Genomic DNA, 56064 nt, shown 5'->3' on the forward strand with positions numbered 1-56064 from the left:
CCTTGCCGCCGTCCTCTCTGCGCGAGCAGAGGTGAACCGGTGACCAGGGCCGCGGGCTGGTAGTCGACTGTGTCCTCTCTGCGCGAGCAGAGGTGAACCGAGCGCGCGAGCCATGGCCGCCACGGCGTCCGGGTCCTCTCTGCGCGAGCGGAGGTGAACCGTGCGGGGTGAGATCGGCGTGGAGGCGCTGCTGGTCCTCTCTGTGCGAGCGGAGGTGAACCGCAGACCTGCCGCGGGGCCGGACTGCTCTATGAATCCTCTCCGCGCGAGCAGAGGTGAACCGACGGCCGCGCATCGGCTGACGCAGTGGGTGCCGGTCCTCTCCGCGCGAGCGGAGGTGGGCCGTCTCGATACAGCATCGGTATCCCCCCGTCGAGGTGCTCTCCGCGCAGGCGGAGGTGAGCCAGGCACGAACCTGCACACCGAGCTGCGGTCGCAGTCCTCTCCGCGCAGGCGGAGGTGAGCCGTCGGCGCGGTCCTCTGCGTCCATCAGCCTCGCGTCCTCTCCGCGCAGGCGGAGGTGAGCCGGACCAGGCGACCCCGGAGCTGTCCACCCCTCCGTGTTCTCCGCGCAGGCGGAGATAAACCGCTGTAGGCGTCGTAGGTGGTGATGCTACCCGCGTGCTCTCCGCGCGAGCGGAGGTGAACCGGAACGGCAGCAGTGGCGAGTCCGCGTCGCCCAGTGCTCTCCGCGCGAGCGCCGGGGTGGCGCCGTTTCGTCACCGTGCTCGGCGCGCCAAGTGTCTGCCCCGCGTCGTCGGCGCCGGGTGCCGGCTGGCGCTCCCAGCACACCAGGGCGGCCAGGAGCTCGGCTGAGGGGATCTGGAGGTCCGCTGGATATGTCGATCTTGGCGTTGTCCGGTCAGTGGAAGCCCAGCATTCCGGGTGAGTCGATGTCGACGGTGACCACGCCGGGCGGGTAGGCGTCTTCGTTGCCGGTCAGCAGGATCGACATGCCGGTGAACTCGGGGCGTGGCAGTGCGCAGTACAGGGCGTGGCAGGTGTCGGGGCCGCCGTAGCCGTCGCGGATCATGGTGCCGACGCCGACGGCGGCCATGGTGTCGAGGCTGTCGACGGCCACGGAGGAGAGGGCGAGGACGCGCTGCGAGAGGTTCTCTTCGCCGGCTTCGGCCTGCATCAGGCACAGGGCGGGGATGCTGAGGCGCTCACCGGGGGTTTTCGCCATGTTGCCGGCCAGGAGGTTCAGCGTTTTGTGGCCGTCGGCGAGTGCCCTGACGGCGCTGGTGTCGAGGATGATCACGCTGCGGTGCCCCGGGCAGCCCGGACCTTCTCAGCGGCGATCTTGTAGATGTTGCCGAGCACGTCGGGGGCCTGCTCGAACTCGTCGTCGGGGATGTCCACGCCCATCATGCAGCGGACGACCTCCCGGTCGGCGGCCAGCCGCTCCGCCCGCTGGGCCGCAGTCGGCTGCTGGGCGGCGAGCGCTTCGACCAGCTGGCCGATGCTCACGCCGCGTTCCTTGGCGAGCTCGGCAAGGTGATCGCGGGTCTCCCGCTGTACCTGAATCGTCGTCGAGGCCATAGGTAGACTATAGAGGCTCTACAGTGTCGGCGCCTCCGGAAGGATGAACCGGGCGGGAACGCGCCGCGCACCCGCTCGAGCGGAGGTGAACCGGGCCAGCGCACGGCACGAGCACGACATGCATCGTCCTCTCTGCGAAGGCGGAGGTGAACCGCGGGTCAGCCCCCTCACGGTGAGGAGGCTGGAGGTGGTCTCCGCGAGCAGAGGTGAACCGCCGCGGCCGGGGCGGCGACCCCCGCCGCTCGGCGTGGTCTCCCCGCGAGCGGAAGTGAACCGGGTGCCCAGACCCTGGCAGGCCGCCCGCGGTCTCCGCGCAAGCGGAGGTGAACCGCGGGTGGAGTTCGAGACGAACGGCACCATCGCGCCCTCTCCGCGAAGGCGGAGGTGAGCCGAGGTACCGGGTCGTGCCGCCGTCGGGCGCCGAGCGGTCTCCGCGCGAGCGGAGGTGAACCGGGTGCCCAGATCCTGGCCGCCGCCCGCGGTCTCCGCGAAGGCGGAGGTGAGCGGTCGTGGGCCGGTCAGTGCCTGCGAGAGGCCGTGCGCCCCCGGTAGGTTCGGGCGGGTGCATGACCGGCGATCCTCGAATCACGAATTGGCAAAGCGCCCCTAACACCGCAGGTCGCGAAGGGCGGTCTCCGCGAAGGCGGAGTTGAACCGCGAGTACCCCACAGCCGTGGTACGACAGGGGCGCGGTCTCCGCGAAGGCGGAGTTGAACCGACGTAGTCGAGATGGTCGTCGGCGCCCTTGAGGCGGTCTCCGCGAAGGCGGAGGTGGACCGTCCCTGGGGCCGCATCGAGGTCCAGGACCTCTCCGTGCAGGCGGAGGTGAACCGCTCGCGGTGGGCGTCAGCCCGTCCAGCTCGGCGACCTCTCCGCGCAGGCGGAGGTGAACCGCGCCGGGACGAGCGGCTGATCGCTGAGGCGCTGCGGTCTCCGCGCGGGCGGAGGTGAACCGACCCGCGGATCAGGTTCTGCCGGCACGGACCAGCGGTCTCCGCGGAGGCGGAGGTGAACCGGGTCCGCCGACATCCCCGAGCGCCTGCGGGCTGTCGTCTCTGCACAAGCGGAGATGAGCCGTCTGACCGCTTCCGGCCGAGCCGGGGCTTGCCGTGGTCTCCGCGCGGGCGGAGGTGAACCTGCTCCTGCCGCAACGGAGTCGTGGCAGGAGTTGTCCCGTCAGGCGGATTTCCCCCATTGCTGGAGTTACGAAGCGTCGTACGGAGTGAATTCAGGAGTTTCCGGCGGAAAGTCCCTAGGGAAGACTGTGACCCGCACTTCGGCAGCGAGGACCGCACTCAAGAAACTGGTCACGCCGCCGTCGAACGAAAACCATTCGTCGCCGCGTGCTTCCTTGACCACGACGGTCCAGGTATCGGGGTCACTTCCAGGGCCCCGGTGCCAGAAGAGCGGGTCACCGTTCTCGTTGCGTCCGAAGCTGATGAGTTCGGCAGGTACTGAGAGCCGGTAGGGGATTTCCTCCCCGTCCTCTGCAAGTTCCCTCAGCGCCCACAGCTCGCCTTCTGCCTGTTGCTTGAGATCCAGCTGTTCCCAGGGAGAATTGGGCTGGTAGATGTGCAGGAAATCTCCGAAGCTGCCGGCGCCGTAGGTCTCGACCAGTTCCTTGTAGTCCGTCGGCAAAGGGAGCTGTAGGTCGTCCTCGATGGTCTCCCAGGCATATTCCTGGCCGCTGCTTTGGGAAGGTGGCGCAACGACCTCGCGCAGTCGCCTGATAGACATCACTTGCTCCTGTTCAACAGAGTGATCGAGTTGAATTCGCTGCCGTCTCGGCTGTGGAACCGGAACCCGTTGGATCCGTGTGCTTCCAGTGTCACCCCTCGCGGGACGAGATTGTTGCCATCGTATATGGGCTTGACCGTGTACTGGATTGTCTCGCCGCCCTCTGCCGCGCGGCGTATTTGCCCTTCGAGCCGCGCCATATTGGGAGTATTGACGGGCCGGTGAACCAGCGTGACGAGATTCTCCCCGATATCACCTGATCCGCCGAGTTGCCTGCCCAGCAGGTGACCTCGGGCGTGCGGCCCCACGGGAGGGCCGCCCTGGAAGCCGCGTGGTCTGATACGGCTGGCGGCGTGTGTGCCCTCGCCGATCATGTCGCGTGTGATCGTTGCGTGCATGGTCGTCGAGCGGCCCAGCGCGTCGGGCTCGCCGAACTGCACGCGCCCGCCCCATGTGGGGTCCGGCTCGCAGGCTGCAAGGCCGTTGGGATCAGTCCAGCTGTGGGGGTTGGTTACGTAGGCGTGGTGGTTGGGCGCGGGGACGAGACCGAGGGGGTCAGGGGTGGTGTAGCGGGCGGTTTCGGGATCGTAATAGCGGAAGTGGTTGTAGTGGAGCCCGGTCTCGGGGTCGAGGTATTGGCCGGGGAAGCGCAGCGGGCAGTCGGTAGTGACGGCGCGGCCCACGCTTGCGGCCGACGGCGGCAGCGGAGTTCCCCACAGGGTGGTGCGGTCTTGCCAGGCAATGTCGCCTTCGGTGGTGACCAGTTCCGTGGGAGTGCCGCTCAGGTCAGTGATGACGGCATGGAAGCGCGGAGTGCCGGCCGGTGTGACGCGGGTGGTCTGAGTCAGGGGGCAGTGGGTTTCGGGGGCGTAGTCCCAGGTGGTGATCTGACCGTCTGAGGCAGCTTGTTCGGCGAGGCGGGTGCCATCCCAGGTGAAGGCGAGGGAGGCAGCGGTGGTTCCGTCGTCGGCGAGGCGGTATTTGGCAGTGCGGCGGCCGAGGGGGTCGTAGGTGTAGCGCCAGGTTTCGCCCTCCGGGGTGGTGACTTGGGTGAGGCGGTCCTCGGCGTTGTAGGCGTAGGTCCAGGTGCGAGTCTGCCCGTTGAGGAGTTTGCGGGCCTTGCGGGTCAGGCGGCCTTGAGCGTCGTGCTCGTAGGTGGTGTGTCCGGCACGAGTCAAGAGAGTGCCGGTGAAGTCGTGGTCGCCGTTCGCCGGGTGGTCGGGGGCAGCCGCGTGGCTGAGGTTGCCTGCCGTGTCGTAGGCGTAGGTCTCGGTCCAACCGTGGGCACGTACACCCGTCACGCGCCCCGCGGTGTCCAAGTCGAAGTGCCGCATACCGCTGGTCAGGTCGCCGATCTCGGAGAGGTTGCCGTCGACGTAGTAGGCGTAGGTGCGGTGCTGGAGAAGGAGTTCGTCGTCGGGTGTCCGGTGGTGGGTGAGGGCTTGGGCGGTGAGGCGGCCGGTGGAGTCCCAGTTCTGGGTGAGGAGCACGTCCCTGCCCAGGCGGCGTTCGACTTCGCGGCCTGTGGCGTCGTAAGTGAAGCTGAGGTTTCCGCCGTCGGCGATGAGGGATGCGGGGCGGCCTGCTGCGTCGTAGGACCATCGGGAGACGGAGCCGGTGGGCGTGGTGCGGCTGATGCGCTGGCCGAGGGCGTTGTAGCTGTAGGCGGTGGTTAGGCCGTCCACGGTCTCGCTCAGAACACGGCCGAGCAAGTCGTGTTGCCAAGTGACAGCGGCATCGGGATTGGCGACGCGCACGAGGTGGCCGGATGGGGCGTACTCGTATGCCGTCTCCGCGCCGTCGTTCGTGGTGAATGAGGCGGTTCGGCCGAAGGCGTCGCGGGTGAAGGTGAGAGTCTCCCCCGCGCCATTGGTACGTGAGGCGAGTCGGCCCGCGGCATCGTGGGTGTAGGTGAGGGTGCGGCCGTTGAAGTCGGTCTCGGAGGTGAGGCATCCGGCCGGGTCGTAGGAGTACGTCCAGCTGAGACCCTGCGGGTTGGTGACCTGGGTGAGGCGGAGTTCGGTGTCGTACGCGAAGGCGTAGGTAGTGCCGTCGGGGTCGGTGCGAGTGAGGGGCAGATCGAAGGAGCCGTGGGTGAGGCAGGTGGTGTGGCCTGCCGCGTCGGTGTGGGCAAGGAGGTTGCCCTCGCCGTCCCAGGTCCACGTTTCCCGTGCCCCGTCGGGAGCCTCGCGCCATGCGGGATTGCCCTGGGGCGTCCAGCTCAGGCGGGTGGTGTTGCCCAGCGGGTCAGTCGCGCAGGTGACGCGTCCGAAGGCGTCACGGTCGACCGTGGTGGTATTGCCCAGGGGGTCGGTGACTGTGGTCGGTAGCCCGGCCTGGTTGCAGGTGAGATGGCGAGTGTGGCCCAGTGCATCGGTGATGGTGGTCAGGTCGCCAGAGGTGCTGTAGGCGTAGCGGGTTTCGGCACCGGCCGGGTCCGTGGTGGTCAGGAGGTTGCCGGCCGCATCGTAGGTGTGGTGCCAGGTGGTGCCGCCCGGCTCAATGACCTGGGTGGGCAGGCCCAGGTCGTTGTAGGTGGCCTGGCCGGTGGTCCCGTCGGGAAGGGTGATGCGGGTGAGGTTGCCTGCCTCGTCGTAGGTCCGGCGGGTGACGTGGCCCAGGGCATCCGTGGTGGCCACAGGGTGGTCGTAGCGGTCCCAGTCGGTACGGGTGGTCTGCCCCAGTGGGTCGGTCTCCGCAACGACCTGTAGGGACTCGTTGGCCAGATAGGTGCTGGTGTGGCCGAGGGAGTCGGTCAGCCGGGTGCGACGCAGGCCGGTGTTCGGATCGCGGTCGTAGGTGAAGGTGGAGCGCAGGTGTCCGGCGGAACCGGTTTGGGCGGTACAGCGGTCCTGGTCGTCGTAGGTGTAGTCGAAGCGGGAGCCGTTGGTGTCGATCCAGGCCGTGATCCGGCCGTGCGTGTCGTTCTCGAAGCGGAGTGGGGTCTCGCTGGCTGGGGTGGTGACCGTGTCGAGGTGTCCCGTGCCGTCGTAGCCGTAGGCGGCGAGCAGCTGATCGCCGCCGTCCGCGGCGACATCGGCCAGGTGCAGGGCGGTTATTCGGTGGGCATGGGTGGTCAGCTTGAGGCGGTAGCCGCCGCTGTGGGTGATCTCGGTAGGGGCACCGGTCTCGTCGTAGGCGAAGTTGATCCAGTGCCCGTTGCGGTCCCCGATCTCCTCCAACAGTGCCAAGCCCGGGGCGTGCTCGGTAAATACCCGGGTGTGGCCGGTGGCCGGGTCGCGGAGCTCGAAGTCGCCTGCCTCGGTGCGTCGCAGCATCTGGGGCGGCCCCGTCTCGGACTCTACGCCTGTGCCGCCCGGCTCCGGGTGTGGAAAGAGGCGCAAGGTGCCGTCCGCGCCGACGTGGACCACGCCCTGCTCGTCGAGCTCCAGGCGCTCGTCGGCGGTGGAGGCCCAGGTGGGGCCGAACCAGTGCCCGGCCCGGTAGGAAGCCTCGAAGGTGCGGGTGAAGGCCAGCGGCAGTGCGCCGGGCAGGTGGGTGTCGGCCTGCGGCAGCACCATACGGCCACTCGCCACATCCACGGGGTCCTTCTTCAGCACCCGGCACTTGAAGTCGCGTCCGAAGTTCCGCAGGCCGTTGCTGTCGCGGGCCAGGGAGGCGCGACCGGTGCCGGCCAGTTCCAGCCGGGGCACTTTGATGTCGCGCAGTGCACGGGCACCGCCCAGCGCCTTGGCGGTGCGGCCAGCCGCACCGATGGCGCCGCCCAGTAGCAGGCCGGAGACACCAGCTTCCTTGATCTCGGCGAGGTTGATGCCCTGTTGCTCGCCGAGCAAATTGCGTCCGCCTTGGGCCACCACCACATCCACGGTGATGGCCTCGATGCTGCCCATTGCGGCGGTGGCCAGTACCGTTCCGGCGATTTCGGCGACGGTTGCGGAGACGGCGACGCCCGCCGTGCTGGCTGCGGCAACGATCGCCTCGGTGGCGCCGGCCGCCGCGACCTCGCTGATGCCGCCGGTGAACAGCGCCAGCGCAGTCCCGGCGACCAGCACCGCTCCTGCGATCTCCAGCTCGTGTTCGATCTTCTTCTTCGCGTCGGCTATCTGGTCCGCGAACTTGTCCAGCGCCTTTGCCATATCCTCCGCAGCGGAGGCAACGTCGTCCAGGTAACCCTTGCCTCCGCCGTGGTACTTGCGCCAGAAAGCCTCGAAGGCGTCGATCGACTTACCCTTATTGTTATCGATGACGTCCTGGGCAGACTTATGCGTCGCGGAGGTGATGTCCTTTACGTCGTCGGCAAAGGTGCGCCAAGCCCGTGCGGCCTCCCGGAGCTCGTCCTCGTCACCCTCCGGAAACCACATGCCCGTGAGGTCCTGGACTATCTCCTTGACCTTGTCTCCAGCACTCAACGCGCACCGCTACCAGGCGAGTTGAAGCCGGAGGCGCTGGAGTGATCCGCTTCCTCGTGGTTGTCGGCCATGTCCTTCATGGACTTGTGGACGCTTTCCAGACCCTTCACCAACGCCTTGGCGGCCCGCTCGATTTGGGTGCGATGCGGACTGTAGGCACCTTCGAACTTTTTACCTTGTACGTCGTGCCCCCATGGCTCGCCGAGCCCATCGAGTGAGTGCTTCAGCTTCTCTGCTGCCTTCGCCAAGGCGGCAGACTCCGTATGGAATTTTGGTGCTTCATTCTTCAATTGGTCTGTGTCGATGTCGAAGCCGGAAGCGGCCACAGTTCCCTCCGGAGTGCCCGTGTTCAGATGCACTCCGAACCTATCCTGTTCCACTGACTACGGTGACAGGGCGTCAGGCTTCGTGGATCACAGGTCAGTCCGTCCTTCGGTGGCCTCACGGTCGTGGGCCGGTCAGTACCTGCGAGAGACCGCGCGGCCCGGTAGATTCAGGCGGGTGCATGACCGGCGATCCTTGAATCACGAATTGGCAAAGCGCTCCTAACACCGCAGGTCGCGAAGGGCGGTCTCCGCGCAGGCGGAGGTGAACCGCCTCAAAGGGTCGAAGTCCGGATAACGGGTTCGCGGTCTCCGCGCAGGCGGAGGTGAACCGAAGAAGCCGGCGCCGTGCACGTACACCAAGCTGCGGTCTCCGCGCAGGCGGAGGTGAACCTACGGCCCGAAGACCCAGGACGCGGTCTCCGGCGCGGTCTCCGCGCAGGCGGAGGTGAACCGCCGCGGTCGAGCCGTACGACGCGCGCCCCGACGCGGTCTCCGCGCAGGCGGAGGTGAACCGTGCTGGTACCAGTCCAGCCGCCGCTTGCCCCAGCGGTCTCCGCGCAGGCGGAGGTGAGCGGCCGCCGGCCTCAATGCCTGCGAGAGGCCGTGCGGCCCCGGTAGATTCAGGTGGGTGCATGACCGGCGATCCTTGAATCACGAATTGGCAAAGCGCTCCTAACACCGCAGGTCGCGAAGGGTCCTCTCCGCGCGAGCGGAGGTGAACCTTCCGCCCGCTCCTCCTCCCGGCGCTTGCGCTCGTCCTCTCCGCGCGAGCGGAGGTGAACCGGCTGATGAGTTTGGGGTCGACTCCCATAATGGGTCCTCTCCGCGCGAGCGGAGGTGAACCGGCCGTCGTCCGGATCACGGTGCGCAACCCGCTGTCCTCTCCGCGCGAGCGGAGGTGAACCAGCACCGTGGGCAACTCCGCATGGCGGAGCGCTGTCCTCTCCGCGCGAGCGGAGGTGAACCGGAGAAGGGGTGCGAAATCTGCACCCCCGCCCCGTCCTCTCCGCGCGAGCGGAGGTGAACCGGTCGGCTACAGCGTCAGCCATACGCGTTTGGTGTCCTCTCCGCGCGAGCGGAGGTGAACCGGCGCTGAGGGCCTTGTCGGCGGTCGCCTTGCTGTCCTCTCCGCGCGAGCGGAGGTGAACCGCTCCTGCGGTGGGCGCCAGGGCCCGAGCTGGCGTCCTCTCCGCGCGAGCGGAGGTGAACCGCCGGTTACCCGGATGCTTACCCCGGTGCTCTGGTCCTCTCCGCGCGAGCGGAGGTGAACCGCCGATCGCCTGGCCAACGTCATGCAAAGCGGTGTCCTCTCCGCGCGAGCGGAGGTGAACCGCGATTTTGCGCGGTTTGACCGTTGCGCTGGTGGTCCTCTCCGCGCGAGCGGAGGTGAACCGCCCGTGGGGGACGGAGGCCGGCTCAGGCTCACGTCCTCTCCGCGCGAGCGGAGGTGAACCGGTGAACGCGAACACCCAGTCCGGCAGCGTCACGTCCTCTCCGCGCGAGCGGAGGTGAACCGACAGCCGGGCGGCCTTGATCCAGTAGAGAAACGTCCTCTCCGCGCGAGCGGAGGTGAACCGGTTCCGATCAGCACCGTGCAGGCCCCGCCGTAGTCCTCTCCGCGCGAGCGGAGGTGAACCGCCGGACCTGACGTGGTGGCAGCGCCTGGCGCGGTCCTCTCCGCGCGAGCGGAGGTGAACCGCGGCGCCGCCTCACGGCAGAGGTCAAGGAGCTGTCCTCTCCGCGCAGGCGGAGGTGAACCGGTCGAGCTGGAGCTTGATGAACCGTCCGCCGAATGCTCTCCGCGGAGGCGGAGGTGAACCGCCGCGGCCGGGGCGGCGACCTCCTCCGCTCGGCGTGGTCTCCCCGCGAGCGGAGGTGAACCAGCACCGCGCCGACGGCGTCCAGGCCGATCGCCGTGGTCTCCGCGCAGGCGGAGGTGAATCGCGGGTCAGCTCCCTCACGTTGAGGAGGCTGACGGTGGTCTCCGCGCAGGCGGAGGTGAGCGGCCTTGGGCCGGTGCGTGCCTGCGAGAGATCGTGTGGCCCCGGTACATTCAGGGCGGCATGATCGGCGTTCCTTGAATCACGAATTGGCAAAGCGCCCCTAACACCGCAGGTCGCTAAGGACCTCTCCGCGCAGGCGGAGGTGAGCCGGTGACGTTCAGTACAACGGCCTCTTCAACCTCGTGCTCTCCGCGCAGGCGGAGGTGAACCGAACCACGCAATCATGGGCCTTGTGATAGCGGCGTCCTCTCCGCGCGGGCGGAGGTGAACCGCACACGCACTGACCTCGTCCAAAGGCCGGGCCGTCCTCTCCGCGTGAGCGGAGGTGAACCGGGCATGTCGGAGGTGCGCGCGGCCACGAACGAGTGCTCTCCGCGCGAGCGGAGGTGAACCGACGTAGCGCCGCATCAGAACCTCGCGCTGACTGTCCTCTCCGCGCAGGCAGAGGTGAACCGGTCGGCATGTCTCCGAACGAAGCCCAGTTCCTGTCTTCTCCGCGAAGGCGGAGGTGAGCCGCTCCAGCCGGCCTTCATGCCCGGGATGGGCATGTCCTCTCCGCGCGAGCGGAGGTGAGCGGCCGTCGGCCTCAATCCCTGCGGGAGGCCGTGTGGCCCCGGTAGATTCAGGCGGGTGCATGACCGGTGTTCCTTGAGTCACGAATTGGCAAAGCGCTCCTAGCGTCGCAGGTCGCGAAGGGTCCTCTCCGCGCGAGCGGAGGTGAGCCGTCCGAGACCCGGATGCAGATCAGCCGGGGCTCGTCCTCTCCGCGCGAGCGGAGGTGAGCCGGCGCGGATCTCATCAGGAGCCGAGTCGCGCACGTCCTCTCCGCGCGAGCGGAGGTGAGCCGGGCGCTGCTACAGCCGGTACCGCGATTCAATTGTCCTCTCCGCGCGAGCGGAGGTGAGCCGACGGTGAGGATCTCCTCCCCGTACTTGTCGCCGTCCTCTCCGCGCGAGCGGAGGTGAGCCGTCGGCACAGTTGGGGCGGATGAGCTGGTTGCTGTCCTCTCCGCGCGAGCGGAGGTGAGCCGTCTCTACCGGTGTACACCGGGCCGCTGCTGCCGTCCTCTCCGCGCGGGCGCAGGTGAACCGCTGTACGACTCCATCGCCGGCCCCAGGGGCTGTGCTCTCCGCGCGAGCGGAGGTGAGCCGATGATGTTCCGGACAAGGCCGTCGAACGTCTGGTGCTCTCCGCGCAGGCGGAGGTGAGCGGCCGCCGGCCTCAATGCCTGCGGGAGGCCGTGCGGCCCCGGTAGGTTCAGGTGGGTGCGTGACCTGTGTTCCTTGAAGCACGAATTGGCAAAGCGCTCCTAACACCGCAGGTCGCGAAGGGTGGTCTCCGCGCAGGCGGAGGTGAACCGTCGCGGGCGGGCTCTTCCTCGCCGCAGGTGACGTGGTCTCCGCGCAGGCGGAGGTGAACCGGCGATCGACCCCACCGGGAGCGCCGCCGCGACGTGGTCTCCGCGCAGGCGGAGGTGAACCGACGACCGTCAACCTGTCTGCCGGATTCCAGCAGTGGTCTCCGCGCAGGCGGAGGTGAACCGTTCGTATTCAGCGCGCCCTGGCCGCTGCTGTAGTGGTCTCCGCGCAGGCGGAGGTGAACCGTGACATCACGTGCCGGAAGATTGCCGGTAGAAGTGGTCTCCGCGCAGGCGGAGGTGAACCGGTCAACGGTATCGACTCGTACGCCCGGCTGTAGTGCTCTCCGCGCGAGCGGAGGTGAACCGGCACAGCGGGAGGCCAAGGAGTCGCTGCGCAAGTGCTCTCCGCGCGAGCGGAGGTGAACCGGAGCCGTGGACGCCTTACCGGGCGTACATGCCGTGCTCTCCGCGCGAGCGGAGGTGAACCGTTCAGGCGCCGGACGAGGTCTCCGGCGAGGGTGTGCTCTCCGCGCGAGCGGAGGTGAACCGGCGAGGACGTCCTCGTCGAAGACCCCGACCTCGTGCTCTCCGCGCAGGCGGAGGTGAGCCGTTGGGCCCAGGGTCCGAGTGGTCCGTCTGGCCGTCCTCTCCGCGCAGGCAGAGCTGAACCGAGGTACATCTCAAGGCCGAACGAGTTGTGAATGTGCTCTCCGCGCGGGCGGAGGTGAACCGACGACGATCAACGTGGTGACCGGGCTGGTGGCATGCTCTCCGCGCGAGCGGAGAACCGGAGACCGCCGATACTCTGGTGTCGGCCGAGCGGTGCTCTCCGCGCAGGCGGAGATGGGCCGGAGGCGCACATCGGGTCCCGCCTGATGTACCAGTCCTCTCGACGCAGGCGGCTGTGAGCGGTCGCGTGGGCCGGTCAGTGCCTGCGAGAGGCCGTGCCGCCCCGGTAGATTTGGACGGGTGCATGACCGGCGCTTCTTGAATCACGAATTGGCAAAGTACCCCTAGCGTCGCAGGTCGCGAAGGGGGCTTTCCGCGCGAGCGGAGGTGAGCCGTGGGAGAGCTCTGCATCTCCGGCATCGGAGTCGGGCTTTCCGCGCGAGCGGAGGTGAGCCGTCGCTGAGCAGCGCGCGGATTCGCGTGGACGCGGGCTTTCCGCGCGAGCGGAGGTGAGCCGGTGCGGTGTTCGCCGCGCAGGGCGCAGGCGGCGGGCTCTCCGCGCGAGCGGAGGTGAGCCGGTGCGGTGTTCGCCGCGCAGGGCGCAGGCGGCGGGCTCTCCGCGCGAGCGGAGGTGAGCCGCGGAAGAACATCCTCGTCCACGAGCTGTGCCAGGGCTCTCCGCGCGGGCGGAGGTGAACCGCTGGTCCAGGGCATCCCGGGTGTCGGCACCAAGACCTCTCCGCGAAGGCGGAGGTGAACCGATGGCGGCGGCCTTTGACCGGCACTTCGTACGTCCTCTTCGCGCGAGCGGAGGTGAACCGGCCGGGCAGCACGTCGACGGACGAACGCGGGGATGCTCTTCGCGCGAGCGGAGGTGAACCGATGTACCCCCGGCCGGGGTCGCGCTCGATCTGGTGCTCTCCGCGCGAGCGGAGGTGAACCGCGCCTCGCCCACGACGGCGTCCTCACCCGCCAGTGCTCTCCGCGCGAGCGGAGGTGAACCGGACGCTTCATGACCGCTGTACGGGGCAAGCTCGTGCTCTCCGCGCGAGCGGAGGTGAACCGCCGTCGTCCGGGCCGAGTGCGGCGCCGGCCGGGTGCTCTCCGCGCGAGCGGAGGTGAGCCCAGGCGTTGGCGCTTCACGGCCTTCTGGCCCTCGTGCTCTCCGCGCAGGCGGAGGTGAACCGTGGACCTGCCGGACCCGGACCTGATCGAGTGGGTGCTCTCCGCGCAGGCGGAGGTGAACCGGCCGCTGCTGCCGCGCCGGCCACGCACCACCAGTACTCTCCGCGCGAGCGGAGGTGAACCGTCGCAAGGCTTGAGCGCCTGACGGGGCTCGCCAGCCTCTCCGCGCAGGCGGAGGTGAGCCGCTCCACGGGCTGGAAGCGTGACGACGGCGGTGGCCTCTCCGCGCAGGCAGAGGTGAGCCGGCGGCCATGCCGGGAGCCCCGGACCAGGTGTTGGCCTCTCCGTGAAGGCGGAGGTGCCGGCCTGGAGCGACCTCCTCGCCGCGCACCCGGGCGTCACCTTCACGAAGGCGAGCCGGCCCGTACGGCGAAGCGGAGCGCGGTCTCCAAGTGCTCTTCGCGCGGGCGAAGGTGAGCGGTCGTGGGTAGGCCAGTGCCTGCGAGAGGCCGTGCGGCCCCGGTAGATTCAGACGGGTGCATGACCGATGTTCCTTGAATCACGAATTGGCAAAGCGCCCCTAACACCGCAGGTCGCGAAGGGTGCTCTCCGCGCGAGCGGAGGTGAACCGCTGGAGACGTACGGCGCGGCCCGCGCGGCCGCGTGCTCTCCGCGCGAGCGGAGGTGAACCGTTCCGGCCGGGAGCAGCATCGGGCCGGATTGTGTGCTCTCCGCGCGAGCGGAGGTGAACCGTCGATATCACTCACTGCTCTCACCCTTCACCGGTGCTCTCCGCGCGAGCGGAGGTGAACCGTAGTCGGCGCCGCCCGGCGTCCTGCGGGACCCGTGCTCTCCGCGCGAGCGGAGGTGAACCGATGCGCGTCTCCGCGACGACGCGCCGCGCCAAGTGCTCTCCGCGCGAGCGGAGGTGAACCAGCTGCGGCTCGGCTCGAAGAAGTCCGTCGTGCGTGCTCTCCGCGCGAGCGGAGGTGAACCACCAGCAAGGGGGAGGCGGCGACACAGAGCGTCGTGCTCTCCGCGCGAGCGGAGGTGAACCGCGGCGGAGCAGGTGAACCGCGCTCTCCGGGCTGTGCTCTCCGCGCGAGCGGAGGTGAACCGGCACTGCGAGCACTGCGGTACTGCACGCACGGGTGCTCTCCGCGCGAGCGGAGGTGAACCGATGCAGTGCGCCAACTGCGGTGGCTGGTTCGGGTGCTCTCCGCGCGAGCGGAGGTGAACCGGTGAACTTCCCCGCCAGTGACCAGGCTCGGAAGTGCTCTCCGCGCGAGCGGAGGTGAACCGGCGGCCTCGCCGGGTGGGCGGGGCCGCCTTCGGTGCTCTCCGCGCGAGCGGAGGTGAACCGGCGCGGTGCGCCCTGCCAAGCGGACAGGCCGCGTGCTCTCCGCGCGAGCGGAGGTGAACCTTCGCCATCGAACTCGTTGAGAACACCGGCGAGGTGCTCTCCGCGCGAGCGGAGGTGAACCGACCTCATCGAGCCGGACGTCCGACTCCCACAAGTGCTCTCCGCGCGAGCGGAGGTGAACCGGGCTGTGGGTAGCTGGAGTTGCTCAGGCGACGGTGCTCTCCGCGCGAGCGGAGGTGAACCGTTCCAGGACCTGGACGCAAATGCGCGGACCGCGTGCTCTCCGCGCGAGCGGAGGTGAACCGGCGCAGGAGGCCCGTGAACGGGCTGAGGTCATGTGCTCTCCGCGCGAGCGGAGGTGAACCGGAGGTCGGGCGCTGCGCGTCCTGCCAGCAGCCGTGCTCTCCGCGCGAGCGGAGGTGAACCGCGTCGACGCCCGACGTGACGGTGTGGTGGATGGTGCTCTCCGCGCAGGCGGAGGTGAGCCGGCCGACGACCGCACCGAGGGCTACCGGCCCGAGTGCTCTCCGCGCGAGCGGAGGTGAACCGGAGCCGTGGACGCCTTACCGGGCGTACATGCCGTGCTCTCCGCGCGGGCGGAGGTGAGCCGTTGGGCCCAGGGTCCGAGTGGTCCGTCTGGCCGTCCTCTCCGCGCAGGCAGAGCTGAACCGAGGTACATCTCAAGGCCGAACGAGTTGTGAATGTGCTCTCCGCGCGAGCGGAGAACCGGAGACCGCCGGTACTCTGGTGTCGGCCGAGCGGTGCTCTCCGCGCAGGCGGAGATGGGCCGGAGGCTCACATCGGGTCCCGCCTGATGTACCAGTCCTCTCGACGCAGGCGGCTGTGAGCGGTCGCGTGGGCCGGTCAGTGCCTGCGAGAGGCCGTGCGGCCCCGGTAGATTCGGACGGGTGCATGACCGGCGCTTCTTGAATCACGAATTGGCAAAGTACCCCTAGCGTCGCAGGTCGCGAAGGGGGCTCTCCGCGCGAGCGGAGGTGAGCCGCTCCTGGCCGAGATGGGCTTCGAGCTGGACGAGGGCTCTCCGCGCGAGCGGAGGTGAGCCGTACATCTCCGCCGCGACCATGTACCGGCTCAGGGGCTCTCCGCGCGAGCGGAGGTGAGCCGACGGTGGCACCGATCAACCCGGCCCTCCTCGAGGGCTCTCCGCGCGAGCGGAGGTGAGCCGTAGAGGTGCCCGGGGGCACTTCAACTTCTCTCGGGCCCTCCGCGCGAGCGGAGGTGAGCCGGACCCGATGCGGCTCAGTGACAGGACTAATCGTGCGGTTACTCGCCATCTGACTCTGATCACCTGGCGCAGATACACATCGCGCGGGGCCGAGTGGTGGAGACGGACGTTGAAACGGTTGATACTGATCTCCGAGACCTCGCTTTTGAAAGGCAGCTTTCCACGCTCCGTGCCGCCATATCGCACGTCCGGCTTGCCAACGTCTTGGCCGTCGACGCAGCGGGCACTGGAGAAGACCTTGTTCACCTAGAGCCGGAAGCCAACGCAGACGGGCGACTTGCCGACCCACACACTGTTCAAGGATAGCCACCTGATAGGACGCGGTCGGCAATGTGGCATCTGATTCGCCGACTATGGGCGGAGTCCGGAGTAGTGCCAGCGACGCAAGGCCAACGAGGCGGATGATGCGGTGACGATTTCGCTCGGCGGGATCACCGTCCGCTTTGGTAGCTAACAGTGATGCACAGCGACGCCCCGACCCATTCCAGATAGACGGGCGGCCACTACGTCGGCACGGTGAACAAGTGATTGCGCATACTGGTATCAGACCTGCTCTGCCCCACACGCCCACTGCCACGGCGACTCCCCTACGGTCGCCGGCAACTCGTACAGAACAAGCACACGGGAGCCGCACCTCGCACCCGCGTAGCCATGGCGAAGAGACTCCTGACCGGGGGCTCCAATCTCTTCACGTCTGCCAGTGCGCCTTGTAGAAGGCGTCGCGGATTTCAGCAGGCACTCGGCCGCGGTCGTTGACCTCGTAGCCATTTCCCTCGCCCACGCGCAGATCCTTACAGCATCCTCTCCAACCTTGACCAAGCGCTTAGCTGCCCACCCCTTTGCCCCCTCATCCTTCCGGGCCGCCTTGACGGAAGGGCCGAAAGCCCCGAGCATCCACCTGTAGGGTTCCGGGTTCGAGGACGACCTCATACGACACACCCTTGAGAGCGAAGGTGTGGGTAGCGGCGTCATACGCCTCTTCGCCCATGAGGTCGCCCGTGAAAATGGCGACAATCCTCTGCACCATGAGGAAATCCTAAGGCCGCAGGGTAGCAGCGGACACAAAGCTCACTAAGGCGCACTGCAGATAAGCTATCCCGCCTCTAGCGCCCCTCTGAACGCCAGCCAGCCCATCCCCAAGAAAGACGTTAAATGGCGAGCCAACTCCGAAAATCGAGCCTGCAGAGCCGCTCGACGCCCGAGGCCACCCGTTCCCCCAATCCAGGTCACACGAAGAACATCGTGACGCGCCATCAGATATATCTGACGTATCGTCAGGGAAGTCAGCATTGAGTCAGCATGCGTCCTGCCAGAGGTGGCGACAGGTGGCGACACATGCACATGCACCAATCCGACCTGCACCACCTCTGAGCTGCAAAGATGCTGACCAACCCGCTACACCCACAACACGGCCACCAACCTGGTGCCAATGGAAGCCGAATGGGTATCGAGCCCAGCACCTGACCAGCTATGCATGCCTGCACGCATAGCTGGTCGCAGGCGGTCGTGTCCACCACGCCGGCCTCGCCCACTACAGGCTGTGGAGCGACGGTTACCGCGAAAGGCAACGACCACGGTCATCGCCGGGCCGGCGTCGCGCTGCTCCTGATCATGTGCCTGGGGCCCAGGGACTGTCACCGTCTGGGCGGGGCCGACAGCCCTGTCCCCGCAACCCGGATGGCTGACAACAAGATCCGGACCATAGACGGACCAGCACGCTGTCGTCGGCGGCCAAATCCTTCATTTCAGCAGGTCAGCATCGCTATGAGCCTTGTACCACCAGCAGACGAAGAACCTGCTGGTGGTCTTCTTCCTGGCCTACGGCAGTCACGCAACGTAGCTCACAGCGTCGCATCGATCTCGCTTCCAACGACGCCCTCATCCCGCTGTACATGGCTTCCCTGGGGAGAATCTGGGGAGTTTGGGCGGCGCTGGGGAGCGCGTGGGGAGAATCGACTGCGTAACGCGGCACGAACCTGAAAGCCCCTGAAAGTTCCATCTCCGCAGTTCAGAGACACGCATGACCGCATCACCCCAGGTCAGGGCAACTAGGTAGACGACTTCATGATGTAGGTACCGAGGTCGTCCCCCTCGACGATCCCCGGGAGCGAGCCGCCCTCACGCAAGGGCGTGACATAGCGGGTCGCTGTGACTTCGTTCAGCATTGCTCAAGTCTCCACGACTCTTCCGCCGCATCCTCCACGGGAGCGCCCTGCGGGCCCACCGCGCCGACGCCACCGCGGCGGTCCCGCCCTCACGAGAGGTGCTGGAGGGAGAAGGCCGCCGTGTAGCCCGTGCCGCTTTCCACGCTCGCCCACGCGACCGAGCCCAGGGCGCTGTACGGGGCGATATGACGGTACGGCAGGCCGGTGATGCCGGCCATGTGCGGGGCGATGGTCCGCATGACCGGTACGAAGCGGAATATCAGGAGCGTCTGGCCGGCGCGCTTGTTCATCAGGGTTTCGGCCCGCTGCCACGCCGAGGCGGGAATGCGGCGGCCGAGCTTCGCGGTACGCAGGCGCCTGCCCAGCAGATGACCGGTTCGGTGGCCGAGAGCGTCGCCGATCATGACGGCGCCGGCGGCGACTGCGATGACCCCCGCCAGGTGCAGGCTGCCGGTGCGGGCCAGGGCGCCCGCGGTGAGCATGAGCACGAGGGTGGGGATGAGGGCGCCCACCAGCAATATGGATTCTCCGATGATTGCGGTGGCCAGCACCGCATAGGCGGCGACAGGGGGAATGTCGCTGAGCAGTTCGGCGAGGCTGCCCATCGCGCTAGCTCGCCAGAGGCGGTTGGGCGGTCACCATGTCGGAGTGGTGGACGGCGTCGAGGGGCCGGCGCAGTTGCCATACCGTCGCGGGCGGCAGATTTCCCCAGACGGTCCAGCAGCCGGTCGCGTAGCGGTGGTGGTATTGGTTCAACAGGTTTTTGACGTCGCGTTGCCGGCGGGCCTCCGGGCGGGATGCCAGCAGGGCGCGGACCCAGCGGCTGCCGCAATAGGAGAAGTAGGTGAGCGTGCCTCCGGGGCGCAGCAGATCGAAGTAGCGGCCCATGATGTCGTCAACCTGCCGGGGGGCGAAGTTGGAGAACGGCAGGCCGGACACGATCACGTCATAGCGGCGGTCCGTGGCGAGCTGTTCGACACCTATGTTGTGGACGCGCACCCGCTCCTGCTGCTCCCGCAGCTGCGGGTACCCGCGAACCAGCTCACGCAGGTGCGCGGCGAACTGGGCGTTGTTCTCCACGATGTCCAGCCGGCTTCCCCGGGGTATTCGGGGCAGCAGAACCCGTGTGACCGAGCCGGTACCCGCGCCCACTTCCAGGACGTTCGCACTCCGCGGCGCGCGTTCCAGTAACGGGTTGGCCAGCAGGTTGGCCAGCGACTTACCACTGGGGGCGACGGAACCGACCGTGCGATGGTTCCGCACCGATTCCACCAAGAAGGTCCATCCTTCGGTCGCACGCCGGGTCCGGACGCGACCGTGAGCAGTGTTCTCATGCATGAGGAAAGGGAATTCCTGTGAGGGGGCGAAGCAGCCGCGTACGGCGAACCGCCCTTACGGAAAAGGGAGTCAGGTCTCCATGACAGGGAATCTCGACCGGCGAAACCCTTTGTCTTTACCGGGCCGTGAAAGGGAAAAGTCAGGAGGGTGTGCTCAAGCGAGGTTTTCGCCGGGCAGCGGGTAGGCAGCGGTCAGCGCGTGATCTCACGCCGGGTGCGCGGATTCGGCGTGCCCCGCGATGGCCCGCCGTGCACCACCGCGCCGGGGGCGGCGGAGGGGCGTGGGGAACCCGGAACGGCTGCCGTGCAGGACATGGCGACTCCTGGAGGAGGGGCGGAGATGGCGACGTCCCCATCCTCGATGGCACATGTCAGCGCCGTCCTCCCCCACAGGGCCCCAAAGCCGGACGGTCCTGGAGTGCCACCACGGGCCCTCGGCGTCATTCTCTGGAGGGACGGCCACCCACCCTGAGAGCTAGGGGTGTCCCTGGGATCGGCCGGCTGTCGCGATCAAGACGTGACCAGGGCGGTCAGCCCGTAGTCCAGCTCCGAGCCGTCGACGAGCAGCGCCTCGACGGTGCGGGTGCCGGGGTCGATGTCGGCCACGATCCCGTGTCCGACGTAGCGGGGGTAGCCCGAGGCGCCGGTCTCGCCCGTCGCCTCGACGACTGCCGACCGTACGGCTGAGTCCTCCACGGAGGCACCGCCTCTGTCCTCGACGTGCTCGGGGACCAACAGGATCGTGAAGCGCTGCGGCTCTCTAGTCACGCTCCGTATTTAAGTGCCTGCGGCACCCGCCGTGGGACAGGCGCGCGGCACCGGGTCGCGCAGGTGGGCGTTCCCCAGCCCGTGGCCGGCCCCGGCGGGTCAGGGGGAGGCGTGGGTGACCGGGCAACGGGCCCGTGGCGTGGCAGGGTGGAGGGTATGTGCGGTCGATATGTGTCCACCCGCCGTCCGGAGGATCTGGTCGACCTGTTCGACGTGACGCGCTGGGACACCGATCAGGTGCTCGGGCCGAGCTGGAACGTGGCCCCGACCGATGACGTGTGGTCGGTGCTGGAGCGCGTCGAGCGCGACACCGGCGAGGTCACCCGGCAGCTGCGGCCGCTGCGGTGGGGGCTGGTGCCGTCGTGGGCGAAGAGCCTGAACACCGGCGCGAAGATGATCAATGCCCGGGTGGAGACGGTCGCGGAGAAGCCGGCCTACCGCCGGGCCTTCGCCAAGCGCAGGTGCCTGCTGCCGGCGGACGGGTTCTACGAATGGCAGGCCGTCGCGGCGACCGGGACGGCCAAGGCCCGCAAGCAGCCGTACTTCATCAGCCCCGAGGACGGCCAGGCCATGGCGCTCGCCGGCCTCTACGAGTTCTGGCGCGCCCCCGACACCGACGAGGCACCGGGGGCATGGTGGACCACCTGCACGATCATCACCACCGAGGCCACCGACGCCGCGGGACGCGTCCACCCCCGTATGCCGCTCGCCATCGCCCCCGCCGACTGGAGCGCCTGGCTCGACCCCGCCCACGAGGACCCCGGCGAACTCCGCGCGCTGCTCACCGCGCCGGCGGCCGGCCACCTGGACGCCCGCGCCGTCTCCACCGCGGTCAACAGCGTCCGGAACAACGGGCCTCACCTCCTGGACGAGGTCGCCGAGGCCCCGTCCGACGGCTGACCGCCGACCGCTCGGCGCGGGGGCCCGGTCTCGCCGCCGGTCCGCCGGGGCACGCCGGTCGTGGCCCCGCCTTACAGGGTCTCGCCGGGGATCGACAGGTAGGTCTCCTGCAGGCGGCGCAACGCGGGGTGGTCGGTGGTGAAGTGAGTGTCGTCGATCGCCGACAGGGGCCGGACCCCGATGCCGGTGTTCGTCGCGAAGGCGGCCGCCATGCCCTTGGCCTCGTCCAGGGTGACGGTGGCGACGCGGTGGGCGGCGTGCTGCTGGAGCAGCGCCATGGTGACACCGGGCAGCACGGGGGCCTGTGGCCACACGATGTCGCCGTCCTGGTCGACGAATCCGACGTTCCATGTGCCGCCCTCGGACACGAGGCCGTCGCGGCCGACGAACAAGGCGTCGCCGAATCCCGCGAGCTGAGCCGTACGACGGGCGTACTGGGCGCCGAAGAGGCCGCAGTGCTTCACCTCGGGCAGGTCTCGCTCGAAGGGCACGCTCTTGGCGCGCAGCGGCTCCGGAGGCAGCGCGCCGGCGGCGCGGACGGACACCATGAGGTGCGGCTCGTCGGCGTCCGCCGGGCGGCCCAGGTCCATCGTCGGGTCGTAGACCGTCACGCGGACGACGCAGGGGCCGGTCCTCCCCTCCAGGCTCTGGCGGATGTACGCGCGGACGCGTCCGGTGTCCACGCTCGTGCCCCACACGATCGCGCTGTCCCGCACGAGGCGTTCCATGTGCAGGGTCAGGCCACGGATGCTGCGGTCGGCGTCGACGCGCAGGGACGTGAAGTGGCCGAAGCCGGTCAGGGCGAGGGGGAGCACGTCGTCCGTGGACACGGGCTGTCCGTCAAGAATCACCATGCGGCCCAGCATGACAAGGGCAACGGGGCGCCGCCCCCGCGTTCGCCGTACGGGGACTGCGTCTCCTCGTGAACCGGCGGCCTGTACTTGTGCGTAGCTTCTCCGGATTCCGGGGCCGCGTCCGTCGAAGGGAGTGACGGACGGCTGCCGTCAAGGGTGGGTGCCGCGCCCTGTCCGAAAGGAGTCCCCGGAGGGTGCGTCGGGGGTTCCTTGGGAACGGGGTGCTGACCTGGAGCTGACGGCCAGGGGTCGGGTGATGCCGTTCGATTCCGGGCGGGTCGGGGTGGGGGTGACATCGACCGGAAGACGTCAGGGGTGAATACGGGACAGGCGTCGCATGGTTTCGGTCAATTCTGTAAACCATGGGATTTGCTGCAGGTCAGAGCGGATTTTCTGGCAAGTCAAGCTTTGCGTATATCTGTTGACAGCGGCCGAGTGCCGCTGCGACCTTGTCTTCGCCTCGCCACTCGAACGGTCGGTCGTCGCGTTACGGCCCCCGTCTGGCGCTGGCTCGGTTCATGTGGTCCAGGAGCCGTCGGCGGACGTGTTCCCGGACCGGAAGAAAACGGGGGGCCAGCCATGTATCGCAGCATGCACACCAGAAAGACCTTGTCGTGACCCTGGTGGTCATCGGTGCCAATCCGACGGTCGCGCGAGCGGCCGAGGCTCTCCCCGGTGATCTCCTTCATGTACAGCTGCCCGGGGCCCCGGCCCTGGACCGGAACGGCGGGCGGACGGCGGGCACCCGGCAGGTGCACACCGTCGACTTCCACGACCGCGCCGCCTTCCTCACGTTCGTCGACGAGGTGCTCAAGCCGCTGTCGCCCACCGCCGTCGTCTCGCTGACCGAACTCGGTCTGGAGCCCGCGGCCGTGGCGACGGAGCGGCTCGGCCTGCGGGGGGTCGCCCCCACGGTCGTCCGGCGCACCCGCGACAAGCTGGAGATGCGGCGGGTCCTCGAACGGCGGGCGCCGCAGCTGAACCCGGCCTTCGCCTGCGGCGACGACCCGGACGCGGTGGCCCGGCTGTTCGCCGGGCACAGCCCCGTGGTGGCCAAGCCCGTCAGCGGCGTCGGCAGCAACGCCGTGGCCCTGCTGGACCGTGCGGCGGACCTGCCGGCGGACCGCCGGACCGCCGGCACCCTGCTCGAAGCCTTCGCCGGCGGGCTGGAGTTCAGCGTGGAGACGCTGTCGGCCGGCGGCCGGCACACCGTCGTCGGCATCGCCCAGAAGGGGACGACGGGCGGCTTCGTCGAGGTCAGCCACATGATGCCGCCTCCGGCGCTGGACGCCGGCGGGCGGGCACGGGTCGAGGAGGCCGTCGGGCGGTTGCTCGACGCCCTCGGGCTGGCGGACGGGCCGAGCCACACCGAGGTCAAGGTCGACGGCGACCGCGTCATCGTCATCGAGACGCACAACCGCCTCGGCGGCGACGGCATCGCCGACCTGGTGCGGCTGACCACGGGGATCGACTGGCGGGTCGCCGCCCTCGGATGGGCGGTCGGCGCGGGAGTGCCGCGCACGTCTGTCGCGGCCCCCGCCGCCGCGACCGTGTTCTTCACCGCGGCGCCCGGCACGGTCACCGACGTCGCCCCACCACCGTCCCTGACCCACGGAACGATCGTGGAGTGGGAGGTCACCGTGGAGCCGGGCGACCCGGTCCGCCCGCTCCGGTCCTCCACCGACCGCCTGGGCATGGCCGTCGTCACCGCCGCGGACACGGCAGCGTGCCTGGCGGCGGTCGCCGAGCTGACGGCGCTGCCCGTCGTCACCACCCGCCCCGACGTCACCGTGCCCCTGGCGCGCCGCGTCGCGGACGGCCGCTCCACCGCACGGCCCGAGGCCGCCCGGCCCGGCAGCACGGCCCCGCCGAGCACCGCCGCACAGCCCACGCCCGTCGCGTAACACGCAGCAACACCCACGCACTTCGGTCCGGGCCACCCGGCCCCAGGGCGCCCCGGCGCCGCTCACAGCCGCACGTCTCGCCTCGCTCTTCCCACGACTCGACCACGCCCTGGGGGAACCATGTCCGTCGACAACGCGCCGATTTCCTACGATTTCCACGGAGATGAGCCGTTCAGCACGCCGTTCCAGGAGATCAGGCCCGAGGAGATCCACATCTACCTCGACCTGGACACCAAGGTCGGAAAGAACACCTGCGGACAGAAATGTACGCACTGTTGGTTCGTCAACTACGAGAAGGTCTACGACAAGTCGTTCGCCATGGAGGAAGGCCCGCGGATTCTCGCCGGACTCCAGTCGCACGGCTACCACGTCTACCCGCGGTACGTGGACAGCTTCGCCTACGACGGGGCGTTCATGCGCCTCTACGGCCCCGCCAACAACCGTGAGTTCAGACAGGAATCCGACCACAAGCCCACCGAGACGATGGAGAAGGGCGACGCCTGGACCAGCGGCCGCCCGCTGCTCGCCGACAACTACCTGGAACTCCTCGACCTCGCCCGGGTCAACGGCTACGGCACCATCTCCATCACGTACCACGGCGTCATCGACGAGAACCTGGCCGTCATCGACGACGGCAGCTACCCGATCAAGGGCGTCTTCAGCGGGGCGAACACCGAGGAGGTGCTGCGCCGGATCGACCACTACAACGAGCACCACCGCAGCACGCTTCCCGCGGACGCCGACCGGTCGGATGCCTTCCGCGTCAACATCGGCGTCACCATCGGCCGGCACAACCACGGCCGCCGGTCCCTGGAGCGCTACGCCCACTACTTCAACAAGCTGGGCGTCGACACGGTCCGCTTCAACAACTTCTCCGACCACGGCGGCCGGCACCCCGAACTCCAGCTCGGCTACGAGGAGATCGAGCAGGCCTACCGCGACTTCAAGTGGCTGCACGAGAACGTCGAGCTGAACTTCCAGCTCGGGGTGAGTGAGGACTTCGGGACCTTCGGCATCAAGGCCATGGGGTTCCCCGGCCATGTCGGCTGGTGCCGGGCCGGCCGGCAGCTGTTCGCCGCCATCCCCACCGAGGTGAGCGTGCTGTCGGAGTCGGCGGACGGCCGCCGCGAGAAGATCGGCGACATCGTCGGCTGCGTCAACACCTTCGAGCCGCACCTGGGCACCCTCGTCCGCACGGTCGCCGACGGAGGCGAGGACGTCCGCTACGACCTGGAGTTCGACCACGCGGCCATCGAGGCGTTCACCACCAAGCGCCTCACCGGTGTCTACAAGGACGGCTGCTTCGCCCGCGAACTCGCCCAGGAGCAGCAGCTGGTCTCCCGGGTCCCCGCACGCCGCCGCCTCCCGCTCGTCGAGACGACGGGCTGAAGGAGAACACGCACATGCCGCACGTCCTCGTCTTCGCCAAGACGCCCTACGCCAAGACCCCGTACGACCGCTGGCTGGCCGGCTCCGGCGTCGTGCCGGTCATCCTCACCACCACCGAATTCGCCGCCGGATACGGCCACTTGCCCCACGTGCACGCCTTCGACGACTACGACACCAACCAGCTCGTCGAGAAGACGGCACTGCGCCTGGCCCGCGAGCACGCCGTCACGGCCGTCTTCGCCCGCGCCGAGGCGGACGTGGTACGCGCCGCACAGCTGCGTGACCTGCTGGACCTGCCGGGTCAGCGGACCGCGAGCGCCCTGGCGTTCCGCGACAAGGTGGTCATGAAGGACCACCTCGCCGGCGGCCCGGTGGAGGTTCCCGCCTACCGGCCGCTGGACTCGGCCTACACCGCCCTGGAGTTCGTCGCCGAGCACGGCTATCCCGTGGTCATCAAACCGCTCTCGGAGTCCGGCTCCCTGGGCGCGGCCATCATCCGTGACGAGGCGGAGCTGGACGCCTACCTGGCCCGGCCGTGGCGTGGCGCGAGCGAGATCGAGGTGTTCGTACCCGGGCAGATGTACCACGTGGACGGGCTGGTCGTGAACGGCGAGGTGGTGTTCGCCCACCCTTTCCGCTACCTCAACGACTGCCTGTCCTTCCGGGCGAACGACTGGGTCGCCAACCTCCCGCTGACACCCCAGGACCCGGTGCACGACCGGCTGCTCAAGGCGGCACGGGCGGTGCTGGCGGAGCTGCCCACCCCACCGCACACCGCCTTCCACGCGGAGCTGTGGATCACCCCCGACGACCGGACGGTGTTCTGCGAGATCGCCAGCCGGACCGGCGGCGGGATGATCAGCTCCATGGTCCGGCACGCCTTCGGCATCGATCTCGACAAGGAGTGGCTGTACGCCGAATGCGGCCTCCCCAGCACCCTGGGCACCCCCGCCTACCGGCCCACCGGCGCCCTGTGCATCCCGCCGTCGAACGGCGTGCTGACCCGGCTGCCCTCCGGTGACGAGCCGGCGTGCGTCAAGGAGGCCGCGCTCACCGGCGGGGTGGGCCAGGAGTTCCACGGCGGGGTCAAGTCCGGTCTCTTCCTTGCCGGTTACGTCGTCGGCGGCGACACCGAGGAGGACGTGGCGGCCCATCTGGAACAGGTGGCGGCCTGGTTCGCCGACCGCGCCGAGTGGTCCCCCGCTCCCATGGGAGGCACCCGATGAACGAGCCGGTGCCCGGCGCCCTGCCGGGCCCGCTGGTCGGTACGGACTGGGTGGCCCAGCGACGGGGCACCCCCGGGCTGGTGGTGCTCGACGCCTCGATCGGCGCGCACCGCGACGCCGGCGAACGGATACCGGGGGCACGGCCCTTCGACATCGACGGCGCGCTCTCGGACCACTCCGGTCCGCTGCCGCACACGATGCCCGGCGCCGGGCACTTCACCCGGGAACTGCGGGCACTCGGCGTGGACAGCGGCGACACCGTCGTCGTCTACGACGGGGCGGGCCTCTACTCCAGCGCCCGCGCCTGGTGGATGCTGCGGGCCATGGGCCACGACCGGGTGTCCGTGCTCGACGGCGGCCTGCCCGCCTGGCGCGCCGCCGGACTGCCCCTGGAGACCGGCGCGCCCACGCCCGCCGCGCGCCCCGGCGACTTCACCGCACGGCCGCGTCCCGGTCTGATCGTCGGCGGCGACGAGGTCGCCGCGGCCCTGACCGATCCGGCCTCGGCGGTCGTCGACGCCCGCACCCGCGAGCGCTTCGCCGGCGCGGCCGCCGAACCCCGCCCGGGGCTGCGTCCCGGCCATATGCCCGGAGCGCTCAACCTGCCGTTCGGCGAGCTCCAGCGGGACGGCCGGATGCGTCCCGCCGCGCAGCTGCGCGAGGCGTTCGCCCCGCTCGCCGGGGAGCGCCGGCGCCTGCTCTTCACCTGCGGTTCCGGCGTCACCGCCTGCATCCTGGCGCTGGGGGCCGAGCTGGCCGGATACGACGACCTGGCGGTGTACGACGGGTCCTGGAGCGAATGGGGTCTGCCGCGCGCGGACCGGCCGGTCGTCACCGGTCCGCGGGGCGGAGGGCCGTCGGCATGAGGTCCTCGCTCTCCGCCAAGTGGCAGACGTTCAGGGGGCTGTCGTCGAGCCTCAGGTCGCTGATCGTGCTGTCCTTCGTGGTCGCCCTCGGCAGTTACATGGTCACCCCGTTCATCGGTGTCCTGATGGTCCAGGCGGTGGGCCTGGACGTCCGCCTGGCCGGTGTGCTGGTGGCCGTCGCCACGTTCATCCAGTTCGGCGGCAGCATCCTGGGGGGCCTGGTCGTGGACCGGCTCGGCCTGAAGCGGACGATGGTCGGCTCCCTCGCCCTGCGGACCACGGGTCTGCTCCTGCTGGGGCTGGCCGTGCAGGTCCCCTGGGTCGCCTACCCGGCGGTGGTCCTCGTCGCCGCCGGTCCGGCGCTCTACCTCCCGGCGAACAAGGCGTACATCGTCACCTGTGTCTCCGACGAGCTGCGGCCGCTGTTCCTCGGCGTCAGCAGCGCGGCCCTCAACGCCGGGATGGGGCTCGGGCCGCTGCTGGCCGCCGTCCTGATCGACGCCGATCCGGTGGCGCTGCTCCTCGGCGCCGCGGCGCTGTTCGGCCTGATCACCCTGGCCCACCAGCTCACCATGCGGCCCCTCGCCCGCCGCCGGGACACCCCGCCGGGCGGTGTCACCGCCGACGGGCCCGCCCCCGCCGGGAAACTCCGGTCCCTGCACGGCGCCCTGCGGCCGGTGCTGTTCACGGCCCTCGCCTTCTACCTCTACTTCTTCTTCCAGAGCTTCCTGGGCCTGTACGCCGCGGGCGTGCACAACATCCAGGTGCTCGGCTGGGCCATGCTCGTCAACTGCGCCATGATGGTGGCGCTCCAGCCGCCGCTGTCGGGATGGATCGCGCGGGCCGACTACCGCCGCCTGGTGGCCGGTTCGTTCGCCCTGATGGCTGCCGGGACGGCCGTGATGTCGCTGGGGCACACCGCTGCCCTGCTCGGCGGCACCGTGCTCTTCAGCCTCGGCGAGGTCTTCCTCTTCCTGCGCTGTGACCTGGAGATGGTCGACCGCCTGCCCAGCAATCCGGCTTTCGCCTTCGGCGTCCAGCGGCTGACGGCGGGGATCGGCGGCCTCCTCGCCGGTGTCGTGGGCGGCTTCCTCTTCGCCCACTACGAGAGCGCACACGACCTGGGCATGTTCTGGATCGCCGTCGCCGTGCAGTGCGCCGTCGCGGCCGCCATCGCCCTGGTACTCGGCGGCCACCGGACCGCGGCGGCCGCACCGCAGGGCGAGACAGCGGATCTGGAAGTGGTGTCATGACCGGCGAACCCTCGATGGAGACCCGGTTCGTGCACGCCGGGTCCGACCCGCGGCAGCAGCACGGCTACGTCAACCCGCCCGTCCACCGCGCCTCGACGGTGCTCTACGAGGACGTGGCCGCGATGGACGCCTCGCAGGCCGACCCGTTGAAGCGCCGGATGCCGGTATACGGCCGCTTCGGCACTCCCACCGGCCGCGCCTTCGAGACGGCACTGTCCGACCTGGAAGGCGGGCACGCCGCCGTCGCGACCTGCTCGGGGCTCGCGGCGCTCACCACGGCGATCCTGTCCTTCGTCCGGGCCGGCGACCACCTCCTCGTCAGCGACTCCGTCTACCTGCCCACCCGCAAGTTCTGCGACTCGCTGGCCGGTCTCGGCGTGGAGACGGAGTACTACGATCCCGGAGTGGACAAGTCCATCGAGGACCTGATCCGCCCCACCACCCGTCTCGTCTGCCTGGAGTCACCCGGCTCCACCACCTTCGAGGTACAGGACGTCCCCGCCGTCACGAGCGTGTGCCGTAGCCACGACGTGGTCACCGTCATCGACAACACCTGGGCCACGCCCGCCTTCCACCGCCCCCTGGAGCTGGGCGCCGACGTGGTCGTGCACTCGGCGACGAAGTACCTCACCGGTCACGCCGACAGCATCCTCGGGGCCATCGTGTGCACCGAGGACACCTACCCCGCGGTGCGCGCCACGGCGATCCGGCTCGGCCAGTGCGCCGGCGCGGACGATGTCTATCTGGGCCTGCGCGGGCTCCGTACGCTCGGCGTCCGGATGCGGGAGCACCATCGCCAGGCCGTCGGCCTCGCCTCCTGGCTGCGCGAACAGGAGGGGGTGCGTGCCGTGCTGTACCCGGCGCTGCCGGGCGACCCGGGGCACGAGCTGTGGAGCCGCGACTTCACCGGCGCCGCGGGCCTGTTCGGCCTCGAACTCGCCCCCGGGCCCGGCAAGCCCGCCGTGGACGCGCTGCTCGGGGAGCTGCGGCTGTTCGGCCTCGGGCACAGCTACGGCGGCTACGAGAGCCTGATCGTGCCGGCCGATCCGGTCACCCACCGCCTCCCGGGCACCTGGACCGGCCGCGGCCCCCTGCTGCGCCTGCACGCCGGCTTCGAGGCCCTCGACGACCTCAAGGAGGATCTGGCCCGGGGGCTGGCGACCCTGTCGGCCCATGCCCGGTCGTGACGTGCCTGACCGGGCCCCGCCCACGGGGCCCGGGAAAGGCGCGCCGGACCTCAGCGTCGGCGGACGACCACCGTGCGCATGACCTTGTCCGCGAAGGTCTGGCCCTTCGCGTCCCAGGCCGGCCACAGGTAGCCGATGCTGCACGCCGCGCTGTCCAGCCCGTGGCAGATCCGGCGCAGCAGGACCAGACCGAAGCCGAGCGGCCGGCCGGTCTCCTCGCGGATGAGCTGGATCTTCATGGCCTTCTTGCCCGGCGACGCGCCCTTGCCCTCCTTGACGAGGATGACGATGTTGGCGACGACGGACCACAGGAAGGCGAGCCCCCACAGGACGAAAATGAAGGGGATAATTTCCTGCTTCGCGGCGTCCTTGCACTCAATGTCGAGGTATGCGCAGTCCGAGTCCCATGTGTGCCTGAGGAGCATCGAGACGGCGACGATGATGATCGGCACCAGGACGACGACCAGGAAGTCGATCAGAGTGGCAGCGACACGGGCACCCCAGCTCGCGTACGCACCGTGCCAGCCGGGCGCTATCCCCTGCGGCTGCGGGTAGCCAGGCCCCTGCGCGAACTGCTGAGGAGGGACGTACGGGCCGGGCTGCTGCGGGGCGCCGTACGCCTGTGGGGGAGGCGGCGGCTGCGGGTAGCCGTACTGGGCCGGCTGCTGCGGAGCTCCGTACGGGGCCTGCGGCGGCTGCTGGCCGTAGGGATTGTTCGGGTCGCCGAAGCTCATCTGTGCCTTTTCTCCGATGTGTTCAGTGGGAACGATGCGGCGCGCCCCGGAGGAGAACACACGATGCGCTGGCCCACCCCCGCGGACACCTGCGGACTACCTGAGGATCTTTCTGGTTGTGCCGTGGTTCTGTCCAACCGGACCCCGGGAGGAGGGGGCGTCGTTACCGGTCCCGGAACCAGCTCTCTACCATCCGGAACGTGGAGCAGCCGTGCGAGGTGCGCCGGCTCTTCGCGGGTGTCGATGAGTGCGTCGATCTCGCGGCTGTGGAGTACTGCGGGCGCACGCAACTCCTTTTCCAGCAGTCCAGCTCGCCGCGGGAGCCGAGTTCACCGTGGTGGACTCCTTGAGTTCACGGACCCCGCCACATGAGATGACTTCTCAGGAGCGCGCGTCAGAATTCGCTGCCCTGCCGGGCCAGGTGATCTCGTAGTACCTCAGGCGTTCGTCCTCCGCGACCAGTTGCATGCCGACGGCGGTCATGACGTGCTGGGAGGCGACGTTGTCGTGGTCCGTGTCGCCCTTGACGCAGGTGATGCCGTGGGCGCGGGCGAACGTCAGGAGTGCGCGGAGTGCTTCGGAGGCGTAGCCCCTGCCGTGTGCGGAGGGACTCAGGCCGTAGCCGATCGTCACGCTGCCGTTGTGGTCGGCGGGGCCGTGAAAGCCCAGACCGCCGATGGCCTGTGCGCGGTCGCGGAGCCGGATCTCGTAGGCGCCGAACGGCTGGGGGTTTCCCGTGCCCGCGCAGACGCTCAGGAAGCGCCTGGCTCCGGCGGCGTCCCCCGCGGTGGGGTAGTCCGGCGCCCACCGCGCATCGCCGTCCGGCTCGCCCGCCACCAGTCGTTCCGCCTCGCCGGGGCTCAGCGGATGAAGGATGAGCCGCGCCGTCACAAGATCGTCCATGGCGTTGGAGTATCACGGTGGACGGGCGGATCGCATGCGCATTACCTGGCCGGCCCGTCCCCGGCCCACACCGTCATCCAAGGGCACCGCGTCCGTGAGCGCGGCGTATGAGCCGCTCGGTATGGCGCGGTGCCCTTCGGCGGCGCGGGGCGTGGCTACTTCGCCCGCTCGATCCACTCGCTGCCGCCCAGCGGGTAGTCGTAGCCGGGGCGTCCGGCGTTGGCGCTGGTGCGGAACGGGGCGCCGTTGTTGTTGATGTGCACGGTGCCGTGGCGGTCACCGCTGGACCAGTCCAGGGAGAGGTCCCAGCGGACGTCGTGCGCCTTGGTGTGGGCGTTGATGTAGAAGACCTCCGGGTCGGACTCGCTGATCTTGTACGGGAAGTCGCGCTGGCCGTTCTTGACGGTGACCGTGGGCCTGCCCTTGTCGAGGTCGACGTCGAAGGACTTGGTCTCGACGTTGCCGCCGCATCCGACGCCCATCGAGTAGTCGTTCCAGCCGAGCGGGGCGCCCTTGGCGACGACGCGTACGTGCAGCGCCTCCAGGACGACGGTGTCCTTCCGGGTGCCCTGCACGGTCAGGGCGACCCGCTGCTCCCCCGAGGAGACCGCGCCGTACGCGGCGGCCCACCGGGGCGCGTCCTGCTCGCCGGCGGGCGGGCCGACCTGCTCGGGCTCACTGTCGACGAGGAAGTGCTGGCTGCACGGACTGTCGTAGACATAGGGGCGGGTGCCGACGTTGACCGGTACGCCGCCGTCGTGCTCGGGGGCGCCCCCGCCCTTGCGCTCGACCGACGCCGACTCCGAAGCCGAGGCGGAGGGTTCGCCGGTCTTGGCGCCCCGGGACGGGGAGGGAGCGGCCGAGGCGGACGGCGGCTTGTCCTTCGCCCGGCCGGTAGCGGTATCCGTACCGGCGGGGATGCCCGCGGTCCCGGCTGCTCGGTCGGCCTTCCCGTCGTCGCCCCCGCCGCCGGCGGACGGCAGGTTCACGGCGAGCACGACGGCTCCCAGAACGGCGGCCGCGGCGACCGAGGCCAGGAGCGCGGTGCGGTGCCGACGGGGCCGTACGGAAGCGGCCGGGACGGTGCCGACCGCGACCGGTTCCTCGCTTCCGCCGGACTCGCCGCGCTCAGCGCCCTCGGACGCCGGCCCCGCCCCACCACCCGTCACCTCGGGCGGCCCACCGCCCGCATCGGCGGCGTCCCCCACCCGGTCTCCGGCACCGGTCACCGCTGCTGCGGGGGCCGGCGCCTCCGCGGACGCGCCGGCCCCCGCACCGCGCGGCGCCGCGTCCGGTCCCTTCCGCCTCCGCGCCGCGTCCGCCAGAATCCACCGCCGGTGCAGCTCGACCAGTTCCTCGGGGCTCGCCCGGCACACCCGGGCGAGCCGCTCGACCGGCGCGTAATCGACCGGCACCGCACTGCCGTTGCAGTAGCGGTGCAGCGTCGACGTACTCATGTGCAGCCGTTTGGCGAGCGTGCCGTAGCTCAGCCCCGAGCGTTCCTTGAACCCCCGCAGCAGCTCCGCGAACGCGTCCGCATCCCCGCCAGCCCCTGTCGCCCCTGTCGCACCGGACACCGTTGTTCCCCTCCCCGCGTGGCCCGACGCGTCCCGTTCCCGCGTTCCAGGCGTCTTCATTTCCCCCGGTCACAGCCCGCTTACGCGTTCCAGCATCCCCAACTGCCCGGTATGCGTGGCCGCTGGGACGAATCACCCCACATGCTCCGGACATCCAAGCACCACACCCACCGCACCTCCGAAGGGGCTCACCGACATGTCCAGCTTCCGTACCTCCCGCGCCCGGGTCCTGACCGCAGCCGCGGCCGGCGCGCTCGCCGTCCTGTCCCTGACGGCGTGCGGCGACGGCTCCGGCGCCCGTAACGAAGGAGCGTCCGCGAAGGCCTCCGGTTCCTCCCAGGTAGACGCGAAGTCCGCGTCCGCCGGTTCACAGCCGGTCGCGAACGCGCCCCTGACGAAGACCTCCGCGGCCGGGATCGGCACCTCCCGCACCGGCGCCAAGGCCACCACCTGCCAGGGCTCCAACACCAAGACGGTCGCTGCCCCCCTGACCCGTCCCGTCAACCACATGCTGCTCACGGTCACCAACACCAGCCGCAGCACCTGCTACCTCTACGGCTACCCGGCCGTCCGCTTCGGCGAGGCCCAGTCCGTGCCGCCGGTCATCGAGGCGTCCCACCCGCAGGCCGTCGTCACCCTCAAGCCGGGCGAGTCCGGCTACGCCTCGGTGAACCTGTCCGCGACCGACGGCAGCGGCTCCCACGGCCGTACGGAGAAGTCCCTGACCGTCTACTTCCAGGGCCCCTCCGGCAATGGCAGCGTCGGCACCGGCGCCCGCCCCTCACTCCCCGCCAAGGGCGTCTACATCGACGACTCCCTCAAGGTCACCTACTGGCAGCAGTCGATGGACGACGCCGTCATCTGGTAACCACCGCACGTCTCCGCGCCGTTGTACCGCCGGCCGGCGGTACAACGGCGCCGCGGTCGCAGCCAGGCCCGTCAGGCGCGGGCGGTGCGGCGCCGCGTCAGGTCTCCTCCTCCAGGCGGATGGCCTTCCTGAGATTCTCGGCGGCCTGACCACCGCCCTTCTGCTCACGCTCCTCCAGCAGGGCCGCCGCCAGGGCGTCCAGCTTGCGCTGGACGGCATGTTCCGCGCGCAGCTCGGAGTTCTTCAGCAGAGCGAGGAGCAGCAGGGTGACCGCGGCCATGAGGTCGCCGGTCACCACTTGCCACTCCAGGGGCAGATGCGCGAGATGAACGGCCACGAAGAGGGCGACCAGGGCCAGACAGATGAGGAAGAAGGCGGGCGAGCTGGTGAACAGCGAAGCCTTCTCGGCGAACTCGGCGAACCGGCCTCGCTTCTCGCCGCTTCGGCTAGCGGGGTGGCGTACGGCCATGGCCTTCGTCCTCTTCTTTCAGCGCGTGCGGGGAGCGTCGCTGCTCCGTTCGGGCGAGTTCCCCGGTCTCCCGGCTCCCCATGACGTCGCCGACCGGCCCGCCCGCCGGCAGCCGCGGCTGTTCCTCGGGACGGGGTGGACCGGGCTCGCGGGCCTTGTGCCGCCGCCCCCACACGAAGGCCGCGAGCAGCAGGGCTACCAGGGCGAGGCCCGCGATGACGAGCAGCAGATCGCCCGTCCCGTCGGCGGCGGCCAGTTGTCCGGGCAGGGTCAGCGGGGATGCGGACATGGTCACAGTCTCCATCCGGGCCGGTTACCCGACGAGGCGAGAGCTACCCGCACGGGGCGGACCGCCGTTGCCGTGCGGTGCCGGGCCGTCGTGCCGTCCCGGGCGGTGAGCGGCCCGGACGTCGGACCGGTCGGCTCACAGATGTCGCGCCGCACGTGCATGGGGCGTGAACTGGAAGGTGCGTCGTCGCGGCCCGCCGATCCACCGGGCCGTGAGCACGACAGCCACAGGAGCGCGACCGAGGAGCTGCATCATGCCTGCGGGTTCGAGCAAGAAGCGTGAGCGTCAGTACGCGCACATCAAGGAACAGGCCGAGGAACGGGGCACCTCCGAGAAGCGGGCGAAGGAGATCGCCGCGCGCACCGTCAACAAGGAACGCGCCCGCTCCGGCGAGGCGAAGTCCGCGAGCAGGGCCTCCATCCGGGACCCGAAGTCGGCCCCGCAGCGCGGCGGCGAGCGCTCCCACAAGGGACCGGTGAGCCCCACCAGGGACCAGCTGTACGAAGAGGCCAGGAGGAAGAACATCGATGGCCGCTCCCAGATGAACAAGGAACAGCTCCGCAAAGCCGTCGGCCGCTGAAGCGACGTGCTCATGCGGTCACGGGGCCACGCCCCTCGTCCGCCCCGCCCCGCCCGGCCGTGGCGTGCACCGGTCCGTTTCGCAGCAGTTGCCGTGGCCGCGGTCCGGGATCACAGTGAAGACAACACTCGTGCGAGATCGGAGTCGTGATGGTCGTTCTCGGCATCATCCTTCTGGTCATCGGATTCGTGACGGGGCTGGCCTTCCTGTGGACGATTGGCATCGTGCTCGTGGCCATCGGCGCGATTCTGTGGCTCCTGGGCGCGACGGGGCACGCCGTCGCGGGACGGAAGCACTACTGGTAGCGCCGACGGCGTTCCGCTGTCGGCGGGAGCCGCTGCGGAGCGTGCCGAGGACCAGCTGCCCGCCGACGGGTGCCCGCTCGAGGTGAGCGGGCACCCGTCGGCACATCCACCTCTACTGACCCGGCACGTCAGCGGAGAACGGGCGGGCCGTGGCGCCCTCACGGCCCGCCTGCCGGGTCACCTCCCGCAGGACCGCGGCGGCGAGGGCCGCGTCGAGTGCGCCCACGCCGGTCAGGTCCGCCAGGGTGACCGCTTCGTCGGGCCGCTCCGAGGGCTTCTCAATTAGAAGGCCGAGGGGGGTGTCAGCGGTGGCGGTGACGGTCCCGGCGCGGACGGCGTGGCCGAAGTCGCCGTGCTGCAGACACTGCTCGTGGTCGTCGGTCGCGATCAGTGCGGCACGGCTGAACAGCTCCGGGGGAAGCTCGTTCTTGTGGGGCATGTCGGTGCCGATCCCGGTGATGTGCGCGCCGTCGCGGACATGGGCGGCGTCCAGGACCGGGGCCGAAGCGGGGGTGGTGGTGACGACGATGTCCGCGCCGGCGGCCTCCTCGGCCGAGGCGGGCCGGGCGTCGTGCCCCTGGGCCCGGAGCTCCTCGCACAGCGCTCGGACGCGGTGCGGGCTGCGGCCGTGGACGAACACCCTGCTGATCGGGCGGAGTCGGGTGAGCCAGGCGACCTGGAGCCGGGCCTGTTCTCCGGTGCCGAAGACGGCCAGGGTGGTCGCACGGGGACGCGCCATGGCGTGGGTGATCAGCGCGCCGGCGGCGGCGGTGCGCCACGCGGTGAGCAGTCCCCGGTCGTCGAGGATCGCCCGGACCTCGCCGGTCCGGGCGCTGACGACGCAGACCAGGCCGTGGTTGGAGGGCAGGCCGGCCGCGGGGTTGCGGTAGAAGCCGGTCGCGATCTTGACGATGAAGTCGGGGGCACCGGTGACCCAGCCCGCTTTGACGTGGCAGTCCCCGTCGGCGTCGGGGAACTGCAGGTGCAGCGGCGGTGGCACGGTGGTGCGGCCGTGGGCGTGGGCGATCAGCGCGTCGCGGACGGTGGCGAGGACCAGGTGCGGGGTGGCGGCCCGTTCGATGGCGGCGGCCCCGACGACGGGCCGGGTCACCGGTGGGCCCGCATCCACCGGGTGAGGGCGGCCAGGCCCGCTTCCGGGTGGGCACGGCCGATGCCGATACGGAACCGGTCGGTGGGGGTGGGGGTGAGGTCGGAGCGGTAGATGCTCGCGGGCAGCAGCAGGACGCCGGCCTCCTCCACGAGGCGGGTGCAGAACTCCTCGACTCCTTCCGGGCCGAGGTAGCGGGGGTAGGCGACACAGCCGCCGTCCGGGGCCTGCCAGGCGAAGTCGTCCGGGAACTCGGCGAAGAAGGCGTCGAAGAGCGGAAGGTTCCCGGCGATCAGGGCCCGGTTGCGGTCCCAGAGCGTCGTACGGGCCTTGAGCGCGATGCGGGCCAGGACCTCGCTGGGGGCGGAATTGCAGATGGTGGTGTAGTGCTTGGCCCGCTCCAGCCGGGAGAGCAGGGCGCGGTCGCGGCAGGTGATCCAGCCGATCCGCAAGCCCGGCAGGCCCAGGGACTTGGAGGTCACGTTCAGCGACAGGGCGCGCTCGGACAGGTCCGCGGCCTGCGGCAGGGTCCGGGCCGGATCGCGCTCCAGGCCGCGGTAGACCTCGTCGCTGAACAGGTGGATGCCGCGCTCGTCACACAGCCGCGCCAGCTCGGTGAAGCCGGCGGCGCTGATGACCTTGCCGGTGGGGTTGTTGGGGAAGTTCACCGACACCACCCGGGTGTTCGGCCGGATCGCCGCCCTGATCCGGTCGAGGTCCAGGGCCCAGTCGCGGTCCGGGTCGAGGGCGACACCGGTGACCTCGCACAGCGCCAGCGGCACGGTCTCCGCCGCCTGGTAGTTGGGCGTCACCACCACCGCGTGGTCACCGGCGTCGAGCAGCACGTTCATCGCCAGGTACAGGGCTTCCTCGGCGCCCGCGAAGCAGAGGACGTCCGCGGCGTCCGCCCGCTCGTACATCTGGGCGATCACCTCGCGCAGGGCGGGATCGCCGTAGGTCTCGGTGTAGCCCAGCGACAGGTTCTCGAAGGCGGCCCGGTCCCGGTCGTCCGCCAGGGCGAGCACCTCGGAGAGCGTCATGGTCTGTACGTCGGAGGCGGTCATGTGGTGCCGCGCGGTGAACTCCCAGCGGGAGAAGTACGTTTCCAGCCGGAAGTCGGGCAGCCGGGTCATCGTGCTCGGTCCTTCGCGTCGGGGGTCCGGAGTTCGGCCAGCAGGCCGTAGACGGTGGATCGGGAGACCCGCAGCGCGCCGGCGACCACCGGGGCGGCACGGCGTACGGCGAAGACCTTGGCCTCGTCCAGCCGGGCGACGACGGCCAGGCGGTCGGCACGGGTCAGCCGCTCCACCGGCCGGCCGCACTCGCGCACGTAGCCGCCGACGATGTGCTGGACACGCTCGCTCCAGTCCTCCTCGAACAGCGGCTCCGGCCGGGAGACCGACGGTGCGCCGAAAGCGGAGAGCACGGCCGCGGCCTGCTCCAGCGGCGTGCGGTCGAGATTGACGCACAGCACCGCCGACGCCCTGCCCTCCGCGTCGCGCAGCACCGCGCTGACCGAGGACAGCCGCCGGCCGTCCGCCAGCAGCTTCTCGTACGGCCCGAACACGTCCCGGGCCGACGGATCGAGTGCGTCCAGCTCACCCAGCAAGGACGGGTCCCCCGGCCCACGCGAGCCGGTCGGATTCCAGATCGCCAGAATCCGGTCGCTGTCCGGATCATGCAGGACCACCTCGGCGTACGGACCGAGCAGCAGCGCCACGGCCTGGCACGCCGGTCCCCACATCCGCACGCGAGGGTCGCTGCCCTCCTCCACGGCTTCCATGTCTGGACTGTACGTCCAGACTGGACTAAAAGTCCATCTCCTTCAGCAGGGCGGCAGGCCCGCAGGTCATCCCCTCGTCGAGCGCGCGGATCGCCGCAGCGGTCTCGATGCCGTCGTCGTGCAGCACATGGCGCAGGCGGGTGATGTCGACGTACGCGGCGTCGAGGGGGTACGGGACCAGGCGGGAGAGCGCGGTGCAGTACTTGGCGATCGAGGACCGGCCCGGGATGAAGATCGACAGTTCGTCCCGGGCCTCGAAGGTCTGCACCTCCAGATCGCCGGGCAGCGCCGCAAGGGTGCCCTCGTCCGCCGTGACGGGAATCTTCACCAGCCAGGACTCCTCCTCGCCCGCGACGGTCCGCCGCCGCTGCTCCGGGGTCTCGTTGGCCAGGGTGTACCAAGGGGGCCCCGGCACGACGGCCCCGCAGGACTCCACGGTCCTGACCACGTCCCGCGCGGTGGCGGCGATGGCGGCATCGACCTCGTCCCACGCACGCTGGTCGCACACGACCGAGGTGCCGGGCACCAGCTTCGAGACCACCGTCATCCCGGGTGTGTGGCACCGGCGCACCTCCGGCCACGAGGCGAAGAACCTGCGCGCGTCCCTGATCGCCTCGTCCTGGGCCTGCCGCAGGCGCTCCACCTCCGCACTGTGCTCCTGCAGCAGAGCCGGGGCGGTGTCCGGTTCGCCGAGAGCCCGCCGGACGAGCTTGACGCTCATCCCCGTGCCGCGCAGGACGGTGACCAGCATGGCCTGTTCGGCCTGCTCCAGCAGGTACGAGCGGTAGCCGGTCTGCTCGTCGACATGGGCCGGGACGAGCAGACCCTCGGAGTGGTAGTACCGCAGCGTCTGTGGCGGCAGATGGCACATTTCGCTGAATTCGCTGATCGACAACATGACGCCATGGTCGTCGTTACAGCAACTGCAAGGTCAAGCCCCCGGGGCCGGTAGCCGACGGCCGGCTCTCAGAGGTGCCAGCTGAGGGTGCCGCTGTGCGCGGACAGCACCACCAGCAGCACGAGATCGACGGTGCCGAAGAGCAGGCCCAGGGAGGCGCGCAGGCGCCGGATGGTCCCGCGGCGGAGGGCCGCCGCGCCGAAGAACAGGGCGCACGGGCCGAGGAAGAGGTTGAACACCAGCAGGCCCAGCAGCCCGCAGACGAACGCGGCGACCGCCATGCGGTCGGCCTGAGGGTGCGAACCGGTCTTCAGGGGAATCCGCAGCGACGTCATCGGCCGGCTCCCTTCGTCGCGCGGCCCGCCTTGTGGCGCTCCCTCGCGAAGAAGACCGCCAGCCAGGCGGTGATGGCGATGCCGGCGACGACCGTGACGGGTACGGGGACGTGCCCCGCGGTCCCCAGGAGTGCGCCGAACAGGAACAGGGCCACGACCAAGAAGAGCATGATCCGCCTTTCCGTAGGGGTCGGCAGGGTGCCGGCATCGGGACACCGGCGAGCTTGAGGCTCCTGCTGGTGACACCCGCTACGCCCTTGGAGCGGTGCCTTGTCCCGCGTACCCGGAACGGCCGCTTCTAAAGGGGCCGTCCCCGGCGTCCGCCGCCCTCCCCGGTCCCGCCGCCGGGTCTCCCCGCCGTCCGAACCAGTCGACACACAGCACCAGGGAGTCGTCCGGTGAGGCGGCCTCGCGGTGTGCGGCCAGGTCACGGAGTACGGCACGGGGCACGTCGGCGGCCGGGAGCAACCGGCCGACGTGGATGGTCCGGGCCAGGGCGCGCTCCACGTAGGCCTCCCCCCGCGGGGAACGCGCCCCGTACACGCCGTCGCTGACGATGAGCAGCCGGTCCCCGGGCAGTACCTCGAACTCCTGCGGCTTGTAATGGGTCTCCTCGAACATGCCGAGCGGCATCTGGCCGTCGAGTTCGATGCGCTCGACGGTCCGTCTCCGCAGTCGCCACAGCTGGGGCGAACCGGCGTCCACGGCCTGGACCCGGCCGTTCGCGAGGTCGAAGCACAGCAGCAGGGTGGACACATGGGCGGCGCCCCGGTACTGGGCGTAGACGGCCTGGTCGGCCAGTGCCGCCTGGTCCTCGATACCGATCCCCGCCCGGCGCGCGTTGCGCAGCGCGTTCACGGCGAGATGGGTGAGCATCGAGGCGGCGACGCCGGTGCCCGTGCCGTCGGTGACGGCGAGGGTCAGCTCGTCGGCGTCCGAGGCCCAGTCGTAGTTGTCGCCGTGGCTGTCATAGGCGGGTTCGAGCTGGGCGCCGATGGCGTACTCGGCGGCGGAACAGGCGCTGGCGGGCAGGAGTTGCCACTGCATCTCGGCGGCGAGACTGAGCCGGCTGAGGCGTCGCGCCCGCCGGTAGACGTCGGTGTCCCGCTCGGCCACCAGGAGTTCGTGGCCGAGCACACCGGCCGCGTGGACGAGGTCGTCGACGGCTTCCGGCAGGGACCGCTCGGCGGGCAGCCGTACGGTGAGAATGCCGGTGCGTTCCCCGCGGACGGTCACCGGAAGGTGGTGCTCGACGATCCCTCCCTGCCGGGTCCGGCTACGGGGTTGCTGACTGCCGAACGCCCTGCCCTCGGCGCTGTTGGCGACGGGGACCGGTACGGCGGCCGTTCCCGCCGTACCGAAGGGGGCCAGGGCCGTCGCCCCGTGGTCCGCGAGCAGCAACTCCACCGAGAGCGCTCCGTAGCCTTCGGCGAGTACCTCGCGAAGCGTGTCCACCAGAGCGTGCGGGGGCGAGGCTTGCAAGGCGCGTGCTACCCCAAGGCGTTGAGTCACGGTCTCTCAGGCATTCTTCGTCCGTGGACGAGGGCAAAGGCGGGGGTCGGCGGGGAACCGCGCCGCATGACGGAACAGGGTGGCCAAGGCTCCCGTCACGGTGGCCTCTTGGCCCCCGTGAGCGCGGAAGGACGGGCGCCCCGCGCACAGTTGCACCCGCCGAGGCAGGGAGGTGGGGCGGGAGACGGCCCGGTGCGTTCCAACGCGGCAGCCTCCTCCCCACTCGCACAGGAGGTGACGGCCCACGCTTCGTCGGCGGCCACGCTCATGTTCTGTCAGCGCGCGCGGCGGATCTCAGGCCGCTTCCGGTCTCAAGCCACGCCAGGCGCAGCCGCCTTGCTCCGTGACGAGAACAGATTGTTGCCTTATGGCGAATGTTGTCAAACGGCAACTATGGCTTCTATTCTGAGGGAGCTAGTCACGTGTCGTACGGACGGACCGGGAACGACGCGTCTCTCTCCAGCCGTCAGCCCCTACAGCGAGGTTCACCGTGCTGCCCCAGCCCAGTGGAGGCCGACCGATAGCGACGGAGAGAGTCGCGTGGCGCGGCCGGGACGCGCTGGTCGTCGCTCTCTCGGGACCGCTCGATCTCGACACCGTCGGGCCCCTCGAAGAATCCCTCGGGGCGGCGGCCGAGGACGGCAGCGCGGCAGTCGTCGTCGACCTCTCCGCGGCCACGTTCGCCGACTCCACCACGGTCAACGTCCTGCTGCAGGCGCACACCGCCCTGGGCCCGGCCCTGCGCCTCGCGGCCCCGTCCGCCTCACTGCGACGCCTCTTCACCATCACGGGACTGGACACGGTCCTGCCGCTCCACGAGTCCGTGACGGAAGCCCTCGCCGCCGGGTGACGGAGCAGGGCCGCGGCACCCAGGGCCGGGCCGCGCCCCGGGCGGCGTTGCCGCCGCTCCGCACGGCGCCCCGCGGACCGCGCTCAGCGCGCCAGGGCCGCCCGTACCGTCTTGCCGCCGGAGGACCCCGGGATGACCACGACGTCGAGAGCCAGGCTCTTCACCAGGGGCCATCCGAAGCCGCCGTTGCTGCCGGACAGGTCGGGGCGGCGCTCCTGCGGATGCGCGGAGCTGGGGTCCTCCACGGAGACCTCGATCCGCTCGCGGTCCGCGCGCAGGTGCACGGCCGTGACGGCACCGGCGTGCCGCAGCGCGTTCGCGACCAGCTCGGAGACCAGGAGCAGCACGTTCTGGGTGGTCCCCGAGGAGGGCTCCGGGCGGAGCAGCGCGGCGAAGTGTCTGACGACATCGCGGGCGTCCGCCGCGGAGTCCGGGTGGCAGACGCGGTAGGCCGACGGTGACGGGTGGTCGTCAAGCACGAGCTGGTGTTGCATGGTGTTCTCCTCCCGCTCGGTGGGGGCCCGTTCTCGGCTGCTGTTCATGACGCGTCTGCCCAGACATTCGCTCGGGAAAGATGGCGTGCGGCGTACGGCCGCCGTGGCGTGGAGAATTCAAGGCCGTCACGTCAGGGAGGTGCTCGGGGTCTTCGCCGCTCGGCGGACGGCCAGGGCGAGCGTGTCGTCGGGATGCAGGATGACCGTGTGCATGTCCTTCGCGACGGCGCCGGGGATCTCCTGCACCGGCCGCCGGGCATGGGCCCAGGCGCTCTTGACGAGCCGCGCCTCGCCTTCGATCGGATCGCGCCGGCTCTCGGTCAGTCCGTCGGTGTAGAGCACGAGCAGATCGCCCTCGTGCAGCGTGTCCTCCAGCACGGTCTCGCTCCCGGGGAGCGGGAAGCCGATCCCCCGGCCGCGGACCTCCAGGTAGTCGGAGGTCCCGTCGGCGCGTACGACCAGGGCCGGCGGGTGACTGCCGTTGGCCAGGCGGAGTGCCCCGGTTTCGGGGTCGATCCGCGCCAGCAGGACGGTGGCCATGGTCTCGGGGTCGAACGGCGCGAGGATGTCGTGGGTCCGGGCCACGATGGATTCCAGCGGGTGGCCTTCGAGGGCCAGGGTGCGCACCGCGTGTGTGACGTTGAGCGCGCTGCGGGTACTGCGCACCCCGTGGCCCAGCGCGTCCACGACCGTGATGTGCACCGTGCCGTCGGGAAGCAGGAGCCAGTCGTAGAAGTCGCCTCCGGTGGGGGCGTCGGTGTCGGCCGGGGCGTAGTGGACGGCGAATTCCAGACCGCTGACAGTGATCGGCGGGGGCCGTAGCGCGTCCTCCAGCTCCCGCAGGATCTGACCGTGCGCCCGCCGCAACCGCTCGTCCCTCTCCTCCAGTTGGATGTAGAGGGCGAGCACTCCGCTGTTGGTCTCGGCGAGTTCGTCCTTGAGCCGGTGCAGTTCGGTGGTGAGGGTGTCGACCCGGGAGAGCGCGGCGCGGAGATCACCTTCGAGCGCCGCGATCTCCGCCTCGTGCGCCACCGCCCCGTCGGCCTCCTGGGGAAAGCCCTGGGCGGGCACCGGGGCGGGACGCGGCGCCTCCTCCCCTTCGCCGAGGGGGAGGTACCAGGCAACGGCACCGTCGGGCGTGGGCTGCCCCCGCAGCGGAAGGTCGGTCAGGCTCGGCGACGCCGTGCTCCGGCCCGCGTGCAGGGTGACCGCCAGCAGTCTCCTGCCGTCGGGGACGGATTGTTCGACGGCCTCCAGGCGGACGGGGCCCTCGGCCTCGAAGGCGGCCGTGGCCATCTGGGACACGGACAGCAGCAGCCGCGCCGTGTTGTGGGACGGAAGCCGGTGCGCTGCGCAGACTTCCCGGACGGCGCGTCGCAGGCCCGGCAGGTTGTGGAAGGTATGGGGGGTCACGGAAGTCTCTGGCTGGGTCGGGCGGCGAGCACGGTCGCGTCGTCGCGGGTGAGGCGGTGGCTGTGGGCGAGGGACGCGGCGAGCAGGTGCGGCGGCAGCCGAAGCACGAAGGGCGAGGGCGCCTGGGCCCACCGCTGGTCGATGCCGTCGGAGTGCAGCACTGCGGTGGCCCCGGGCGGCACGGGGAAGGAGCGCACCTGCGGCACCGTCATCTTCAGGCCGGCTATACCGGGTTGGCCACTCAGGCGGTGGCCCACATCGAGCGCGGTCAGCGTCAGGACACGGACATTGCCGATACCGGTGTACTCCGCCCGGCCCGGGTGCAGGCGCAGCAGGCCCACCGCGGCGCCCCGGGTGCGGCGCAGCGCCCGGTGGAGGGCGGTGAGGAGTTCGGGCAGCGGGAGGTCCGGGGCCCGGTGAAAGGACCGGAGGGCCACCTGCGCGGCCTCGGCCGCTTCCGGGCCGTGACCGAGGCCGTCGACCACGACCGCGGTGCGGACGGTGCCCTGGTCGACGACGGCGTAGGCGTCGCCGCTCGTCTCCTCGCGCTCCGCCGGCAGACAGACCGCGCCCACCTCCTGCCCGGCCGGCGGTGCGGCGTCGGGATCACTGAGACGGGCCCGGACGAGGGTGCCGGTACCGGTCTGTGTACGGATGGTGAGGTCGGTCGCTATCCGCTTCACGGCGCCCAGGCCGGCACCGAGGGTGCTGCCGGTGGTGTAGCCGTCGGTGAAGCACTGCTGGAGTTTGCTGATGCCGGGCCCGTGGTCGGCGGCGACGATCTCCATCCCGCCGCCCAGGGGCAGGGGCTGGATGAACAGCGACCCGCCGGTCGCGTGATTGGCCAGGTTGCTGGCCAGTTCCGAGGCGATCACGGCGGCCTGGTCGGGCAGTGCTCCCGGCAGGGAGCAGCGCCCGGCGACCGCGCGTGCGGTCTCGGCGGCAAGATGGACGGCGCTGTAGTGGTCGACAGCGATGTGTGCCGTCGGCAGGGTCTCGGGAAGGGTCACCGCCCGGCCCATCGCGTGGCGATCACGGTCGTGCCCCGCCCGGACGAGGTGTGCAGTTCGAAGTCGTTCATCAACCGCCGGGCGCCCCCCAGGCCGTGGCCGAGTCCCGCGCCCGTCGTGAAGCCGTCGGTCAGCGCGGCGTCGACGTCCCCGATGCCGGGCCCGTCGTCCACGACCGTCAGACGCAGTCCGGTGTTTCCGCTCAGCGACAGATGCTCGATGGTCACGCTGCCCCCTCCGCCGTGGATGTAGGCGTTGCGCGCCAGCTCACTGGCGGCGGTGACCACCCGCGTCTGGTCGACGATGCTGAACCCGGCGCGCAGGGTGGCCGCACGCACCGCGTGGCGGACGGTCAGCAGGTCTTCTTCGGTGCGCACATGGTGAACCGTACGGCCTCCCTTTCCGTCGGCGGTGTCGTTCGCCCTGGTGGCCGCGGGAGCCACCGGGTCGTCAGTGCTCCGGGCGGAACTCACTCCGGCCCCCTCCGGACGGCTGCGGGCTCTGACGCCACCCCATCGCAGCCATGCCCTGTTCGGCGTTGAGTGCCGTCTCCACTCCGGTGAGCTGGAGTCCCAGCTCGACCAGGGTGATGGCGACCGGCGGCCGCATCCCGGCGACGATCACCCGGGCACCCAGCAGCCGCGCCGTGGTGGTCAGTTCCATCAGCGTGCGGGCGACGAAGGAGTCGACGATCTCCAGCCGGGAGATGTCGATCAGGACCCCGCGGGCTCCGTCGCTGGTGATGCGGCTGGTGAGTTCCTCGGTGAACGCCACGGCGGTCTTGTCGTCGAGTTCGTTGAGGAGACCTGTGACCAGGACGTCTCCCAGGCGCAGAATCGGGACGCCACCCGAGACGGGGGCATTCATCGCCTGTCCAGCGTGGCGATGTCCGACGCCGCGTCGGTGAGTTTCACGGCCTCGCCGAGAGCGTCGGCGAGGGTGGCGCGGGTCAGGATCGTCGACAGGTCGATGCCGAGCTGCGCGATGGTCTGCGCGATGGGCGGCCGGATTCCGCTGATGACGCAGTCCGCGCCCATCAGACGTACGGCGTTGACGGTGTGCATCAGATGCTGGGCGACAGCCGTGTCGACCGTGGGCACACCGGTGATGTCGATGATGGCGACCAGCGCCTCGTGCTCCTGGATGGCCTGGAGGAGGTTCTCCATCACCACCTGGGTGCGGGCGGTGTCGAGCGTGCCGATCAGCGGGACGGCCAGGACCTGGCGCCACAGCCTGACGACCGGGGTGGAGACCTCCAACAGCTGCTGGCTCTGCCGGCGGATGATCTCCTCACGGCCCTCGACGAAGACCTCGAAGGAGAGCGCGCCGGCGGTGTCCAGCAGGCGGTTGATCAGCACCGCACTGCCGAAGAGGTCCTCCCCTTCACGGGTGCGCCGCTGCACGGCCTCCAGCAGGACCTCCTTGAGCGACAGGACCGCCAGGGAGGTCGCGGTGGGCGAGACGCCCCGGCGGGCACGGCGCAGCGAGATCTCGGACACCGTCCGGTGCATCTCCTCGTGCGAGGTGACCAGCCGCTCGACCGGAACGCCGAGTTCCAGGCCGGAGAGCAGGGCACCGACCAGCGCGTCGGCCTCCTCGCCCAGCTCGGCCTCGCTCACGTCCCCGTCCAGGGAGGGCTGCGCCAGCTGCAACCGCACCCAGCGGTCCGAGATCTCATCGGCCTCTTCGCGCAGCGCGTTCGTGACCCGCTCGCGTGCGGCAGCCTCAGCGGAAACCAACTCTTTGTCCTTTCGGTCCGGCCCGTCCGACCGTGTCGGGACTTCTCGCCCGGCGGTGCGGCCGGGCCCACCCGCACTCATCGATAATTGCCTTCCGGCAAATGTTAGCGAGCGCGATCAAGCGTTGATAGGCGCGGGCCCCCTCTTCACCCGCCGAGACGGAGAACGGCCGGACGGCCGAATCGGTGCGGTGTTTTTGCGGCTGAAGAGGAGATATGAGATCCGGGATTCCCGGCGATACGGCGGCCCGGCGGGGTCCTGGGCCGAGCGCGTGACCAGCACCGCGCGCGACGGTCACCCGCCGGTCGCCGCCTGACGGAGAGCGTGGCCGAACCAGTCAAAACACAGCACCAGGGCGTCATCCAGCGTCTCCGCGCCACGATATTCGGCCACATCACGGAGCACGGCTCCCGGGGCCATGGCGGCGGGCAGCAGGCGCGTCGCGCCCAGCGCCCGCGCGAGCGCCCGCTCCGCGTACGTCCCGCCCCGCGGCGAGGGTGCCTCGTACACCCCGTCGCTCACGAACAGCAGCCGGTCCCCCGGCTCGACCGTGAAGCTCTCAGCCGTGTAGTGGGACTCCTCGAACATGCCCAGCGGCAGCTGCCGGTCCGGCTCGACGCGCTCGACGGACTTCCCCCGCAGCCGCCACATCTGCGGCGACCCCGCGTCGACGATCTCCATCCGTCCCGTCGCCAACTCGACGCGCAGCAGCAGCGTCGACACATGGCACGCGCCCCGGTAGTGGCCGTACACCGCCTGGTCGGCCAGTGCCGCCTGGTCGGCGAGGCCGACGCCGGCGCGCCGGGCGTTGCGCATCGCGCTGACGGCGAGGTGGGTGAGGAGCGCGGCTTCGACGCCCTGCCCCATGCCGTTGGTGACGGTGAGGGTCAGCGCCTCGCCGTCCGAAGCCCAGTCGAAGTTGTCGCCGTGCACGGCGTAGGCGGGTTCCAGCTGGGCACCGAGGGCGTACTGCCCGGTGGCACACGCCCGGGCGGGGAGCAACTGCCACTGCATCTCCGCCGCCACGGTGAGGCGGCTGACCCGGCGGGCCCGCTGGTAGACGTCGGTGTCCCGCTCGGCGACCAGGATCTCGTGGCCCAGCTGGCCGGCGATCTGCCTCAGCTCGCCGAGGACCGCCGGTGTGGAGCGTCCGGCGGGGAGCCGGACTGTCAGGATGCCGATCCGGTCGCCGCGCACCGTCACCGGCAGATGGTGGTCGACGGCCTCGCCATGGGGAGCCTGCTGTTCGCGCGGCTCCTGGCTTCCCAGCGCCCGCCCTTCGGGGCTGTTGGCCACGGGCAGTGAGACATCGCCGCCCTCCGGGGAGTCGCACGACCTGAGGACGGTGCCGCCGTAGTCCGTCAGATACAGGCGCACGGAGGTGGCCCCGTAGGCGGCGGTGAGATGGTCGCGCAAGGTGGCCGGCAGGGCGTGCGGGAGCGAGGCACGCAGCGCCGGCCCCAGGTCACAGCGTTCAGTCATGGTTCCGGAGCACCCTTCGTGCGGCGCCTGGGGCAGGGTCGGTCTGACAAGGAGAGGCGCAGGGTGACAGAGTGTTGGTGTGCCCCGTTTCACCAGTCGGTCCCCTTCCCGCGAACAGGCGAGCGCGGCGGCCCTCGCCGCCTCCGAGCTGCTCGAGGTTCTGTGGGGGCACGGCCAGGAGGCGGCGCGCTCGGCGGAGGTCTCCCCTTCCCAGCTCCGCGCGCTGCTGGTGCTCGAGAAGCGGGAAGGCACGAATCTGCGCACGCTCGCCGCGGCGCTCGCCTCGCGCCCGCCGGCGGTCAGCAGGCTCTGCGACCGTCTGGAGGCGATGGGTCTCGCCGAACGGGGCCCCAGCGCGACGAGCCGACGTGAGGTCGAGTTGCGGCTGAGCCTGCGCGGCAGGGTGCTGCTCGAGGAGTACCGGGCGGCGCGGAGCCGGGAGATCACGGCCACCCTGGAGCGGATGGACCCGTCCGACGTCGCCAAGCTCGCGGCCGGCCTCGAGGCCTTTCACACGGCGTCCGCCCGGCTCATCGTGGACGAGGGCGGCGCGGCCGCCCGGGACAACGGCGTCGCGGACAGCGCCTAGCGTCACCTGTGCTCCGTCCCTCGATCCGGCGTGCCACGCCGGAAGCACTCTGCGCGGACGGGACAACGGATCGCCGTCGCACCGGCGACGTTATCAAAGCGCAATATCGCCGCTCGCCAGGCGCCCGGCACCAAAGGCGGCTCACTCCGCTGGAGAACCGTCTCACCGTCCGCGTAAGAACGGCGACCGCAGGCACTTCCCGCTAAAGCCGCAAATGTTACCGATAAGTCCGCGGAACCACTGCGGAACGGCTCCCCTCTTCGCTTGTGCCGAGAGGAGGAAATCCCCCGTTCCGCATTCTCCGGGCGAGGTCGGGCACAGGGCGGCCCAGTGGAAACCCTTTGCGGTGGGTTCCGGCCGGTCTCCCGCTCTCAGCGGTGAATTCGATGAACTGGGCCCTTTTCGCGGGGTTCTGGAAACTCACGCACTCAACAGCTGCTGGAAGCAAGGGAGATATCACCATGTCGAATTCCGCTGCCGCCCCGCGCCGGGCGTCCCGGCGCAGGGCCAGAAGTGTCACGGTGCTGACCGCGGCCCTGCTCACCGCGGCGCCGTTGCTGGGCTCCGCGTCACCGGCCGTGGCCGCCGAGGAGAATCCGATCCGCAATGACAAGCTCTACGAGACCGAGGACGACATCCAGGCGGCCTTGACGAAGACGGCGCCCGTCGGGGACTCCGAGACCGTGATGGGTTACCCGAAGGGAATCGACAGGGACGAGAACGGCGCCGTCATGCCGTTCGACCTGCGGGATGTGCAGGACAAGTACGACCCCCAGCAGGCGGTCCAGGACGCCAAGCAGGCGGCGCAGAAGTACGCGGACGACACGAACAACCCCGCCGGATACCGGGATGTCGCGCAGCAGCTGGTGACGGGCTGGGGAAAGAAGAACGCCGACAACCCGGCCGTCGAGGTGCGCAAGAACACCACGGACGACAAGATGACGGACAAGTACACCCAGGGCCCCGCCGAGTCGTACTGCGCGGGCAAGGACGTCATCGACGGGTCACCGCACGATGTCCAGGCGTCGCCGTGCGTCTTTGTCGGGAAGCTCGACACGAAGCCCGGCTCCAAGTACCCCAAGATCGGAAGCTCCAGCGCCGTTCTGGGCGGAGGAAAGAAGACCTACAAGGTGACGGGTCAGGTCACCGACGAGAAGAGCACGACGGACGGCTGGTCGGTGGGCGGCAAGTTCACGCCCAAGGTCACCACGACTCCCGCCGATGGAGGGACCGGCGGAGAGCTCGGGGGCGAGGCCGGCTTCACCTACAGCTGGTCCGTCACCACGACCGAGCGCAAGATGACCGGGGTCGACGACCAGACCGAGGTCACGTTCCCGAGCGACAAGAAGGGGAGCCTGCAAGGCCGGCGCGACGGCGCCTACTACGTCGGCTACCTCGTCGTCCGCTACGCCGACCCCAAGGGCTTCGCCCGGGCGGAGGAGGAGCGTCTGATCGCCATTCCCGCCCGGGTCTACGTGCAGTCCCCCAAGAGCAGCACACCCGTCAGCTACTTCACCTACACGGAGCCCGTGTCGTAGGAGCCCTGACCGGCGCCTCGGCACCGGGCCCGAGCGGAAACCCCGCCCACGGGACAATCGCGTGCATTTCGGGTATGGCGGCAGAAGGCTTGACCCTGACCCTGCGTCAGGGTTGGAGCCTTCTCGGCATGACCGGGGACGTCCCCTGCCATTCAGGGCAGTTGACCTGCCCCGAGGCACCACTCCCCCTCATCGACCGCCACGAGAGGAAATCCTGATGAGTCACACGGTTCCCGTCCCGAACGGCCTCCCCATGGAGCGCGATGCCGGCCCCTTCGACCCGCCGCGTGACCTCACCCGGCTGCGCGAGGCCCGCCCGGTCAGCCCTCTGCTCTTCCCCGACGGCCACGAGGGCTGGCTCGTCACCGGTTACGACGCGGTCCGTCAGCTCCTGGCCGACACCCGGTTCAGCTCCCGCCAGGACATCGGCGTGCTCCACCTGCCGTACGAGACCCCCGGCATGCCCGCCGCCACCGAACCGTCCCCGCAGGTGCCGGGCCTGTTCGTCGCCATGGACCCGCCGGATCACACCCGGCTGCGGCGGATGCTCACCGGCGCCTTCACCGTGAGACGTATGAAGCAGCTCGAGGAGCACATCACCGACATCGTCGAGCGGCAGCTGGACGAACTGGCGTGCCTCGCCCCGCCGGTCGACCTGGTCAGGGAGTTCGCGCTGCCGGTGCCCTCGCTGGTGATCTGCGAACTGCTGGGCGTCCCCTACTCGGACCGGGAGACCTTCCAGGTCAACTCCGCCCGGTTCCTGGTCAAGGACCAGCCGCTGGACGAGAAGATGGCCGCGTACGGCGCCATGACCACATACCTGGCCGAACTGGTCACGCACAAACGCGCCGACCCCGGCGAGGACATCCTGTCCGACCTGGCCCGCCGGGACGACCTCAGCGTCGAGGAACTGACCGGCATCGCCTTCCTGTTGCTGCTCGCGGGCCACGAGACCACCGCCAACATGCTGGCGCTGGGCACCTTCGCGCTCCTGGAGCACCCCGAGCAGCTGGCCCAACTCCGCGGCGACCCGGACCTGCTGCCCGGTGCCGTCGAGGAGCTGATGCGCTACCTGTCCGTCGCCGACATCTTCTTCCGCTACGCGACGGAGGACATCGAACTCGGCGGCGAGACCATCGGCAAGGGATCGACCGTCGTCGTCTCGCTGCTGGCCGCCAACCGCGACCCCCGGCGCTTCGACGACCCCGACGCCCTGGACGTCCGCCGAAAGGCCCGCGGTCACCTGTCGTTCGGTCACGGCATCCACCAATGCCTCGGCCAGCAACTGGCCCGCATCGAGATGCGCGCCGGCTTCGAGGGACTGCTGCGCCGCTTCCCGACCCTCGAACTCGCCGTCCCCGCCGACGAGGTGAGACTCAGGACCGACATGAACATCTACGGCGTCCACGAACTGCCGGTCACCTGGACGGAACCGGCCCGCTAAAATCCTCGCCGGCGCTGCCGCGCTTCCCGAAGACCGGAGGATGACGGTGCTCACGATCAGCCAGCTCGCGGCGACCGCCGGTGTGACCGTGCGCACCGTCCGCCACTACCACCACGTCGGCCTGCTGCCCGAACCCGCACGCGACGCCTCCGGCTACCGCCGCTACAACGCGCAGGCGGCGGTGGACCTCATCCGGATCAGGACCCTCGCCGACGCCGGAGTGCCCCTGGCCCGTATCGACGCGCTGCTGCACGCGCAGCCGACCGAGTTCGCCGCCGCCATCGCCGACATCGACACCGAGTTGCAGCGCAAGACGGACCAACTCACCGAACACCGCCGCCGGATCGCCACGCTGGCGAGCGGCGAAGCGCTGGTGCTGCCTGCCGAGGTGGTCGCCATCCTGGACCGGATGCGCGGCCTGGGGGTCAGCGAACGGACGATTCGTCTGGAGCGCGACACCTGGGTCCTGATGCAGGCACTGGACCCGAAGGCCATGGCAGAGGGGATACAGGAGAAGAAGGCCAGCTTCGACGACCCCGAGACGACGCGCCTGTTCCTCGTCTGTGACCAGTCGGTCGACTGGGAACCGCACGACCCACGTGTGGACCAGCTCATCGAGGACCTGGACGCCTGGGAGATCGCCCACGGACGCGACAGCAGCCGGCGGGGAAACCTGGAGCTGATCTACTCCCGGATAGCCGAGGCCTCACCGGCGTGGAAACGCATCCTCCAGGTACTCGCCCACCGCGCCAAGCAGCGCCGCACCGCCGGGCACGACGCCTGAGCGCCAACACCGGCGCCACATCCGGCAAAAGCGGCATACGCGGCTTGCATCTGACCGGCGCGCCTACCCTCGCCCCACACTTCTTCACCACCCCTGCCCGATACCGGGCAGGAAAAGTAGCTGCTGCATGGCGTCCGACGTATCGTGATCGCCCATGATCGCCCTTGCCGCAGTGCGGATCGCGGCCCGTAGCCGTCTCGACCGTGTCGCCGGTACGGCCATCGCCGCCTTCGGACTCCGGCTCGCGTTCGGGGAGTGAGCCACCGGCCACCCCTGAACAACCCACCACCCCACCCGAAGTGAGAGGACACAGGCATGGGCCCGCTCCCCACCCGCACGGAGGCCGTGGTCTTCGACTGTGACGGCCTGCTGGTCAACACCGAGGACTGCTGGACCGTCGCGGAGACGGCCGTGTTCGCCGCGCACGGCCACCCCTTCGGCCCCGCGCAGAAAGCCCTGGTCATCGGCCGTACCGTGGAGGCCGCGGCAGAGGCCATGGCGGACTACTTCGGGCGGCCCGGAGCGGGCGCCGAACTCGCCGTCGAGTTGCTGGAAAGAGTCCGCAAGGAGCTGGCCCGGGGCGCTGCCGCCCTCCCCGGAGCGGCGGAGCTGGTGCGCGCCTGCCGGGCAGCCGTGCCCGTCGCCGTCGCCAGCAACAGCCCCCGTGAACTGCTGGACACCGCACTGGAATCGGCCGGCCTCGCCGGGTACTTCCGCCACTCGTTCGCCGCCGACGAGGTGCGTTCCCCCAAGCCCGCGCCGGACCTCTACCTCATGGCATGCGAGGCACTCGGCGCGGCCCCGCAGCGCTCCGTCGCCTTCGAGGACTCGGCCACCGGCATCTCCTCGGCGCGCGCCGCCGGGCTCCACGTCGCGGTCGTCCCGTCCCTGCCCGGAACCGACCTCGACCACGACTGGCTGGGCACCGGCCTGGACGACCGCGAACTGCTGGACTGGGCACAGGGGTTGGGGCAGAACACCGCCCGCTGACCCGACCGGCGGCCCACCGGTGGCGGCCGGGACTCTCTCAACGGTGTCAGCTCCCGGCCACGTCGACTCTTTCGGAGGACTCGCGGCGCATCCGCTCGATCCCCCAGTCGCCGAGCGGCGCGAGCGCCTTGTCGAGCGTGTGCCCGTGTTCCGTCAGGGAGTCACCCGCCCCTACGCACCGGAAGGCCCCACCGCGCTCCGGGAGTTGTCCGGGTCCGGGTCAGGGTGCGAGTCCGGGTCCGGGGCGAACCTCGCCAACGTGTCGGCGTCGGGCACCGCCAGCAGGTGCTCGGCGCCGCCTTCGAGCAGCCGCGCCGTTTCGGCCGAGCGCGGCAGCATCGACTTCTCGTAGGTGCGCACGGCGTCGGCGACGGTGGTGGAGTGGGCGAGGGCGAGGGCGAGTTCGCAGGCGTCGAGCATGGCGAGGTTGACGCCGACGCCGAGCGGCGGCATGAGGTGTGCGGCGTCTCCCAGGAGCGTCACGCCGGGCGAGTGCTCCCAGGTGTGCGGCACCGGCAGGGCGAAGAGCGGCCGGTCGACGTAGGGACCGTCGTTGTCGCTGATCATCCGGAGCAACTGCGGTGACCAGGCCGCGAACTCGCCGAGCAAATGCGCACGGAGGCCCTCGGTGTCGTCGGGGCGCAGCCCGTTCGCCGCGATCCAGTCCACGGGGACGCGCCGCATGAGGTAGACGCGCAGATGGCCGCCGCTGTTGCGCTGCGCGAAGAGACCCCGCTCGCCGTCGGCGATGTGGGCACTGCCCTTCCCGACCAGTTGGGACAGCTCGGGGTGCGCCTGCTCCATGTCGTCGAACCAGGCCTCCAGGAAACTGACCCCGGTGTAGTGCGGTACCGCGGGTGACACGGCGGTGCGGACGCGGGAGAAGGCGCCGTCCGCACCGATGACGAGGTCCGTCTCGACGGCCGTTCCGTCGGTGAACGTCAGCGTTCGCGGGCCGTTGGCGGGTCCGCTCACCGAGGTGAGGGTGCGCCCCCACTGCACCGTCCCCGCGGCGAGCGAGCGCAGCAGGAGAGCGCGTAGCTGCCCGCGGTCGATCTCGGGACTGACCGTTTCTCCCTCGTCCGGCAGATGGTGGGCCAGGAGCCGCCCCGCCGGGCCCATCTGGCGCATTTCCTGCCCTTCGAGCCTGGCGAGCGCGAAGAACTCCGCCAGCAGGCCCGCTTCATGGAGTGCGCGCTGGCCGTCCTCCTGGTGCAGGTCGAGCGAGCCGCCCTGGTTCCGGGAGGTCCCCCCTGGATCGCGGTCGTACACCGTCACCGCGATGCCGTGCCGCTGGAGGATGCGGGCGCAGGTGAGGCCGCCAGGCCCGGCGCCGATGATGCTGATCCGCGCGCTCGCGGGCTTCGGAGAGTGCATGGGGTCCCTTTCCTCGTTCGGGTTCCTCGGTCGGGGTCTCCCGGTGACGCCGTGCACGCCATGGCACGGCGATGCCCTGGTGCCGCGTCCCCACGGGGCGGCAACCCCCACGGAGACCACCAAAGCAGAAACGAGTCCATAAGTGCAATGGTTACAGTTTCTGCTTCGTTCCAGCTATGGGGTACGGTGGCACCATGCCCGACTCCCCGCCCCTTGGCCGTCGCGAACGCAAGAAGGCCGCGACGAGGCAGGCCATCGCCGACGCCGCACTGGAACTCTTCCTGGAGCACGGCTTCGAGCGAGTGAGCGTCCGCGATATCGCCGACAGAGCCGATGTGTCGACGACGACCCTCTTCGCGCACTTCCCGAGCAAGGAAGCGCTGGTCTTCGACCGCGAAGAGGAAGTCGAGGCGGCACTGACCGCCGCCGTCCGTGAACGCCCCGACGACCAGGGCGTGGTCGAGGCACTGCGCGCCCACGCGCTGACGTCGTGGGCGCCGATCGCGTCCGATCCCCGCCTGCGGCAGTTCACCGCGCTGGTGGACCGCACGCCCGCGCTGCGCGAGTACGCGGAGCGCATGTGGACGCGCCATGCGGACGCCCTCGGCACCGCGATCGCGGAGGAACTCGGCCGGGAGGCAGATGATCTCGCCTGCTCGGCGCTGGCCCGGTTCGTCCTGGAACTCCCGACCCTCACCAAGGGCCGAGACGACCCACGCGCGGCCGTGGAGACGGTCTTCGACCTGCTGCTCCACGGTTGGCATTCGCAGTTCGATGCCGAGGGGGGCGCTACAGGTTCCCAGAGGGCAAAGAAGGGCTGACGCCCTTGAGGTGGATCAGTACTGACGGACCGTCAGCGAGCGGCCTGGCGCGGCAGCGGATCTCCAGGGCGAAGCGCCAGGCGGTGACGACAAGGGTGCCGGGAGCGAGTACGGGCAAATCCGCCGGCCGCGGTGATTCGTCGACAGTTCGGGGGCCGACCTCTACGGACGCTGTGCCGGGACCGGCCGGAGCGTGGGCCAGCGCGCGAGCATACGTTGACGCATCGCGGTGCAGAGGGTGCCCAGGCCGCTGAGAGAGGGGTCGTCGGCCGTCAGCCGGGTCACGACACCGAGGCGGTGGACGAGCCGTTGCCGGGCCGTGGCGGTGCCCCACTCCCAGTCCTGGTCCGGAATCCGGGCCAGGTGATCCTTGCTTCCGCGGTGTGCCCGCTGAACCAGCGCGTCGCCGCGGAGCAGCCAGCCGGCACAGGCGTCAGTGAGGCCATCCGGGATGTCGGAGCCGGTCGCGGTGCGCCACGCTGCGCGGTAGGCGTGCTCCGCCCGTTCCAGCAGCGGCTCCGCGGCCGAAGTGACGCACCAGCAGGTCGGAAATCCGATGCGCAGATAGGCGAGTTCCATCAA

At 70.1% G+C, this 56064-nt stretch carries 50 protein-coding genes, 1 pseudogene and 5 CRISPR repeat arrays (2 of these 56 running past the window's edge); of the genes and pseudogenes, 18 read left to right on the plus strand and 33 right to left on the minus strand.

All coding sequences use genetic code 11. The annotated features are described in order from the left end of the window. Nucleotides 1–346: a CRISPR direct-repeat array (repeat unit 29 nt; unit sequence GTCCTCTCTGCGCGAGCAGAGGTGAACCG); it begins 417 nt to the left of the window's first position. Between the two features lie 516 nt (nucleotides 347–862). The 5 genes from ACWC9R_RS10310 to ACWC9R_RS10330 form a co-directional block, all read right to left on the minus strand. Then, nucleotides 863–1261, minus strand: coding sequence for a hypothetical protein (locus tag ACWC9R_RS10310; protein WP_450730252.1), 399 nt, complete (start codon nucleotides 1259–1261; stop codon nucleotides 863–865). Next, nucleotides 1258–1542, minus strand: a complete 285-nt coding sequence (locus tag ACWC9R_RS10315) for a hypothetical protein (protein WP_450730253.1) — start codon at nucleotides 1540–1542, stop codon at nucleotides 1258–1260. The genes ACWC9R_RS10310 and ACWC9R_RS10315 overlap by 4 nt, the downstream gene beginning before the upstream one ends. 1203 nt (nucleotides 1543–2745) lie before the next feature. Then, a complete protein-coding gene (locus ACWC9R_RS10320; protein WP_450730254.1) occupies nucleotides 2746–3279 on the minus strand; it encodes an SMI1/KNR4 family protein in 534 nt (177 codons plus the stop codon). Beyond that, nucleotides 3279–7649 (minus strand): RHS repeat-associated core domain-containing protein, encoded by a 4371-nt coding sequence (locus ACWC9R_RS10325; RefSeq protein ID WP_450730255.1) that lies wholly within the window; start codon nucleotides 7647–7649, stop codon nucleotides 3279–3281. Before ACWC9R_RS10325 ends, ACWC9R_RS10320 begins: the two co-directional genes overlap by 1 nt. Continuing rightward, on the minus strand, nucleotides 7646–8008 hold the full coding sequence (locus ACWC9R_RS10330) for a WXG100 family type VII secretion target (RefSeq protein ID WP_450730257.1): 363 nt from the start codon (nucleotides 8006–8008) through the stop codon (nucleotides 7646–7648). The genes ACWC9R_RS10325 and ACWC9R_RS10330 overlap by 4 nt, the downstream gene beginning before the upstream one ends. A gap of 208 nt (nucleotides 8009–8216) precedes the next feature. Next, a CRISPR array of direct repeats spans nucleotides 8217–8490; the repeat unit is 29 nt. Nucleotides 8491–10674: 2184 nt separating this feature from the next. Next, nucleotides 10675–11191: direct repeats of the CRISPR family, unit length 29 nt. A gap of 2002 nt (nucleotides 11192–13193) precedes the next feature. Here ACWC9R_RS10330 and ACWC9R_RS10335 point away from each other — a divergent pair. Further along, nucleotides 13194–13337, plus strand: coding sequence for a hypothetical protein (locus ACWC9R_RS10335; protein WP_450730258.1), 144 nt, complete (start codon nucleotides 13194–13196; stop codon nucleotides 13335–13337). Nucleotides 13338–13734: 397 nt separating this feature from the next. Next, nucleotides 13735–15167: direct repeats of the CRISPR family, unit length 29 nt; unit sequence GTGCTCTCCGCGCGAGCGGAGGTGAACCG. 302 nt (nucleotides 15168–15469) lie between these two features. Continuing rightward, nucleotides 15470–15742: direct repeats of the CRISPR family, unit length 29 nt. A 687-nt stretch (nucleotides 15743–16429) separates the two neighbouring features. On the opposite strand, the gene ACWC9R_RS10340 is transcribed toward ACWC9R_RS10335, so the two are convergent. The 6 genes and pseudogenes from ACWC9R_RS10340 to ACWC9R_RS10365 form a co-directional block, all read right to left on the minus strand. Then, on the minus strand, nucleotides 16430–16522 hold the full coding sequence (locus tag ACWC9R_RS10340) for an Lsr2 family DNA-binding protein (RefSeq protein WP_450730259.1): 93 nt from the start codon (nucleotides 16520–16522) through the stop codon (nucleotides 16430–16432). Nucleotides 16523–16588: 66 nt separating this feature from the next. After that, entirely contained in the window at nucleotides 16589–16768 is a 180-nt protein-coding gene (locus tag ACWC9R_RS10345) for a hypothetical protein (RefSeq protein ID WP_450730261.1), read from the minus strand. Between the two features lie 1033 nt (nucleotides 16769–17801). After that, nucleotides 17802–17906 (minus strand): annotated as a pseudogene (locus ACWC9R_RS10350) (HipA family kinase); the annotation flags it as partial. Between the two features lie 89 nt (nucleotides 17907–17995). Beyond that, nucleotides 17996–18511 (minus strand): DedA family protein, encoded by a 516-nt coding sequence (locus ACWC9R_RS10355; protein ID WP_450730262.1) that lies wholly within the window; start codon nucleotides 18509–18511, stop codon nucleotides 17996–17998. A gap of 4 nt (nucleotides 18512–18515) precedes the next feature. After that, nucleotides 18516–19244, minus strand: coding sequence for a class I SAM-dependent methyltransferase (locus ACWC9R_RS10360; RefSeq protein ID WP_450730264.1), 729 nt, complete (start codon nucleotides 19242–19244; stop codon nucleotides 18516–18518). Nucleotides 19245–19753: 509 nt separating this feature from the next. Continuing rightward, the gene (locus ACWC9R_RS10365; RefSeq protein ID WP_362613947.1) at nucleotides 19754–20011 is read right to left on the minus strand and encodes a hypothetical protein; all 258 of its coding nucleotides are present in this window, start codon (nucleotides 20009–20011) and stop codon (nucleotides 19754–19756) included. Nucleotides 20012–20167: 156 nt separating this feature from the next. On the opposite strand from ACWC9R_RS10365, the gene ACWC9R_RS10370 reads away from it, so the two are divergent. Then, entirely contained in the window at nucleotides 20168–20911 is a 744-nt protein-coding gene (locus ACWC9R_RS10370; RefSeq protein WP_450730266.1) for an SOS response-associated peptidase, read from the plus strand. A 71-nt stretch (nucleotides 20912–20982) separates the two neighbouring features. On the opposite strand, the gene ACWC9R_RS10375 is transcribed toward ACWC9R_RS10370, so the two are convergent. Then, nucleotides 20983–21765, minus strand: coding sequence for an aminotransferase class IV family protein (locus ACWC9R_RS10375; protein WP_450730268.1), 783 nt, complete (start codon nucleotides 21763–21765; stop codon nucleotides 20983–20985). A gap of 614 nt (nucleotides 21766–22379) precedes the next feature. On the opposite strand from ACWC9R_RS10375, the gene ACWC9R_RS10380 reads away from it, so the two are divergent. The 6 genes from ACWC9R_RS10380 to metC all read left to right on the plus strand — a co-directional run bounded on the left by ACWC9R_RS10380 (nucleotide 22380) and on the right by metC (nucleotide 29590). Further along, nucleotides 22380–23669 (plus strand): ATP-grasp domain-containing protein, encoded by a 1290-nt coding sequence (locus ACWC9R_RS10380; protein ID WP_450730269.1) that lies wholly within the window; start codon nucleotides 22380–22382, stop codon nucleotides 23667–23669. Nucleotides 23670–23789: 120 nt separating this feature from the next. Then, nucleotides 23790–25058: a radical SAM protein gene (locus ACWC9R_RS10385; RefSeq protein WP_450730271.1), complete on the plus strand. Its 1269-nt coding sequence runs from the start codon at nucleotides 23790–23792 to the stop codon at nucleotides 25056–25058. Nucleotides 25059–25072: 14 nt separating this feature from the next. Next, nucleotides 25073–26284, plus strand: coding sequence for an ATP-grasp domain-containing protein (locus ACWC9R_RS10390; RefSeq protein WP_450730273.1), 1212 nt, complete (start codon nucleotides 25073–25075; stop codon nucleotides 26282–26284). Next, nucleotides 26281–27150, plus strand: a complete 870-nt coding sequence (locus ACWC9R_RS10395; RefSeq protein WP_450730275.1) for a sulfurtransferase — start codon at nucleotides 26281–26283, stop codon at nucleotides 27148–27150. Before ACWC9R_RS10390 ends, ACWC9R_RS10395 begins: the two co-directional genes overlap by 4 nt. Further along, nucleotides 27147–28403 carry an MFS transporter gene (locus ACWC9R_RS10400; protein WP_450730277.1) on the plus strand — a complete coding sequence of 419 codons (1257 nt, stop codon included), beginning with the start codon at nucleotides 27147–27149 and terminating at the stop codon, nucleotides 28401–28403. Before ACWC9R_RS10395 ends, ACWC9R_RS10400 begins: the two co-directional genes overlap by 4 nt. Further along, nucleotides 28400–29590 carry a cystathionine beta-lyase gene (gene metC / locus ACWC9R_RS10405; RefSeq protein ID WP_450730279.1) on the plus strand — a complete coding sequence of 397 codons (1191 nt, stop codon included), beginning with the start codon at nucleotides 28400–28402 and terminating at the stop codon, nucleotides 29588–29590. The genes ACWC9R_RS10400 and metC overlap by 4 nt, the downstream gene beginning before the upstream one ends. A 50-nt stretch (nucleotides 29591–29640) precedes the next feature. Here the strand turns inward: metC and ACWC9R_RS10410 are convergent, their stop codons facing one another. From ACWC9R_RS10410 to ACWC9R_RS10420, 3 genes are all read right to left on the minus strand, one after another. Next, the gene (locus tag ACWC9R_RS10410; RefSeq protein WP_450730281.1) at nucleotides 29641–30324 is read right to left on the minus strand and encodes an RDD family protein; all 684 of its coding nucleotides are present in this window, start codon (nucleotides 30322–30324) and stop codon (nucleotides 29641–29643) included. A gap of 381 nt (nucleotides 30325–30705) precedes the next feature. Continuing rightward, nucleotides 30706–31227 carry a GNAT family N-acetyltransferase gene (locus tag ACWC9R_RS10415; RefSeq protein ID WP_450730283.1) on the minus strand — a complete coding sequence of 174 codons (522 nt, stop codon included), beginning with the start codon at nucleotides 31225–31227 and terminating at the stop codon, nucleotides 30706–30708. Nucleotides 31228–31382: 155 nt separating this feature from the next. Then, a complete protein-coding gene (locus ACWC9R_RS10420) occupies nucleotides 31383–32804 on the minus strand; it encodes a helix-turn-helix domain-containing protein (RefSeq protein ID WP_450730285.1) in 1422 nt (473 codons plus the stop codon). Nucleotides 32805–33000: 196 nt separating this feature from the next. Between ACWC9R_RS10420 and ACWC9R_RS10425 the strand changes: the two genes are divergently transcribed. Continuing rightward, nucleotides 33001–33672, plus strand: a complete 672-nt coding sequence (locus ACWC9R_RS10425) for a DUF4232 domain-containing protein (RefSeq protein WP_450730286.1) — start codon at nucleotides 33001–33003, stop codon at nucleotides 33670–33672. A gap of 97 nt (nucleotides 33673–33769) precedes the next feature. Here ACWC9R_RS10425 and ACWC9R_RS10430 read toward each other — a convergent pair whose 3' ends face one another. Together ACWC9R_RS10430 and ACWC9R_RS10435 are read right to left on the minus strand one after the other, a co-directional pair. Next, on the minus strand, nucleotides 33770–34141 hold the full coding sequence (locus ACWC9R_RS10430) for a low affinity iron permease family protein (protein WP_450730288.1): 372 nt from the start codon (nucleotides 34139–34141) through the stop codon (nucleotides 33770–33772). Continuing rightward, a complete protein-coding gene (locus tag ACWC9R_RS10435) occupies nucleotides 34119–34430 on the minus strand; it encodes a DUF6479 family protein (protein WP_450730290.1) in 312 nt (103 codons plus the stop codon). Before ACWC9R_RS10435 ends, ACWC9R_RS10430 begins: the two co-directional genes overlap by 23 nt. 253 nt (nucleotides 34431–34683) lie before the next feature. Between ACWC9R_RS10435 and ACWC9R_RS10440 the strand changes: the two genes are divergently transcribed. Both ACWC9R_RS10440 and ACWC9R_RS10445 read left to right on the plus strand, forming a co-directional pair. Further along, nucleotides 34684–35010, plus strand: coding sequence for a plasmid stabilization protein (locus ACWC9R_RS10440; RefSeq protein ID WP_450730292.1), 327 nt, complete (start codon nucleotides 34684–34686; stop codon nucleotides 35008–35010). A 149-nt stretch (nucleotides 35011–35159) separates the two neighbouring features. Then, nucleotides 35160–35315 (plus strand): DUF6131 family protein, encoded by a 156-nt coding sequence (locus ACWC9R_RS10445; RefSeq protein ID WP_450730293.1) that lies wholly within the window; start codon nucleotides 35160–35162, stop codon nucleotides 35313–35315. A gap of 112 nt (nucleotides 35316–35427) precedes the next feature. Here ACWC9R_RS10445 and ACWC9R_RS10450 read toward each other — a convergent pair whose 3' ends face one another. The 7 genes from ACWC9R_RS10450 to ACWC9R_RS10480 all read right to left on the minus strand — a co-directional run bounded on the left by ACWC9R_RS10450 (nucleotide 35428) and on the right by ACWC9R_RS10480 (nucleotide 40894). Beyond that, on the minus strand, nucleotides 35428–36426 hold the full coding sequence (locus tag ACWC9R_RS10450) for an ornithine cyclodeaminase family protein (protein ID WP_450730295.1): 999 nt from the start codon (nucleotides 36424–36426) through the stop codon (nucleotides 35428–35430). Further along, a complete protein-coding gene (locus tag ACWC9R_RS10455) occupies nucleotides 36423–37556 on the minus strand; it encodes an aminotransferase class I/II-fold pyridoxal phosphate-dependent enzyme (RefSeq protein WP_450730297.1) in 1134 nt (377 codons plus the stop codon). The genes ACWC9R_RS10450 and ACWC9R_RS10455 overlap by 4 nt, the downstream gene beginning before the upstream one ends. Beyond that, nucleotides 37553–38206 (minus strand): helix-turn-helix transcriptional regulator, encoded by a 654-nt coding sequence (locus tag ACWC9R_RS10460; protein WP_450730299.1) that lies wholly within the window; start codon nucleotides 38204–38206, stop codon nucleotides 37553–37555. The genes ACWC9R_RS10455 and ACWC9R_RS10460 overlap by 4 nt, the downstream gene beginning before the upstream one ends. A gap of 25 nt (nucleotides 38207–38231) precedes the next feature. Then, nucleotides 38232–39104, minus strand: coding sequence for a MerR family transcriptional regulator (locus ACWC9R_RS10465; RefSeq protein ID WP_450730301.1), 873 nt, complete (start codon nucleotides 39102–39104; stop codon nucleotides 38232–38234). 68 nt (nucleotides 39105–39172) lie between these two features. Then, entirely contained in the window at nucleotides 39173–39439 is a 267-nt protein-coding gene (locus ACWC9R_RS10470) for a DUF4190 domain-containing protein (protein WP_450730303.1), read from the minus strand. Beyond that, on the minus strand, nucleotides 39436–39609 hold the full coding sequence (locus tag ACWC9R_RS10475; protein WP_450730305.1) for a hypothetical protein: 174 nt from the start codon (nucleotides 39607–39609) through the stop codon (nucleotides 39436–39438). Before ACWC9R_RS10475 ends, ACWC9R_RS10470 begins: the two co-directional genes overlap by 4 nt. Nucleotides 39610–39688: 79 nt before the next feature. Next, complete coding sequence (locus ACWC9R_RS10480; protein ID WP_450730307.1) at nucleotides 39689–40894, minus strand: PP2C family protein-serine/threonine phosphatase; 1206 nt, start codon at nucleotides 40892–40894, stop codon at nucleotides 39689–39691. 547 nt (nucleotides 40895–41441) lie between these two features. Here ACWC9R_RS10480 and ACWC9R_RS10485 point away from each other — a divergent pair. Next, nucleotides 41442–41801 carry an STAS domain-containing protein gene (locus tag ACWC9R_RS10485; RefSeq protein WP_450730308.1) on the plus strand — a complete coding sequence of 120 codons (360 nt, stop codon included), beginning with the start codon at nucleotides 41442–41444 and terminating at the stop codon, nucleotides 41799–41801. Between the two features lie 83 nt (nucleotides 41802–41884). Here ACWC9R_RS10485 and ACWC9R_RS10490 read toward each other — a convergent pair whose 3' ends face one another. The 7 genes from ACWC9R_RS10490 to ACWC9R_RS10520 form a co-directional block, all read right to left on the minus strand. Then, a complete protein-coding gene (locus ACWC9R_RS10490) occupies nucleotides 41885–42295 on the minus strand; it encodes an ATP-binding protein (RefSeq protein ID WP_450730309.1) in 411 nt (136 codons plus the stop codon). A 126-nt stretch (nucleotides 42296–42421) separates the two neighbouring features. Continuing rightward, entirely contained in the window at nucleotides 42422–43708 is a 1287-nt protein-coding gene (locus ACWC9R_RS10495; protein WP_450730311.1) for a PP2C family protein-serine/threonine phosphatase, read from the minus strand. Further along, nucleotides 43705–44718 carry a SpoIIE family protein phosphatase gene (locus ACWC9R_RS10500; protein ID WP_450730313.1) on the minus strand — a complete coding sequence of 338 codons (1014 nt, stop codon included), beginning with the start codon at nucleotides 44716–44718 and terminating at the stop codon, nucleotides 43705–43707. Before ACWC9R_RS10500 ends, ACWC9R_RS10495 begins: the two co-directional genes overlap by 4 nt. Further along, complete coding sequence (locus tag ACWC9R_RS10505; RefSeq protein ID WP_450730408.1) at nucleotides 44715–45161, minus strand: ATP-binding protein; 447 nt, start codon at nucleotides 45159–45161, stop codon at nucleotides 44715–44717. Before ACWC9R_RS10505 ends, ACWC9R_RS10500 begins: the two co-directional genes overlap by 4 nt. Before the next feature lie 7 nt (nucleotides 45162–45168). Beyond that, on the minus strand, nucleotides 45169–45585 hold the full coding sequence (locus tag ACWC9R_RS10510; protein ID WP_450730314.1) for an STAS domain-containing protein: 417 nt from the start codon (nucleotides 45583–45585) through the stop codon (nucleotides 45169–45171). Then, entirely contained in the window at nucleotides 45582–46457 is an 876-nt protein-coding gene (locus ACWC9R_RS10515) for an STAS domain-containing protein (protein ID WP_450730316.1), read from the minus strand. Before ACWC9R_RS10515 ends, ACWC9R_RS10510 begins: the two co-directional genes overlap by 4 nt. Before the next feature lie 294 nt (nucleotides 46458–46751). After that, a complete protein-coding gene (locus ACWC9R_RS10520) occupies nucleotides 46752–47939 on the minus strand; it encodes a PP2C family protein-serine/threonine phosphatase (RefSeq protein WP_450730318.1) in 1188 nt (395 codons plus the stop codon). A 79-nt stretch (nucleotides 47940–48018) separates the two neighbouring features. Between ACWC9R_RS10520 and ACWC9R_RS10525 the strand changes: the two genes are divergently transcribed. From ACWC9R_RS10525 to ACWC9R_RS10545, 5 genes are all read left to right on the plus strand, one after another. After that, a complete protein-coding gene (locus ACWC9R_RS10525; protein ID WP_450730319.1) occupies nucleotides 48019–48528 on the plus strand; it encodes a MarR family winged helix-turn-helix transcriptional regulator in 510 nt (169 codons plus the stop codon). 461 nt (nucleotides 48529–48989) lie between these two features. Then, a complete protein-coding gene (locus ACWC9R_RS10530; protein ID WP_450730321.1) occupies nucleotides 48990–50066 on the plus strand; it encodes a hypothetical protein in 1077 nt (358 codons plus the stop codon). Between the two features lie 217 nt (nucleotides 50067–50283). Next, complete coding sequence (locus tag ACWC9R_RS10535) at nucleotides 50284–51510, plus strand: cytochrome P450 (RefSeq protein WP_450730323.1); 1227 nt, start codon at nucleotides 50284–50286, stop codon at nucleotides 51508–51510. Between the two features lie 40 nt (nucleotides 51511–51550). Continuing rightward, a complete protein-coding gene (locus ACWC9R_RS10540) occupies nucleotides 51551–52294 on the plus strand; it encodes a MerR family transcriptional regulator (RefSeq protein WP_450730325.1) in 744 nt (247 codons plus the stop codon). Between the two features lie 315 nt (nucleotides 52295–52609). Next, nucleotides 52610–53284 carry an HAD family hydrolase gene (locus ACWC9R_RS10545; RefSeq protein ID WP_450730327.1) on the plus strand — a complete coding sequence of 225 codons (675 nt, stop codon included), beginning with the start codon at nucleotides 52610–52612 and terminating at the stop codon, nucleotides 53282–53284. Between the two features lie 171 nt (nucleotides 53285–53455). On the opposite strand, the gene ACWC9R_RS10550 is transcribed toward ACWC9R_RS10545, so the two are convergent. Continuing rightward, nucleotides 53456–54661, minus strand: coding sequence for an FAD-dependent oxidoreductase (locus ACWC9R_RS10550; protein WP_450730329.1), 1206 nt, complete (start codon nucleotides 54659–54661; stop codon nucleotides 53456–53458). A 194-nt stretch (nucleotides 54662–54855) separates the two neighbouring features. On the opposite strand from ACWC9R_RS10550, the gene ACWC9R_RS10555 reads away from it, so the two are divergent. Beyond that, on the plus strand, nucleotides 54856–55482 hold the full coding sequence (locus ACWC9R_RS10555; protein ID WP_450730331.1) for a TetR/AcrR family transcriptional regulator: 627 nt from the start codon (nucleotides 54856–54858) through the stop codon (nucleotides 55480–55482). A 162-nt stretch (nucleotides 55483–55644) separates the two neighbouring features. Here the strand turns inward: ACWC9R_RS10555 and ACWC9R_RS10560 are convergent, their stop codons facing one another. After that, nucleotides 55645–56064, minus strand: the final stretch of a protein-coding gene (locus tag ACWC9R_RS10560; protein ID WP_450730333.1) for a phosphotransferase family protein. The gene runs 609 nt beyond the window's last position; 420 of the gene's 1029 nt are visible here — the last part of the coding sequence; the start codon falls outside the window, past its right edge; it ends in the stop codon at nucleotides 55645–55647.

Source organism: Streptomyces sp. NPDC001219, from assembly GCF_053597915.1.

Coding starts and splice junctions, on each gene's coding strand:
- ACWC9R_RS10550 (WP_450730329.1), bottom strand. CDS start 54,661: ATGCACTCTCCGAAGCCCGCGAGCGCGCGGATCAGCATCATCGGCGCC.
- ACWC9R_RS10540 (WP_450730325.1), top strand. CDS start 51,551: ATGACGGTGCTCACGATCAGCCAGCTCGCGGCGACCGCCGGTGTGACC.
- ACWC9R_RS10400 (WP_450730277.1), top strand. CDS start 27,147: ATGAGGTCCTCGCTCTCCGCCAAGTGGCAGACGTTCAGGGGGCTGTCG.
- metC (WP_450730279.1), top strand. CDS start 28,400: ATGACCGGCGAACCCTCGATGGAGACCCGGTTCGTGCACGCCGGGTCC.
- ACWC9R_RS10460 (WP_450730299.1), bottom strand. CDS start 38,206: ATGGAAGCCGTGGAGGAGGGCAGCGACCCTCGCGTGCGGATGTGGGGA.
- ACWC9R_RS10385 (WP_450730271.1), top strand. CDS start 23,790: ATGTCCGTCGACAACGCGCCGATTTCCTACGATTTCCACGGAGATGAG.
- ACWC9R_RS10395 (WP_450730275.1), top strand. CDS start 26,281: ATGAACGAGCCGGTGCCCGGCGCCCTGCCGGGCCCGCTGGTCGGTACG.
- ACWC9R_RS10370 (WP_450730266.1), top strand. CDS start 20,168: ATGTGCGGTCGATATGTGTCCACCCGCCGTCCGGAGGATCTGGTCGAC.
- ACWC9R_RS10535 (WP_450730323.1), top strand. CDS start 50,284: ATGAGTCACACGGTTCCCGTCCCGAACGGCCTCCCCATGGAGCGCGAT.
- ACWC9R_RS10440 (WP_450730292.1), top strand. CDS start 34,684: ATGCCTGCGGGTTCGAGCAAGAAGCGTGAGCGTCAGTACGCGCACATC.
- ACWC9R_RS10390 (WP_450730273.1), top strand. CDS start 25,073: ATGCCGCACGTCCTCGTCTTCGCCAAGACGCCCTACGCCAAGACCCCG.
- ACWC9R_RS10425 (WP_450730286.1), top strand. CDS start 33,001: ATGTCCAGCTTCCGTACCTCCCGCGCCCGGGTCCTGACCGCAGCCGCG.
- ACWC9R_RS10465 (WP_450730301.1), bottom strand. CDS start 39,104: ATGTTGTCGATCAGCGAATTCAGCGAAATGTGCCATCTGCCGCCACAG.
- ACWC9R_RS10315 (WP_450730253.1), bottom strand. CDS start 1,542: ATGGCCTCGACGACGATTCAGGTACAGCGGGAGACCCGCGATCACCTT.
- ACWC9R_RS10470 (WP_450730303.1), bottom strand. CDS start 39,439: ATGACGTCGCTGCGGATTCCCCTGAAGACCGGTTCGCACCCTCAGGCC.
- ACWC9R_RS10430 (WP_450730288.1), bottom strand. CDS start 34,141: ATGGCCGTACGCCACCCCGCTAGCCGAAGCGGCGAGAAGCGAGGCCGG.
- ACWC9R_RS10360 (WP_450730264.1), bottom strand. CDS start 19,244: ATGCATGAGAACACTGCTCACGGTCGCGTCCGGACCCGGCGTGCGACC.
- ACWC9R_RS10445 (WP_450730293.1), top strand. CDS start 35,160: ATGGTCGTTCTCGGCATCATCCTTCTGGTCATCGGATTCGTGACGGGG.
- ACWC9R_RS10490 (WP_450730309.1), bottom strand. CDS start 42,295: ATGCAACACCAGCTCGTGCTTGACGACCACCCGTCACCGTCGGCCTAC.
- ACWC9R_RS10455 (WP_450730297.1), bottom strand. CDS start 37,556: ATGACCCGGCTGCCCGACTTCCGGCTGGAAACGTACTTCTCCCGCTGG.
- ACWC9R_RS10410 (WP_450730281.1), bottom strand. CDS start 30,324: ATGAGCTTCGGCGACCCGAACAATCCCTACGGCCAGCAGCCGCCGCAG.
- ACWC9R_RS10530 (WP_450730321.1), top strand. CDS start 48,990: ATGTCGAATTCCGCTGCCGCCCCGCGCCGGGCGTCCCGGCGCAGGGCC.
- ACWC9R_RS10320 (WP_450730254.1), bottom strand. CDS start 3,279: ATGTCTATCAGGCGACTGCGCGAGGTCGTTGCGCCACCTTCCCAAAGC.
- ACWC9R_RS10375 (WP_450730268.1), bottom strand. CDS start 21,765: ATGGTGATTCTTGACGGACAGCCCGTGTCCACGGACGACGTGCTCCCC.
- ACWC9R_RS10510 (WP_450730314.1), bottom strand. CDS start 45,585: ATGAATGCCCCCGTCTCGGGTGGCGTCCCGATTCTGCGCCTGGGAGAC.
- ACWC9R_RS10355 (WP_450730262.1), bottom strand. CDS start 18,511: ATGGGCAGCCTCGCCGAACTGCTCAGCGACATTCCCCCTGTCGCCGCC.
- ACWC9R_RS10345 (WP_450730261.1), bottom strand. CDS start 16,768: ATGGTGCAGAGGATTGTCGCCATTTTCACGGGCGACCTCATGGGCGAA.
- ACWC9R_RS10475 (WP_450730305.1), bottom strand. CDS start 39,609: ATGCTCTTCTTGGTCGTGGCCCTGTTCCTGTTCGGCGCACTCCTGGGG.
- ACWC9R_RS10520 (WP_450730318.1), bottom strand. CDS start 47,939: ATGACTGAACGCTGTGACCTGGGGCCGGCGCTGCGTGCCTCGCTCCCG.
- ACWC9R_RS10555 (WP_450730331.1), top strand. CDS start 54,856: ATGCCCGACTCCCCGCCCCTTGGCCGTCGCGAACGCAAGAAGGCCGCG.
- ACWC9R_RS10415 (WP_450730283.1), bottom strand. CDS start 31,227: ATGGACGATCTTGTGACGGCGCGGCTCATCCTTCATCCGCTGAGCCCC.
- ACWC9R_RS10435 (WP_450730290.1), bottom strand. CDS start 34,430: ATGTCCGCATCCCCGCTGACCCTGCCCGGACAACTGGCCGCCGCCGAC.
- ACWC9R_RS10545 (WP_450730327.1), top strand. CDS start 52,610: ATGGGCCCGCTCCCCACCCGCACGGAGGCCGTGGTCTTCGACTGTGAC.